At 50.4% G+C, this 55862-nt stretch carries 58 protein-coding genes, 1 other RNA gene, 1 pseudogene and 1 other annotated feature; of the genes and pseudogenes, 42 read left to right on the top strand and 18 right to left on the bottom strand.

Annotation, left to right across the window (positions count from 1 at the left end; all coding sequences use genetic code 11):
* Positions 1-372: 372 nt before the first annotated feature.
* From clpB to rluD, 3 genes are all read right to left on the bottom strand, one after another.
* Positions 373-2946, bottom strand: coding sequence for an ATP-dependent chaperone ClpB (gene clpB / locus H9644_RS20590; protein WP_002431841.1), 2574 nt, complete (start codon positions 2944-2946; stop codon positions 373-375).
* A gap of 129 nt (positions 2947-3075) precedes the next feature.
* Complete coding sequence (gene yfiH, locus H9644_RS20585) at positions 3076-3807, bottom strand: purine nucleoside phosphorylase YfiH (RefSeq protein WP_064529881.1); 732 nt, start codon at positions 3805-3807, stop codon at positions 3076-3078.
* Positions 3804-4784 carry a 23S rRNA pseudouridine(1911/1915/1917) synthase RluD gene (gene rluD, locus H9644_RS20580; RefSeq protein WP_059272167.1) on the bottom strand — a complete coding sequence of 327 codons (981 nt, stop codon included), beginning with the start codon at positions 4782-4784 and terminating at the stop codon, positions 3804-3806. The genes yfiH and rluD overlap by 4 nt, the downstream gene beginning before the upstream one ends.
* 134 nt (positions 4785-4918) lie before the next feature.
* On the opposite strand from rluD, the gene bamD reads away from it, so the two are divergent.
* The 4 genes from bamD (at position 4919) to pheA (ending at position 7679) form a co-directional block, all read left to right on the top strand.
* Positions 4919-5656, top strand: coding sequence for an outer membrane protein assembly factor BamD (bamD, locus tag H9644_RS20575; protein WP_000197669.1), 738 nt, complete (start codon positions 4919-4921; stop codon positions 5654-5656).
* A gap of 270 nt (positions 5657-5926) precedes the next feature.
* Positions 5927-6268 carry a ribosome-associated translation inhibitor RaiA gene (raiA, locus tag H9644_RS20570; protein WP_059272170.1) on the top strand — a complete coding sequence of 114 codons (342 nt, stop codon included), beginning with the start codon at positions 5927-5929 and terminating at the stop codon, positions 6266-6268.
* 102 nt (positions 6269-6370) lie between these two features.
* Positions 6371-6496 (top strand) — a sequence feature (Phe leader region).
* On the top strand, positions 6372-6419 hold the full coding sequence (pheL, locus tag H9644_RS20565) for a pheA operon leader peptide PheL (protein WP_100229775.1): 48 nt from the start codon (positions 6372-6374) through the stop codon (positions 6417-6419). Its footprint overlaps the feature before it by 48 nt.
* Positions 6497-6518: 22 nt before the next feature.
* A complete protein-coding gene (gene pheA / locus H9644_RS20560) occupies positions 6519-7679 on the top strand; it encodes a bifunctional chorismate mutase/prephenate dehydratase (protein ID WP_064529882.1) in 1161 nt (386 codons plus the stop codon).
* 41 nt (positions 7680-7720) lie between these two features.
* On the opposite strand, the gene tyrA is transcribed toward pheA, so the two are convergent.
* Both tyrA and aroF read right to left on the bottom strand, forming a co-directional pair.
* Positions 7721-8842: a bifunctional chorismate mutase/prephenate dehydrogenase gene (gene tyrA / locus H9644_RS20555; RefSeq protein WP_064529883.1), complete on the bottom strand. Its 1122-nt coding sequence runs from the start codon at positions 8840-8842 to the stop codon at positions 7721-7723.
* Between the two features lie 10 nt (positions 8843-8852).
* Entirely contained in the window at positions 8853-9923 is a 1071-nt protein-coding gene (gene aroF, locus H9644_RS20550) for a 3-deoxy-7-phosphoheptulonate synthase AroF (RefSeq protein ID WP_064529884.1), read from the bottom strand.
* A 212-nt stretch (positions 9924-10135) separates the two neighbouring features.
* On the opposite strand from aroF, the gene H9644_RS20545 reads away from it, so the two are divergent.
* The 4 genes from H9644_RS20545 to H9644_RS20530 all read left to right on the top strand — a co-directional run bounded on the left by H9644_RS20545 (position 10136) and on the right by H9644_RS20530 (position 12881).
* Complete coding sequence (locus H9644_RS20545; RefSeq protein WP_064529885.1) at positions 10136-10498, top strand: DUF2799 domain-containing protein; 363 nt, start codon at positions 10136-10138, stop codon at positions 10496-10498.
* A gap of 150 nt (positions 10499-10648) precedes the next feature.
* Positions 10649-11167: a YfiR family protein gene (locus H9644_RS20540; protein ID WP_064529886.1), complete on the top strand. Its 519-nt coding sequence runs from the start codon at positions 10649-10651 to the stop codon at positions 11165-11167.
* Positions 11160-12383, top strand: coding sequence for a diguanylate cyclase DgcN (gene dgcN / locus H9644_RS20535; RefSeq protein WP_064529887.1), 1224 nt, complete (start codon positions 11160-11162; stop codon positions 12381-12383). The genes H9644_RS20540 and dgcN overlap by 8 nt, the downstream gene beginning before the upstream one ends.
* A 15-nt stretch (positions 12384-12398) precedes the next feature.
* Positions 12399-12881, top strand: a complete 483-nt coding sequence (locus H9644_RS20530) for an OmpA family protein (RefSeq protein ID WP_064529888.1) — start codon at positions 12399-12401, stop codon at positions 12879-12881.
* A gap of 76 nt (positions 12882-12957) precedes the next feature.
* Here H9644_RS20530 and rplS read toward each other — a convergent pair whose 3' ends face one another.
* The 5 genes from rplS to ffh form a co-directional block, all read right to left on the bottom strand.
* Entirely contained in the window at positions 12958-13305 is a 348-nt protein-coding gene (rplS, locus tag H9644_RS20525) for a 50S ribosomal protein L19 (RefSeq protein ID WP_000065253.1), read from the bottom strand.
* A gap of 41 nt (positions 13306-13346) precedes the next feature.
* Positions 13347-14114: a tRNA (guanosine(37)-N1)-methyltransferase TrmD gene (gene trmD, locus H9644_RS20520; RefSeq protein ID WP_064529889.1), complete on the bottom strand. Its 768-nt coding sequence runs from the start codon at positions 14112-14114 to the stop codon at positions 13347-13349.
* A gap of 30 nt (positions 14115-14144) precedes the next feature.
* Positions 14145-14693: a ribosome maturation factor RimM gene (rimM, locus tag H9644_RS20515; RefSeq protein ID WP_000043335.1), complete on the bottom strand. Its 549-nt coding sequence runs from the start codon at positions 14691-14693 to the stop codon at positions 14145-14147.
* Positions 14694-14711: 18 nt separating this feature from the next.
* A complete protein-coding gene (rpsP, locus tag H9644_RS20510; RefSeq protein WP_000256450.1) occupies positions 14712-14960 on the bottom strand; it encodes a 30S ribosomal protein S16 in 249 nt (82 codons plus the stop codon).
* A gap of 136 nt (positions 14961-15096) precedes the next feature.
* A complete protein-coding gene (gene ffh, locus H9644_RS20505; RefSeq protein ID WP_000460033.1) occupies positions 15097-16458 on the bottom strand; it encodes a signal recognition particle protein in 1362 nt (453 codons plus the stop codon).
* 166 nt (positions 16459-16624) lie between these two features.
* On the opposite strand from ffh, the gene H9644_RS20500 reads away from it, so the two are divergent.
* The 3 genes from H9644_RS20500 to H9644_RS20490 all read left to right on the top strand — a co-directional run bounded on the left by H9644_RS20500 (position 16625) and on the right by H9644_RS20490 (position 19449).
* Positions 16625-17416, top strand: a complete 792-nt coding sequence (locus H9644_RS20500) for a cytochrome C assembly family protein (protein WP_064529938.1) — start codon at positions 16625-16627, stop codon at positions 17414-17416.
* 19 nt (positions 17417-17435) lie between these two features.
* Positions 17436-18722: an HlyC/CorC family transporter gene (locus H9644_RS20495; RefSeq protein ID WP_077883540.1), complete on the top strand. Its 1287-nt coding sequence runs from the start codon at positions 17436-17438 to the stop codon at positions 18720-18722.
* Between the two features lie 121 nt (positions 18723-18843).
* Positions 18844-19449, top strand: coding sequence for a DUF6630 family protein (locus H9644_RS20490; RefSeq protein WP_064529890.1), 606 nt, complete (start codon positions 18844-18846; stop codon positions 19447-19449).
* A 33-nt stretch (positions 19450-19482) separates the two neighbouring features.
* Here the strand turns inward: H9644_RS20490 and grpE are convergent, their stop codons facing one another.
* Entirely contained in the window at positions 19483-20073 is a 591-nt protein-coding gene (grpE, locus tag H9644_RS20485; RefSeq protein ID WP_064529939.1) for a nucleotide exchange factor GrpE, read from the bottom strand.
* 122 nt (positions 20074-20195) lie between these two features.
* On the opposite strand from grpE, the gene nadK reads away from it, so the two are divergent.
* The 3 genes from nadK to bamE all read left to right on the top strand — a co-directional run bounded on the left by nadK (position 20196) and on the right by bamE (position 23314).
* Entirely contained in the window at positions 20196-21074 is an 879-nt protein-coding gene (gene nadK / locus H9644_RS20480; RefSeq protein WP_001059169.1) for an NAD(+) kinase, read from the top strand.
* Positions 21075-21159: 85 nt separating this feature from the next.
* The gene (gene recN / locus H9644_RS20475) at positions 21160-22821 is read left to right on the top strand and encodes a DNA repair protein RecN (RefSeq protein ID WP_064529891.1); all 1662 of its coding nucleotides are present in this window, start codon (positions 21160-21162) and stop codon (positions 22819-22821) included.
* A gap of 148 nt (positions 22822-22969) precedes the next feature.
* Positions 22970-23314 carry an outer membrane protein assembly factor BamE gene (gene bamE, locus H9644_RS20470; RefSeq protein WP_064529892.1) on the top strand — a complete coding sequence of 115 codons (345 nt, stop codon included), beginning with the start codon at positions 22970-22972 and terminating at the stop codon, positions 23312-23314.
* Between the two features lie 57 nt (positions 23315-23371).
* On the opposite strand, the gene H9644_RS20465 is transcribed toward bamE, so the two are convergent.
* Complete coding sequence (locus H9644_RS20465; protein ID WP_064529893.1) at positions 23372-23662, bottom strand: RnfH family protein; 291 nt, start codon at positions 23660-23662, stop codon at positions 23372-23374.
* Complete coding sequence (ratA, locus tag H9644_RS20460) at positions 23652-24089, bottom strand: type II toxin-antitoxin system toxin RatA (RefSeq protein WP_064529894.1); 438 nt, start codon at positions 24087-24089, stop codon at positions 23652-23654. The genes H9644_RS20465 and ratA overlap by 11 nt, the downstream gene beginning before the upstream one ends.
* A 170-nt stretch (positions 24090-24259) precedes the next feature.
* Between ratA and smpB the strand changes: the two genes are divergently transcribed.
* The 8 genes from smpB to csiR all read left to right on the top strand — a co-directional run bounded on the left by smpB (position 24260) and on the right by csiR (position 33394).
* The gene (gene smpB / locus H9644_RS20455; protein ID WP_000162574.1) at positions 24260-24742 is read left to right on the top strand and encodes an SsrA-binding protein SmpB; all 483 of its coding nucleotides are present in this window, start codon (positions 24260-24262) and stop codon (positions 24740-24742) included.
* A 213-nt stretch (positions 24743-24955) separates the two neighbouring features.
* Positions 24956-25318: a transfer-messenger RNA gene (ssrA, locus tag H9644_RS20450) on the top strand.
* 727 nt (positions 25319-26045) lie between these two features.
* Positions 26046-27023 (top strand): glutarate dioxygenase GlaH, encoded by a 978-nt coding sequence (gene glaH, locus H9644_RS20445; protein WP_191776358.1) that lies wholly within the window; start codon positions 26046-26048, stop codon positions 27021-27023.
* A 19-nt stretch (positions 27024-27042) separates the two neighbouring features.
* The gene (gene lhgO, locus H9644_RS20440) at positions 27043-28311 is read left to right on the top strand and encodes an L-2-hydroxyglutarate oxidase (protein ID WP_191776360.1); all 1269 of its coding nucleotides are present in this window, start codon (positions 27043-27045) and stop codon (positions 28309-28311) included.
* 22 nt (positions 28312-28333) lie between these two features.
* The gene (gene gabD, locus H9644_RS20435; protein ID WP_191776356.1) at positions 28334-29782 is read left to right on the top strand and encodes an NADP-dependent succinate-semialdehyde dehydrogenase; all 1449 of its coding nucleotides are present in this window, start codon (positions 28334-28336) and stop codon (positions 29780-29782) included.
* 13 nt (positions 29783-29795) lie between these two features.
* Positions 29796-31076 carry a 4-aminobutyrate--2-oxoglutarate transaminase gene (gabT, locus tag H9644_RS20430; protein ID WP_191776353.1) on the top strand — a complete coding sequence of 427 codons (1281 nt, stop codon included), beginning with the start codon at positions 29796-29798 and terminating at the stop codon, positions 31074-31076.
* Positions 31077-31313: 237 nt separating this feature from the next.
* On the top strand, positions 31314-32714 hold the full coding sequence (gene gabP / locus H9644_RS20425) for a GABA permease (RefSeq protein WP_064529909.1): 1401 nt from the start codon (positions 31314-31316) through the stop codon (positions 32712-32714).
* A 20-nt stretch (positions 32715-32734) separates the two neighbouring features.
* Positions 32735-33394, top strand: a complete 660-nt coding sequence (csiR, locus tag H9644_RS20420; RefSeq protein WP_064529910.1) for a DNA-binding transcriptional regulator CsiR — start codon at positions 32735-32737, stop codon at positions 33392-33394.
* 6 nt (positions 33395-33400) lie between these two features.
* Here csiR and kbp read toward each other — a convergent pair whose 3' ends face one another.
* Positions 33401-33847 (bottom strand): potassium binding protein Kbp, encoded by a 447-nt coding sequence (gene kbp, locus H9644_RS20415; RefSeq protein ID WP_064529911.1) that lies wholly within the window; start codon positions 33845-33847, stop codon positions 33401-33403.
* Positions 33848-33930: 83 nt separating this feature from the next.
* The gene (locus H9644_RS20410) at positions 33931-34089 is read right to left on the bottom strand and encodes a YqaE/Pmp3 family membrane protein (protein ID WP_000508177.1); all 159 of its coding nucleotides are present in this window, start codon (positions 34087-34089) and stop codon (positions 33931-33933) included.
* 182 nt (positions 34090-34271) lie between these two features.
* Between H9644_RS20410 and H9644_RS20405 the strand changes: the two genes are divergently transcribed.
* Positions 34272-34571, top strand: coding sequence for an ArsR/SmtB family transcription factor (locus tag H9644_RS20405; protein WP_064529912.1), 300 nt, complete (start codon positions 34272-34274; stop codon positions 34569-34571).
* 9 nt (positions 34572-34580) lie between these two features.
* On the top strand, positions 34581-35105 hold the full coding sequence (locus H9644_RS20400; protein WP_064529913.1) for a rhodanese family protein: 525 nt from the start codon (positions 34581-34583) through the stop codon (positions 35103-35105).
* Between the two features lie 46 nt (positions 35106-35151).
* Here H9644_RS20400 and stpA read toward each other — a convergent pair whose 3' ends face one another.
* Positions 35152-35553 carry a DNA-binding protein StpA gene (stpA, locus tag H9644_RS20395; protein WP_064529914.1) on the bottom strand — a complete coding sequence of 134 codons (402 nt, stop codon included), beginning with the start codon at positions 35551-35553 and terminating at the stop codon, positions 35152-35154.
* Positions 35554-36215: 662 nt separating this feature from the next.
* Here stpA and alaE point away from each other — a divergent pair.
* Positions 36216-36665 (top strand): L-alanine exporter AlaE, encoded by a 450-nt coding sequence (gene alaE / locus H9644_RS20390; protein ID WP_064529915.1) that lies wholly within the window; start codon positions 36216-36218, stop codon positions 36663-36665.
* A 36-nt stretch (positions 36666-36701) separates the two neighbouring features.
* On the opposite strand, the gene H9644_RS20385 is transcribed toward alaE, so the two are convergent.
* Positions 36702-37046, bottom strand: coding sequence for a DUF2002 family protein (locus H9644_RS20385; RefSeq protein WP_064529916.1), 345 nt, complete (start codon positions 37044-37046; stop codon positions 36702-36704).
* Positions 37047-37197: 151 nt separating this feature from the next.
* Between H9644_RS20385 and H9644_RS20380 the strand changes: the two genes are divergently transcribed.
* On the top strand, positions 37198-37527 hold the full coding sequence (locus H9644_RS20380; protein WP_001295174.1) for a DUF883 domain-containing protein: 330 nt from the start codon (positions 37198-37200) through the stop codon (positions 37525-37527).
* A 55-nt stretch (positions 37528-37582) separates the two neighbouring features.
* Here H9644_RS20380 and pdxR read toward each other — a convergent pair whose 3' ends face one another.
* Positions 37583-38917: a MocR-like pyridoxine biosynthesis transcription factor PdxR gene (gene pdxR / locus H9644_RS20375; RefSeq protein WP_191776350.1), complete on the bottom strand. Its 1335-nt coding sequence runs from the start codon at positions 38915-38917 to the stop codon at positions 37583-37585.
* 87 nt (positions 38918-39004) lie between these two features.
* Between pdxR and H9644_RS20370 the strand changes: the two genes are divergently transcribed.
* The 16 genes and pseudogenes from H9644_RS20370 to H9644_RS20295 form a co-directional block, all read left to right on the top strand.
* On the top strand, positions 39005-39436 hold the full coding sequence (locus H9644_RS20370) for a carboxymuconolactone decarboxylase family protein (protein ID WP_191776347.1): 432 nt from the start codon (positions 39005-39007) through the stop codon (positions 39434-39436).
* Between the two features lie 207 nt (positions 39437-39643).
* A complete protein-coding gene (nrdH, locus tag H9644_RS20365; protein ID WP_191776343.1) occupies positions 39644-39889 on the top strand; it encodes a glutaredoxin-like protein NrdH in 246 nt (81 codons plus the stop codon).
* The gene (gene nrdI / locus H9644_RS20360) at positions 39886-40296 is read left to right on the top strand and encodes a class Ib ribonucleoside-diphosphate reductase assembly flavoprotein NrdI (protein ID WP_064529921.1); all 411 of its coding nucleotides are present in this window, start codon (positions 39886-39888) and stop codon (positions 40294-40296) included. The genes nrdH and nrdI overlap by 4 nt, the downstream gene beginning before the upstream one ends.
* On the top strand, positions 40269-42413 hold the full coding sequence (nrdE, locus tag H9644_RS20355; protein ID WP_191776340.1) for a class 1b ribonucleoside-diphosphate reductase subunit alpha: 2145 nt from the start codon (positions 40269-40271) through the stop codon (positions 42411-42413). Before nrdI ends, nrdE begins: the two co-directional genes overlap by 28 nt.
* A 138-nt stretch (positions 42414-42551) precedes the next feature.
* Positions 42552-43511, top strand: a complete 960-nt coding sequence (gene nrdF, locus H9644_RS20350) for a class 1b ribonucleoside-diphosphate reductase subunit beta (RefSeq protein WP_191776336.1) — start codon at positions 42552-42554, stop codon at positions 43509-43511.
* A 356-nt stretch (positions 43512-43867) separates the two neighbouring features.
* Positions 43868-45070: a glycine betaine/L-proline ABC transporter ATP-binding protein ProV gene (proV, locus tag H9644_RS20345; RefSeq protein WP_000985481.1), complete on the top strand. Its 1203-nt coding sequence runs from the start codon at positions 43868-43870 to the stop codon at positions 45068-45070.
* Complete coding sequence (gene proW, locus H9644_RS20340) at positions 45063-46127, top strand: glycine betaine/L-proline ABC transporter permease ProW (RefSeq protein ID WP_191776333.1); 1065 nt, start codon at positions 45063-45065, stop codon at positions 46125-46127. The genes proV and proW overlap by 8 nt, the downstream gene beginning before the upstream one ends.
* A gap of 57 nt (positions 46128-46184) precedes the next feature.
* The gene (proX, locus tag H9644_RS20335) at positions 46185-47177 is read left to right on the top strand and encodes a glycine betaine/L-proline ABC transporter substrate-binding protein ProX (protein ID WP_191776330.1); all 993 of its coding nucleotides are present in this window, start codon (positions 46185-46187) and stop codon (positions 47175-47177) included.
* A gap of 290 nt (positions 47178-47467) precedes the next feature.
* Positions 47468-48652 carry an MFS transporter gene (locus tag H9644_RS20330; protein WP_191776327.1) on the top strand — a complete coding sequence of 395 codons (1185 nt, stop codon included), beginning with the start codon at positions 47468-47470 and terminating at the stop codon, positions 48650-48652.
* Positions 48653-48775: 123 nt separating this feature from the next.
* Positions 48776-49513, top strand: a complete 738-nt coding sequence (gene ygaZ, locus H9644_RS20325) for an L-valine exporter subunit YgaZ (protein ID WP_191776324.1) — start codon at positions 48776-48778, stop codon at positions 49511-49513.
* On the top strand, positions 49503-49838 hold the full coding sequence (ygaH, locus tag H9644_RS20320) for an L-valine transporter subunit YgaH (RefSeq protein ID WP_064529928.1): 336 nt from the start codon (positions 49503-49505) through the stop codon (positions 49836-49838). Before ygaZ ends, ygaH begins: the two co-directional genes overlap by 11 nt.
* A 90-nt stretch (positions 49839-49928) precedes the next feature.
* The gene (gene emrR / locus H9644_RS20315) at positions 49929-50459 is read left to right on the top strand and encodes a multidrug efflux transporter EmrAB transcriptional repressor EmrR (RefSeq protein ID WP_064529929.1); all 531 of its coding nucleotides are present in this window, start codon (positions 49929-49931) and stop codon (positions 50457-50459) included.
* Between the two features lie 126 nt (positions 50460-50585).
* Positions 50586-51758, top strand: coding sequence for a multidrug efflux MFS transporter periplasmic adaptor subunit EmrA (gene emrA / locus H9644_RS20310; protein WP_064529930.1), 1173 nt, complete (start codon positions 50586-50588; stop codon positions 51756-51758).
* A gap of 16 nt (positions 51759-51774) precedes the next feature.
* Positions 51775-53313, top strand: coding sequence for a multidrug efflux MFS transporter permease subunit EmrB (gene emrB, locus H9644_RS20305; RefSeq protein WP_064529931.1), 1539 nt, complete (start codon positions 51775-51777; stop codon positions 53311-53313).
* Between the two features lie 242 nt (positions 53314-53555).
* Positions 53556-53779 (top strand): annotated as a pseudogene (locus H9644_RS20300) (AAA family ATPase); the annotation flags it as partial.
* A gap of 551 nt (positions 53780-54330) precedes the next feature.
* On the top strand, positions 54331-55862 hold a 1532-nt coding region (locus H9644_RS20295; protein ID WP_191776321.1), incomplete at its 3' end, for an autotransporter outer membrane beta-barrel domain-containing protein.

The raw sequence follows: 55862 nt of genomic DNA, 5'->3' as shown, positions 1-55862 counted from the left end.
TCTTGCGACGTTAAGAATCCGTATCTTCGAGTGCCCACACAGATTGTCTGATAAATTGTTAAAGAGCAGTTGCGACGTGGCTTTCAGCTCACTGCCGCGAGGTGGCGTATATTACGCTTTCCCCTTTCAGAGTCAAGCGCTTATTTCGCTTTTCTCTGCCGAAATCCTCAGTAGAACCTCGCTGACCCGGCGGCTTGTTTGCCGTTGTTCCGTGTCAGTGGTGGCGCATTATAGGGAGTTATTCTGAAGTGACAAGCGAAAAATATAAAAAATTTATCGTTCGTTCAATTCTTAAGCAAAACACCTTAAAAACGGCCCTTTTCGGTTGGAAAAGAGGCAAAAAACGAGCCCCGAAGGACTCGTTTTTCTTATTTACTGGACTGCGACAATACGATCTTCATTAACTTCCAGGCGAATGACTTTACCTGGAACCAATTCACCAGACAGTATTTGCTGTGCCAGTGGGTTTTCGATCTGCTGCTGGATTGCACGTTTCAGAGGACGTGCGCCATAGACTGGGTCGTAACCATTCTCGCTCAACAGTTTCAGCGCCTCGTCAGAAATGTGGATTTCATAACCACGCTCTTCCAGACGTTTGTACAGACGTTTCAGCTGAATCTGCGCAATTGATGCTATGTGTTGTTCACCCAGTGGATGGAAGACAACCACTTCATCGATACGGTTAATGAATTCTGGACGGAAGTTATGGCTAACCACGCCGAGCACCAGCTCTTTCATGTGCGCATAATCCAGTTCACCAAAACGTTCCTGAATAAGATCAGAACCGAGGTTAGAGGTCATAATGACCACCGTATTACGGAAGTCGACCGTTCTCCCCTGCCCGTCAGTCAAACGTCCATCATCCAATACCTGCAACAGAATGTTGAAAACATCCGGATGGGCTTTTTCCACTTCATCCAGCAGGATGACGGAATAAGGACGACGACGCACCGCTTCGGTCAGGTAGCCACCTTCTTCATAACCGACATATCCCGGAGGTGCACCAACCAGACGAGACACCGAGTGTTTCTCCATAAACTCGGACATATCAATACGGACCATCGCCTCGTCGCTATCAAACATAAAGTTCGCCAGCGCCTTACAAAGTTCAGTTTTCCCCACACCAGTCGGGCCGAGGAACAGGAATGAACCAATTGGGCGATTCGGGTCAGCAAGCCCTGCACGGCTACGACGAATAGCGTTAGATACCGCATCAACCGCTTCGTTCTGGCCAATGACACGATGGTGCAGTTCTTGCTCCATACGCAGCAGTTTTTCGCGTTCACTTTCCATCATGCGAGAAACAGGAATCCCCGTCCAACGCGCCAGCACTTCAGCAATTTCGGCATCTGTCACTTTATTACGCAGCAGACGCATGGTTTTACCTTCGAGCTGCGTTGCGGCTTCCAGTTGTTTTTCCAGTTCCGGAATTTTGCCGTATTGCAATTCAGACATCCGCGCCAGGTCACCCACACGGCGAGCCTGTTCAATGGCGATTTTGGCCTGCTCCAGTTCCGCTTTAATGGTCTGCGTGCCAGAGAGCGACGCTTTCTCTGCTTTCCATTCTTCTTCTAACTCGGAGTACTGACGTTCTTTGTCGCTCAGTTCTTCGTTGAGCATATCCAGGCGTTTTTTACTGGCTTCATCAGACTCTTTCATTAACGCCTGTTGTTCCAGTTTGAGCTGAATAATACGACGATCGAGTCGGTCGAGTTCTTCCGGTTTTGAGTCAATCTGCATACGAATGCTGGATGCCGCTTCATCGATCAGGTCGATAGCTTTATCCGGCAACTGACGGTCAGCAATGTACCGATGGGACAACGTCGCCGCAGCAACAATTGCCGGGTCAGTAATTTGCACATGATGGTGCAGTTCATAACGTTCTTTCAGACCACGCAGAATAGCAATGGTGTCTTCCACCGTTGGCTCGGCAACAAACACTTTCTGGAAGCGACGTTCCAGCGCAGCATCTTTTTCGATGTACTGGCGATATTCGTCCAGCGTCGTGGCACCCACGCAGTGCAGCTCACCACGCGCCAGCGCCGGTTTCAGCATGTTCCCGGCGTCCATTGCGCCATCGGCTTTACCTGCACCGACCATGGTATGTAATTCGTCGATAAACAGGATGACGTTGCCTTCCTGTTTGGCGAGATCGTTAAGTACGCCTTTTAAACGTTCTTCAAACTCACCGCGATATTTCGCCCCGGCCACCAGCGCGCCCATATCCAGCGCCAGCACGCGGCGGCCTTTCAGCCCTTCCGGCACTTCTCCATTGATAATACGCTGCGCCAGACCTTCAACGATGGCAGTTTTACCAACACCGGGTTCACCAATCAGCACCGGGTTATTTTTAGTACGACGTTGCAGTACCTGAATGGTACGGCGAATTTCTTCATCACGACCAATCACCGGATCGAGTTTGCCCTGTTCGGCACGTTCGGTAAGGTCGATGGTGTATTTTTTCAAAGCCTGACGTTGGTCTTCAGCTCCTTGATCGTTCACGCTTTCACCTCCGCGCATTTGTTCAATCGCTTGAGTAATGTTGGCGGTGGTCGCCCCTGCTGCTTTCAGGATGTCGGCCAGCGTGCCGCGAGACTCAAGTGCCGCCAGAACGAATAGTTCTGACGAGATAAAGTTATCACCACGTTTTTGCGCCAGCTTGTCGCAAAGATTAAGAACGCGCACCAGATCCTGTGATGGCTGGACATCGCCACCTGTACCTTCAACCTGTGGTAAACGGTTTAATGCCTGATTGATATCTGTGCGCAACTGGCCAGCATTGATGCCGGCAGATGTTAATAAAGGACTAACCGAACCCCCTTCCTGATTCAGCAGGGCGCTCATTAAATGAAGTGGTTCGATGAATTGGTTGTCGTGCCCGAGTGCAAGTGATTGGGCATCGGCAAGAGCAAGCTGGAATTTATTAGTAAGACGATCCAGACGCATAACTCCTCCCATAACGGATCAAAGTTGCTACTGGAGATTAAATGAGGTCATCCCTCAATTATTCAAGGTTATTGACCAGATTAATGTGAAAAGAAAATCACGCGTACCGGATCGTCTTGATTCTTTAGGTTATATCAGCCAAATGAAACTTGCCATACGACCCGTGGTCTTGTCGCGACGATAAGAGAAGAATGTCTCATTTTCCGTGTATGTACAGCGGTCACTGCCGAAAATTTGTTCGACACCGACGTTCGCCAGACGCTGCCGGGCAAGCTGATAAATATCCGCCAGATACTTATCACCATGCTGAATGAAAGCTGTACTCGCTTTGGCGTCTACTGCCATAAACGCCTCACGAACCTCCGGCCCAACTTCAAACGCGCGTGGACCGATTGCCGGACCTAACCAGGCAAGAATGTTTTCGGGCTTATCGGCAAAACAGGAAACCGTCTCTTCCAGAACGCCAGCGCACAATCCGCGCCAGCCTGCATGGGCAGCAGCGACTTCCGTTCCCGCCCGATTGCAAAACAGCACGGGCAGGCAATCGGCTGTCATCACGGCACAAACCGTGCCGGGTGTGTTGCTATAAGAGGCATCCGCTCGTTTTGAAGCATAAGGTTCGCCAGTAAGCTTAAGCACATCTTTGCCGTGTACCTGCTCAAGCCAGACCGGTTTTGAAGGCAAATTGCCCGCAGCAAAAAGCCGCTTGCGATTCTCCTCAACGTGCTCCGGGTTATCACCACAATGGGCCCCCAGGTTGAGCGAGTCGTAAGGCGGTAAGCTTACGCCGCCGATACGGGTAGAGCTACAGGCCGCAACGCCTTTTGGCAGCGGCCACTGCGGGACAATCAACTTACTCATAACCAGTCCACTTCATCCTTATGCTCTTCGAAATCGGCACGCATCACCTCAATCAGCTCCACCATATCTTGTGGAATAGGCGCATGCCATTCCATTTCGATGCCGGAGATTGGGTGATAAAGACGCAGCATGGTTGCATGAAGCGCCTGACGGTCAAACTTACGCAGCGTGGAGATAAACGCTTCCGAAGCACCCTTCGGCGGACGCGGACGACCACCATAAACCGGATCGCCCACCAGCGGATGGGTGATATGCGCCATATGCACGCGGATCTGGTGCGTACGTCCAGTTTCCAGACGCAGCCGCAGACGCGTGTGCACACGGAAGTGTTCCATAATGCGATAGTGAGTGACCGCCGGTTTGCCCATCGGATGCACCGCCATATGGGTACGTTTTGTCGGATGGCGACTGATTGGCTCGTCCACCGTGCCACCTGCTGTCATATGGCCAATTGCCACCGCTTCGTACTCACGGGTAATTTCACGCCGTTGCAGAGATTCCACCAGGCGCGTCTGGGCCGGAACAGTTTTTGCGACAACCATGAGGCCAGTGGTGTCTTTATCCAGACGATGGACAATGCCCGCACGCGGTACATCGGCAATGGGCGGATAATAATGAAGCAATGCATTCAATACCGTGCCATCCGGGTTACCCGCACCGGGGTGTACCACCAGGTCGCGCGGTTTATTAATTACGATAATGTCTTCATCTTCATAGACGATATCCAGCGGGATATCCTGTGGTTCAAAACGCGCTTCTTCTTCAATCTCAGCGTTGATGGCAACCTGCTCGCCACCTAATACTTTTTCTTTCGGCTTATCACAAACTTTGCCGTTAACCAGCACGCGCTGGTCGAGGATCCATTCTTTTATACGCGAACGTGAATAATCCGGGAACATTTCGGCCAAAGCTTGATCTAAGCGTTGACCGAGTTGGTTTTCGGACACTGTTGCAGTGAGTTCTACTCGTTGTGCCATATATACTGCTTCTTCGTTTATCGTTGGGGTTTTACGGCTTTGCCGTTTAATATAGTGTGCTATTGTAGCTGGTCTTAACCGGGAGCAGGAACAGAGAATCTCCCGTAATACATTTTGAGGAAAGTCAAAACGTCATGACGCGCATGAAATATCTGGTGGCAGCAGCCACATTAAGCCTGTTTTTGGCGGGTTGCTCGGGTTCAAAGGAAGAAGTACCTGATAATCCGCCAAATGAAATTTACGCGACTGCGCAACAAAAGCTGCAGGACGGTAACTGGAGACAGGCAATAACGCAACTGGAAGCGTTAGATAATCGCTATCCGTTTGGCCCGTATTCGCAGCAGGTGCAGCTGGATCTCATCTACGCCTACTATAAAAACGCCGATCTGCCGTTAGCGCAGGCTGCCATCGATCGTTTTATTCGCCTCAACCCGACCCATCCGAATATCGATTATGTCATGTACATGCGTGGCCTGACCAATATGGCGCTGGATGATAGCGCATTGCAAGGGTTCTTTGGCGTCGATCGTAGCGATCGCGATCCTCAACATGCACGAGCTGCGTTTAATGACTTTTCCAAACTGGTCCGCGGCTATCCAAACAGCCAGTACACCACTGATGCAACCAAACGTCTGGTGTTCCTGAAAGATCGTCTGGCGAAATATGAATACTCCGTTGCAGAGTACTACACCGAACGTGGCGCATGGGTTGCCGTCGTCAACCGCGTCGAAGGTATGCTGCGTGACTACCCGGATACCCAGGCTACGCGTGATGCGCTGCCGCTGATGGAAAATGCTTACCGCCAGATGCAGATGAACGCTCAGGCTGAAAAAGTCGCGAAAATTATTGCCGCTAACAGCAGCAACACCTAACAGGTGTTATATACGCAAAACGGCAGCCCTGGAGCTGCCGTTTTTTTATTCGATTTGAACGCTAACTAAAGCGATTTAGTCGCGACTGATCCTATCAAATATGGCTCGCTTTGAGACATTCCTCAAGTAAAAAAACACCTCTTCCTGCGATTTCTCACAAAAAAACTTCGTTGACAAAAAGTGACAAAATTATGAGATTTTCATCACACATTTTGACATCAGGAGCGGTATGCTGAATTCACCAAGACGGGAAGACAAGAGGTAAAATTTATGACAATGAACATTACCAGCAAACAAATGGAAATTACTCCGGCTATCCGCCAACATGTCGAAGACCGTCTCGCCAAACTGGAAAAATGGCAAACTCATCTGATTAACCCACATATCATCCTGTCTAAGGAGCCACAGGGATTCATCGCTGACGCCACTATCAACACACCTAACGGCGTTCTGGTTGCCAGTGCAAAACACGAAGATATGTACACCGCTATTAACGAATTGATCAACAAGCTGGAACGGCAGCTCAATAAACTGCAGCACAAAGGCGAAGCACGTCGTGCCGCAACATCGGTGAAAGACGCCAACTTCGTCGAAGAAGTTGAAGAAGAGTAGTCCTTTATATTGAGTGTATCGCCAACGCGCCTTCGGGCGCGTTTTTTGTTGACAGCATGAAAACAGTACGGGTACTGTACTGAAGTCGCTTAAGGAAACAAACATGAAACAAACGCCGTTTTTCTTCGCATTCTTTTTTACCTTCCCCTGAATGGGAGGCGTTTCGTCGTGTGAAACAGAATGCGAAGACGAACAATAAGGCCTCCCAAATCGGGAGGCCTTTTTTATTGATAACAAAAAAGGCAACACTATGACATCGGAAAATCCGTTACTGGCGCTGCGCGAGAAAATTAGCACGCTGGACGAAAAATTGCTGGCGTTACTGGCAGAGCGGCGCGAGCTGGCCGTTGAGGTGGGAAAAGCCAAACTGCTTTCTCATCGCCCGGTGCGTGATATCGATCGTGAGCGCGATTTGCTGGAAAGATTAATTACGCTTGGTAAAACACACCATCTGGATGCCCACTACATTACTCGCCTGTTCCAGCTCATCATTGAAGATTCCGTATTAACTCAGCAGGCTTTGCTCCAGCAACATCTCAATAAAATTAATCCGCACTCAGCCCGAATTGCTTTTCTCGGCCCCAAAGGCTCTTATTCGCATCTTGCGGCGCGCCAGTACGCTGCCCGTCACTTTGAGCAATTCATTGAAAGCGGCTGCGCCAAATTTGCCGATATTTTTAATCAGGTGGAAACCGGCCAGGCCGACTATGCCGTCGTACCGATTGAAAATACCAGCTCCGGTGCAATAAACGACGTTTACGATCTGCTGCAACATACCAGCTTGTCGATTGTTGGCGAGATGACGTTAACTATCGACCATTGTTTGCTGGTTTCCGGCACCACCGATTTATCGACTATCAACACGGTCTACAGCCACCCGCAGCCGTTCCAGCAATGCAGTAAATTCCTTAACCGTTATCCACACTGGAAGATTGAATATACCGAGAGTACGTCCGCGGCGATGGAAAAAGTCGCACAGGCAAAATCACCACATATCGCTGCGCTGGGAAGCGAAGCTGGCGGTTCCTTGTATGGTTTACAGGTGCTGGAGCGCATTGAGGCGAATCAACGACAAAACTTCACCCGATTTGTCGTGCTGGCACGTAAAGCCATTAACGTGTCTGACCAGGTTCCGGCAAAAACGACGCTGTTAATGGCTACCGGGCAACAAGCTGGTGCACTGGTTGAAGCGTTGCTGGTATTGCGCAACCACAATCTGATTATGACCCGTCTGGAATCACGCCCGATTCACGGTAATCCGTGGGAAGAGATGTTTTATCTGGATATTCAGGCCAATCTTGAATCAGTGGAAATGAAAAAAGCATTGAAAGAGTTAGGTGAAATCACCCGTTCAATGAAGGTATTGGGCTGTTACCCAAGTGAGAACGTAGTGCCTGTTGATCCAACCTGATGAAAAGAGCCGGATGATGTGAATCATCCGGCACAGGATTATTACTGGCGGCTATCGTTCGCCTGACGTAATAACACGCGGCTTTCATTCTGGAAGCGTTGTGCATAATCGCCGAACCAGTTCTCCACCTTGCGGAAACTGTCAATAAATGCCTGCTTATCGCCCTGCTCCAGTAACTCAATCGCCTCACCAAAACGCTTATAGTAACGTTTGATCAACGCCAGATTACGTTCTGAAGACATAATAATGTCGGCATAAAGCTGCGGATCCTGGGCAAACAATCGCCCGACCATCGCCAGCTCAAGACGATAAATGGGCGAAGAGAGCGCCAGAAGCTGCTCAAGCTGAACATTTTCTTCTGCCAGATGCAGGCCATAAGCAAAAGTGGCAAAGTGGCGCAACGCCTGGATAAACGCCATATTCTGATCATGTTCGACGGCGCTAATGCGATGCAGTCGCGCGCCCCAGACCTGAATTTGCTCAAGAAACCATTGGTACGCTTCTGGCTGGCGTCCATCACACCAGACCACGACCTGCTTCGCCAGGCTGCCGCTATCCGGACCAAACATCGGGTGAAGCCCCAGCACTGGACCATCATGCGCCGCCAGCATGGCCTGTAACGGTCCATTTTTTACTGATGCCAGATCGACCAGAATACAGTCTTTCGGTAAACGTGGTAATTTGCCGATAACTTGTTCTGTAACATGAATCGGCACGCTGACAATCACCATACCGGCATCGGCAACAATCTCAGCCGCGCGCTCCCAGTCATGTTGTTCAAGAATCCGCACCTGATAGCCAGAGAGCGTCAGCATCTTCTCAAACAAACGTCCCATCTGCCCGCCGCCACCAACAATAACTACCGGACGTAGTGACGGACAAAGTGTTTTAAACCCTTTGTCGTTTTCACTGGAGTAGGACTCACGCATTACCCGACGCAGCACATCTTCAATCAGGTCTGGCGGCACGCCGAGGGCTTCCGCCTCTGCGCGCCGCGAGGCCAGCATGGATGCCTCGCGCTCCGGAACATAAATGGGCAACCCAAAGCGGCTTTTCACCTCACCGACTTCGGCAACCAGCTCCAGACGCTTTGCTAATAAATTCAGCAGCTCTTTATCGACTTCATCAATTTGATCGCGCAATGCGGTCAACTCAGCAACCATAATAAACCTCTTAAGCCACGCGTGCCGTCAGCTGCCCATTCAGATCCTGATGAATTTCACGCAGCAAGGCATCGGTCATTTCCCAGCTTATGCAGGCATCTGTTACGGATACACCGTATTTCATTTCACTGCGCGGTTGCTCGGAAGACTGATTGCCTTCGTGGATGTTACTTTCAATCATCAGACCAATAATTGAGCGATTGCCATCTTTAATTTGGGCAACCACGGATTCTGCCACCGCAGGCTGACGGCGATAATCTTTATTGGAATTACCGTGGCTGCAATCTACCATCAGTGAGGGGCGCAGTCCCGCCTGTTCCATCTCTTTTTCACATTGCGCGACATCCGCTGGGCTATAGTTCGGTGCTTTTCCGCCACGCAGGATCACATGTCCGTCCGGATTACCCTGGGTTTGTAGCAGCGCCACCTGCCCTGCCTGATTAATACCAACAAAACGATGCGGTTGTGCAGCGGCACGCATAGCATTGATTGCTGTCGCCAGACTGCCATCAGTGCCGTTTTTAAAACCAACCGGCATGGAAAGCCCGGATGCCATTTCACGGTGCGTTTGCGATTCCGTGGTACGAGCACCAATTGCCGACCAGCTAAACAGATCACCCAAATATTGCGGGCTGTTTGGATCTAACGCTTCCGTCGCCAACGGTAGCCCCATGTCCACCAGCTCAAGCAGCAATTTACGCGCAATTTGTAGCCCGGCTTCTACATCAAAGGAGCCATCCATATGGGGATCGTTAATCAACCCTTTCCAGCCGACGGTAGTACGTGGTTTTTCAAAATAGACGCGCATCACCAGATAGAGGCTATCGCTGACCTCTGCGGCAAGGGCTTTAAATCGACGAGCATATTCCAGAGCGGTTTCAGGATCATGAATGGAACAAGGACCACACACCACCAGCAGCCGGGGATCGCGCCCGGCGATGATATCTGAAATAGTTTTACGCGAATCGGCAATCTGGGCTTCTTGTTGCAGGCTTAACGGAAAAGCTGCCTTCAACTGTTCCGGGGTCATCAGAACCTGTTCGTCGGTAATGTGTACGTTGTTCAGCGCGTCTTTTTGCATGATGGCGATCCTGTTTATGCTCGTTTGCGATAGTTGATCCTCAGCGAGGATGACGCAACGATAACACAACAAGTAAAGATTTCAATCCATATTTCGTGCATAAAAGTTTACACATGCAATTTTATTGCGTTTTTATCACCAAATAATGTAAAAATAAATTTACGCACATAATAAAAACAATCCGCTATGCTTTGAAAAAGGAGAAAAAAACAATGAAACACTTTATCGCCCCGTTGTTAGCCTTGGTTATTAGCGGTTGTCAAATTGATCCCTATACTCACGCGCCAACCTTGACCAGCACTGACTGGTATGATGTTGGTATGGAAGATGCGATATCAGGCGTTGCCATAAAAAATGACGATACTTTTAACGATTCACAGGCTGATCGGGGGATATATCTTAAAGGATATGCCGAAGGGCAAAAGAAAACCTGCCAAATCGATTTTACTTATGCCCGAGGGCTTTCCGGTAAAAGTTTCCCTGCCAGCTGCAACAATGTAGAAAATGCCAGCCAATTGCATGAAGTATGGCAAAAAGGAGCTGATGAAAATGCCCGCACAATGAGACTCAATTAATTTAAATCCCACCACAAAATTAATCATAAGATTTAACTTATTAGATTTTTAATTCTCTTCTGGATGACGACCACACAAAATAATGATATTTTAATGAACATTCTGAAAAATTTTCGATGCGTTTCGAGCGAAGATGGTGAGGATCACTGAATGCGCTTTTCTCACCTACTGTTCTTACTGTCGCTATTCCTTCTGGCAGGCGCGCCATTACTCGCTCAGGAAACCACTGGCGTTGCGAAAAATGTGCGTTTAATGGTTTCCGGTATCGTAAGCTACACTCGCTGGCCGACGATATCTGGCCCGCCAAGACTATGTATTTTTTCATCTTCACGTTTTAGCACCGCCCTGCAAGATAATGGCGCGACGTCTTTACCTTATCTGCCCGTCATCATTCACAGCAAACAAGAAGCACTGATTTCAGACTGCAACGGTTTTTATTTTGGCAGCGAGTCACCGACATTCCAGACAGAATTAATCGAACAATATCCGTCCAGAGCGTTATTATTAATTGCCGAACAAAATACCGAGTGCATTATTGGCAGCGCATTTTGTCTGGTCATCAATAATAATAACGTCAGGTTTGCCGTCAACCTGGATGCCTTATCGCGGAGTGGTGTTAAGGTCAACCCGGATGTCTTAATGCTCGCTCGGAAGAAAAAAGATGGATAACGATAATTCTCTTAATAAGCGACCTACGTTTAAAAGAGCATTACGCAACATCAGCATGACCAGTATCTTTATCACCATGACGCTGATCTGGCTGCTGCTTTCCGTGACGTCGGTACTGACCCTGAAACAATACGCGCAAAAAAACCTGGCGCTCACCGCAGCAACCATGACTTATAGTCTGGAAGCAGCGGTCGTTTTTGCCGATGGTCCGGCTGCGACAGAAACCCTGGCCGCGCTGGGGCAGCAAGGTCAATTTTCAACCGCTGAAGTACGTGATAATCAGCAAAATATCATTGCATCCTGGCACTACACAGCCAGAGAAGCAGGAGATAGATTCAGTAATTTCATTAGCCACTGGCTCTTTCCCGCGCCGGTAATTCAACCCATTCGCCACAATGGAAAAATCATTGGCGAAGTCCAGTTAACCGCACGCGACAGTTCAATCAGCCATTTTATCTGGTTTTCGCTCGCTGTCCTGACTGCATGTATTCTGCTGGCATCAGGCATCGCAATTACCCTCACCCGCCATTTGCACAATGGTCTGGTTGAAGCGTTAAAAAACATCACCGATGTCGTACATGATGTGCGTTCCAATCGCAATTTTTCCCGACGAGTGTCGGAAGAACGTATTGCAGAGTTTCACCGCTTCGCTCTCGACTTCAACAGTCTGCTGGATGAAATGGAAGAGTGGCAGCTTCGTTTACAGGCCAAAAATGCGCAGCTTCTACGTACCGCGCTACATGACCCATTAACCGGGCTGGCTAACCGCGCAGCATTTCGTAGCGGTATCAACACGTTGATGAACAGTTCCGACGCCCGAAAAACGTCGGCATTACTGTTTCTTGATGGTGATAATTTCAAATATATCAATGATACCTGGGGTCATGCGACGGGAGATCAGGTCTTGATTGAGGTGGCAAAACGATTAGCTGAATTTGGCGGGCTGCGACATCAGGCATACCGAATAGGCGGCGATGAATTCGCTATGGTCCTCTATGGCGTACAGTCGGAATCTGAAGTGCAGCGGATTTGTACGGCACTTTCGCAAATTTTTAATCGCCCATTCGATCTTAATAATGGCCATCAAACCACTATGACATTAAGCATTGGTTACGCTATGACCATTGAGCACGCCTCCGCCGAAAAATTACAAGAGCTGGCCGATCACAATATGTATCAGGCCAAACACCAGCGCGCCAAAAAGCTGGTGAAATAACAAGGAAATATCTACATGATAAAGCAACTGGTAGTTCCCCTGGTGTTCTCTTCACTGATACTGACTGGCTGCCAGTCACCACAAGGGAAGTTTACTCCAGAACAAGTCGCCGCTATGCAGTCTTATGGTTTTACTGAATCCGCTGGCGACTGGTCGCTGGGCTTATCTGATACCATTCTGTTTGCTAAAAATGACTACAAACTGCTCCCGGAAAGTCAGCAACAGATCCAGACAATGGCCGCAAAACTGACCTCCACAGGTTTAACCCATGCCCGTATGGATGGACATACCGACAATTACGGCGAAGACAGTTACAACGAAGCTTTATCGCTGAAGCGGGCAAATGTCGTCGCCGATGCGTGGGCTGAGGGGGGACAAATTCCTCGCAGCAATCTCACCACTCAGGGCTTAGGGAAAAAATACCCCATCGCCAGTAACAAGACCGCACAGGGTCGCGCTGAGAACCGTCGCGTCGCTGTGGTGATTAGTGCACCGTAAACACAATTTCAATAGATAAAAAAAGGGCCAGCCAATTGGCCAGCCCTTCTTAACAGGATGTCGCTTAAGCGAAATCTTAGTTAAGACGCTCTTTGATACGAGCAGCCTTACCAGTACGCTCACGCAGGTAGTACAGTTTAGCTTTACGAACAGCACCACGACGTTTGACAGAAATGCTGTCAACTACCGGAGAGTGAGTCTGGAAGACACGCTCAACGCCTTCGCCGTTGGAAATTTTACGAACAGTGAATGCAGAGTGCAGACCGCGGTTACGAATAGCGATAACCACGCCCTCGAATGCCTGCAGACGTTTTTTGGAACCTTCAACAACCCATACTTTCACTTCCACGGTATCACCCGGACGGAAGGAAGGTACGTCCTGCTTCATCTGCTCTTGTTCAAGTTGCTTAATAATGTTGCTCATAATTTAATCTCTTATCCTGGGTAAACTGATATCTCGGGGGCTTACGCCATCCCATCATGTTTATGTTGCTGTTGTGCGTGTTCCGTTTTGAACTCCGCCAGCAACCTTGCTTGCTCTTCAGTCAGAGCCAGGTTTTCCAGAAGTTCAGGTCTTCTAAGCCAGGTACGGCCCAGCGACTGTTTCAAACGCCAGCGACGTATCTCAGCATGGTTGCCCGACAGTAACACTGACGGAACTTCCATCCCTTCTAACACCTCAGGCCGCGTATAGTGCGGGCAATCCAGCAAACCTTCAGCAAAGGAATCTTCCGTTGCTGATGCCTCATGCCCCAGTACTCCCGGAATAAACCGGGAAACGGAGTCAATCAGCGTCATTGCCGGTAACTCACCACCGCTAAGAACGTAATCGCCGATTGACCATTCTTCGTCAATTTCGGTTTGGATCACGCGCTCATCTATACCTTCGTAGCGACCGCACACCAGAATCAATTTTTGATTCGTTGCCAGTTCGCTGACGCCCGCTTGATCAAGCTTGCGCCCCTGCGGTGACAGATAGATCACCTTAGCGCCTTCACCCGCCGCGCTTTTTGCTGCATGAATGGCATCCCGTAAAGGTTGCACCATCATTAACATCCCCGGTCCGCCGCCGTAAGGACGATCGTCCACGGTACGGTGCCGGTCATGCGTGAAGTCACGTGGACTCCAGCTCTGGATGTTCAGCAGGCCATTTTTAACTGCCCGGCCAGTTACCCCGTAATCGGTAATTGCGCGGAACATTTCAGGAAACAGGCTAATTATGCCAATCCACATAGCGCCGTCTTTTACCGTTTATCCGGTGGTTTAAAAACCAGGATCCCAATCTACTTCGATTGAACGAGTAGTGAGATCGACTTTCTTGATAACCTGCCCATCGAGGAACGGTACGAGACGTTCCTTGATACCAAACGCATCTTTCAGGTTTGCCTTAATGACGAGAACGTCATTAGATCCGGTTTCCATCATGTCGACGACTTTACCGAGATCGTAGCCTTCAGTGGTCACTACCTGGCAGCCCATCAGGTCTTTCCAGTAGTAGTCACCCTCTTCAAGCTGGGGCAACTGCGAAGAATCCACGACAATTTCACAATTCGTCAGCAGGTTCGCCGCATCACGATCGTCTACGCCTTTCAGCTTGATGATCATGTCCTGATTGTGGTGCTTCCAGCTTTCCAGCTGAACTTGCTGCCACTGACCCGCCTTCTGAATAAACCAGGGCTGATAGTCAAAAATGCTTTCGGCGTCTTCGGTGGAAGAAAACACTCTGAGCCACCCACGAATACCGTAAGACGAACCCATTTTTCCCAAAACGATGGGATCAACAGGTGCTTGCGCGGTGAGTTGTTTGCTCATCATGACCACCGTGACAGATTAAGCTGCTTTGTTTACTTCTTTGATCAGCGCAGCAACGCGATCAGAAATAGTTGCGCCCTGGCCAACCCAGTGAGCGATGCGATCCAGATCCAGGCGAGTGCCTTCTTCTTTTTCGCTAGCGATTGGGTTGAAGAAACCAACGCGCTCGATGAAGCGACCGTTGCGTGCATTACGGCTGTCAGCGACAACAACCTGGTAGAACGGACGCTTTTTAGCGCCGTGACGTGCTAAACGAATAGTTACCATAACATCCTCTTGTGTGAATAAAACAACCGGACCCCATCGAGGAACGGAGTCCGGTGTCATATTAAAAGCCCGAAAATTTTACTGATTTCTGGAGAAAATGCAATCAGCAGTTAATAACTCTGTCGCATAAGGTCATTTAGCGACCAGGAAATCCCGGTGGCATCATTCCCTTCATGCTTCTCATCATCTTCGCCATTCCGCCTTTCTTCATTTTCTTCATCATGCGCTGCATGTCGTCGAACTGCTTCAGAAGACGGTTAACATCCTGTACCTGCATACCGCAACCGGCGGCGATACGACGTTTACGCGAACCTTTGATGATTTCTGGCTTAGCGCGCTCTTTCAGCGTCATCGAGTTGATGATGGCTTCCATACGCACCAGCACTTTATCGTCCATCTGTGACTTGACGTTATCCGGGATCTGCCCCATACCCGGCAGCTTACCCATCAGGCTAGCCATGCCGCCCATATTTTTCATCTGGCGCAATTGCTCAAGGAAATCGTTGAGATCAAAGCCATCGCCTTTTTTCAGCTTGCTGGCTAATTTCTCAGCCTGCGCGCGGTCAACTTTACTTTCGATATCTTCGATCAGCGACAGCACGTCGCCCATGCCGAGGATACGGGAAGCGATACGATCCGGATGGAACGGCTCCAGCGCTTCGGTTTTTTCGCCGACGCCGAGGAATTTAATCGGTTTACCGGTGATGTGACGAATAGAGAGCGCCGCACCGCCACGGGCGTCGCCGTCGACTTTGGTCAGCACCACGCCGGTCAGCGGAAGCGCTTCGTTGAAGGCTTTCGCGGTATTCGCGGCATCCTGACCAGTCATGGCATCGACGACAAACAGGGTTTCAACCGGATTAATCGATGCATGGACCTGTTTGATCTCGTCCATCATCGCTTCGTCAACGTGCAAACGACCGGCGGTATCCACCAACAGCACGTCGTAGAATTTCAGTTTGGCTTCTTTCAGCGCCGCATTAACGATATCAACCGGCTTCTGACCAACATCTGAAGGGAAGAAATCGACGCCTACCTGTTCGGCCAGCGTCTCAAGCTGTTTGATTGCCGCCGGGCGATAAACGTCGGCAGAAACCACCAGCACTTTCTTCTTGTGCTTCTCACGCAGGAACTTACCGAGCTTACCGACGCTGGTCGTTTTACCCGCACCTTGCAGGCCCGCCATCAGCACGACCGCAGGGGGTTGTGCGGCGAGATTCAGGGTCTGGTTCTCTTCGCCCATCGCCGCAACCAGTTCGTTACGGACGATTTTGACAAACTCCTGCCCCGGCGTCAGGCTCTTATTAACTTCATGACCAACCGCTTTCTCTTTTACGCGATTGATAAACTCACGCACTACCGGCAGGGCGACGTCCGCCTCCAGTAGCGCCATGCGCACTTCGCGCAGCGTATCTTTAACGTTGTCTTCAGTAAGGCGTCCACGGCCACTGATATTGCGCAGCGTGCGCGACAAACGATCGGTTAAATTATCAAACATTGTCTCTCGCCTGGGGTGGAAACGGTTGGCCGCAATCGCGACACATCATCTGTATTTTGCCGCAGTATAACATGAAGGCGTCTTTGTTGTTATGCAACGGTTGGAGCAGCGTTCTCCTGACGCTATACTGCTTCTCTTTCTCATTGCTCAAACTGTCGACATCACTATGCCCGTTTTTGCTCTGCTCGCGCTCGTCGCCTACTCTGTCAGCCTCGCGCTGATTGTTCCCGGTCTGCTGCAAAAAAACGGCGGCTGGCGGCGAATGGCTATTATTTCTGCGGTCATCGCGCTGGTCTGCCACGCAATCGCTCTGGAAGCCCGCATCCTGCCTGGCGGTGATAGCGGACAAAACCTTAGCCTGCTGAACGTTGGTTCGCTGGTCAGTTTGATGATCTGTACGGTGATGACTATCGTGGCTTCCCGCAACCGCGGCTGGCTGCTATTGCCGATCGTCTATGCCTTCGCGCTAATCAACCTGGCGCTGGCGACATTCATGCCCAATGAATACATCACCCATCTTGAAGCAACGCCGGGGATGCTGGTGCACATTGGCTTGTCACTCTTTTCCTATGCCACGCTGATTATCGCCGCCCTGTATGCCCTACAACTGGCGTGGATTGATTACCAGCTGAAGAACAAGAAGCTGGCGTTTAATCAGGAAATGCCGCCGTTGATGAGTATCGAGCGCAAAATGTTCCACATCACACAGATTGGCGTAGTGCTGTTAACGCTCACTCTTTGTACTGGGCTGTTCTACATGCACAACTTGTTTAGCATGGAGAATATCGACAAGGCTGTGCTCTCTATCGTGGCGTGGTTTGTCTATATTGTGCTGCTGTGGGGGCATTACCATGAAGGATGGCGTGGGCGCCGCGTCGTCTGGTTTAACGTCGCTGGCGCGGTCATTCTGACGATGGCCTACTTCGGCAGCCGAATTGTCCAGCAGTTAATCAGCTAAACCAGAAAAGGAGTTTCCCCTGGAACACATATCTACTACCACGCTGATCGTTATTCTGATCATCATGGTGGTCATTTCAGCCTATTTTTCCGGTTCCGAAACCGGAATGATGACACTCAACCGCTATCGTCTGCGGCATATGGCGAAACAGGGCAATCGTTCGGCAAAGCGCGTCGAAAAATTGCTGCGTAAACCAGACCGCCTGATAAGTCTGGTATTAATCGGCAATAACCTGGTCAATATCCTCGCTTCCGCGCTCGGCACCATCGTTGGGATGCGTTTGTACGGTGATGCGGGCGTAGCAATTGCGACCGGCGTGCTGACCTTTGTAGTGCTGGTTTTTGCCGAAGTGTTGCCGAAAACTATCGCTGCGCTATACCCGGAAAAAGTCGCTTATCCGAGTAGCTTTCTGTTAGCGCCGCTGCAAATTTTGATGATGCCGCTGGTCTGGTTGCTGAACGCTATTACCCGCATGTTAATGCGCATGATGGGCATCAAAACCGATATCGTGGTTAGCGGCTCTTTAAGCAAAGAAGAGTTGCGCACCATTGTGCACGAATCGCGCTCACAAATTTCCCGTCGCAATCAGGATATGCTGCTGTCGGTGCTCGATCTGGAAAAAATGACTGTTGATGACATCATGGTGCCGCGCAGTGAAATTATCGGCATTGATATCAACGATGACTGGAAATCGATTCTCCGTCAGCTCTCCCACTCCCCCCACGGACGCATCGTGCTATACCGCGATTCGCTGGACGACGCCATCAGCATGCTGCGAGTACGCGAAGCCTGGCGACTCATGTCCGAGAAAAAAGAGTTCACCAAAGAAACCATGCTACGTGCTGCGGACGAAATCTATTTTGTGCCTGAAGGCACACCGCTCAGTACGCAATTAGTTAAATTTCAACGCAATAAAAAGAAAGTCGGTCTGGTGGTCAACGAATACGGAGACATTCAGGGGCTGGTCACGGTCGAAGATATTCTGGAAGAGATTGTCGGAGATTTCACCACGTCGATGTCGCCAACACTTGCCGAAGAAGTCACGCCGCAAAACGACGGTTCGGTGATTATTGATGGCACAGCCAACGTGCGAGAAATCAACAAAGCCTTTAACTGGCATCTACCGGAAGATGATGCCCGCACAGTTAATGGCGTTATTCTGGAAGCGCTGGAAGAGATCCCGGTTGCAGGCACTCGCGTACGTATTGGCGAGTACGATATCGATATTCTCGATGTACAAGACAATATGATTAAGCAGGTAAAAGTTTTTCCTGTAAAACCGCTGCGCGAGAGTGTGGCGGAGTAACACAAGGGCGAACTCCGGTTCGCCTTTTTTATCGCCATCTTTTAGGATTCCATCAATTCCTGTCATTTACTTAGCGATGCAATAATGTCCTTTTCAATCATTAAGAAAGGATCTTGATGCTATGTCAGATGATTATGTAATTGAATGGGATAAGGATTTTGCGGACGATCTCAACGTCGTCGCCAACGTTTTTTTACCGCACAACCCAACATTATGGCCCACTATTTTCTCTCAACTTTCGACGCAACCTGAAATCTTTGAAGACGAAGATGAGGACGAGTATGGATTGCAAGACGTTCTCGATTGCAGTGGTGGCGACCTGGGAAATCGCGATCTGGCACAGGCATTTTTACAGGTTCTGCGCGGCGAAGAATTAATTCACCTCGTTGACTGGAAAGGCGAAGATGAAGATGGCGAACTGGCCAATTTTGCTGCTGATCGTTTTTATGAACTAACAAAAGACCTGACGGCATCTGAGGAATTAAGATGCCTTCTTGTCGAAATAACCCAGGAAGATGAAATCGCCGATGCCTGCGAAGCCGGGGATCGTTACCTTGACGAGATATTTGAACGCATCCAGACCGAACTCAATAAGCGGGGTTACCAGATTTTTGATCTGAATGAAGGAGCGGACGCCTATAATGTGGTCGTTCTGCCAATGAGCGAATATGAAAAAATAGATGATTTCAACACGCCGTGGCTGGAAGTGCAGGATTTTTTAAGCTAAAAAATGGCCGACTTTAGGTCGGCCATCTGACATTTACTTCGCTTTCGCTACAGTAACCATCGCTGCGCGAATCGTACGACCGTTCAGCGTATAACCTTTCTGCATAATGCCCAGCACGTTACCCGGTGCTACGTCGTCAGATTCCACCATTGCGATGGCCTGATGCACATTCGGGTCCAGCGGCACGTTGGTTTCAGAGATAACGTCAACGCCAAATTTACGCACTACATCCAGCATCGACTTCAGCGTCAACTCAATGCCTTCAACCATCGCGGACATATCCGGATTAGCTTTATCAGCCACTTCCAGCGCGCGATCCAGACTATCAATTACCGGCAGCAATTCGTTGATGAATTTCTCCAGCGCGAATTTATGCGCTTTTTCGATATCCAGTTCAGTACGACGACGCAGGTTTTCCATTTCGGCTTTTACGCGCAAAATGCCGTCACGTTCACGGGTCTGAGCTTCAGCCAACTGAGCTTCGAGATTCGCAATTTTTTCATCGCGCGGATCCACCTGCCCAGCAGAAGCGTCTGGCTCAACTGCCTCAATCTCTTCGTGCTGATCCATGATAATTTCTTCCGGGGCTTGCCCCTCAGGCGTTTTCTGTTCTTTACTACTCATGAATTTCTCCGCGTTTTTTTTCGCATTCATCTCGCTAACTTCGCTTATTATGGGGATCAGTTTCAGGGTTTCAAGGGAAGCACTCACATTGTCATCAATCTTCGCAACAAGGACCTCGGAAAATGAATAATCATTTCAAGTGTATTGGCATTGTGGGACACCCACGGCACCCCACTGCACTGACAACACATGAAATGCTCTACCGCTGGCTGTGCACAAAAGGTTACGAGGTCATCGTCGAACAGCAAATCGCGCACGAACTGCAACTGAAGAATGTGAAAACTGGCACACTCGCCGAGATTGGGCAACTGGCTGACCTCGCAGTAGTTGTTGGCGGCGACGGTAATATGCTCGGCGCAGCGCGCACGCTCGCCCGCTATGACATCAAAGTTATCGGCATTAACCGTGGCAACCTGGGTTTCCTGACCGACCTTGATCCCGATAACGCCCAGCAACAGTTAGCCGATGTGCTGGAAGGTCATTACATCAGCGAAAAACGTTTTTTGCTGGAGGCGCAAGTTTGCCAGCAAGATTGCCAGAAGCGCATCAGCACCGCGATTAATGAAGTGGTGCTACATCCTGGCAAAGTGGCGCATATGATTGAATTCGAAGTATACATCGACGAGATCTTTGCGTTTTCTCAGCGTTCTGATGGACTGATTATTTCGACGCCTACAGGTTCTACCGCCTATTCCCTGTCGGCGGGCGGCCCGATTCTGACCCCCTCTCTGGATGCGATTACCCTGGTACCAATGTTCCCGCATACGTTGTCAGCGCGACCACTGGTCATAAACAGCAGCAGCACCATCCGTCTGCGTTTTTCGCATCGCCGTAACGACCTGGAAATCAGTTGCGACAGCCAGATAGCACTGCCGATTCAGGAAGGTGAAGATGTCCTGATTCGGCGCTGTGATTACCATCTGAATCTGATTCATCCGAAAGATTACAGCTATTTCAACACATTAAGCACCAAGCTCGGCTGGTCAAAAAAATTATTCTAATTTTTCGCCAGCCTCTTTACTGTATATAAAACCAGTTTATACTGTACACAATAACAGTAATGGTTTTTCATACAGGAAAACGACTATGTTGGCACAACTGACCATCAGCAACTTTGCTATCGTTCGTGAGCTTGAGATTGATTTTCACAGCGGCATGACCGTAATAACCGGTGAAACCGGCGCGGGTAAATCTATCGCGATAGATGCCCTCGGCCTTTGTCTCGGTGGTCGAGCTGAAGCCGACATGGTACGTACCGGCGCTACTCGCGCTGACCTGTGCGCCCGTTTTTCACTGAAAGATACACCAGCGGCTCTGCGCTGGCTGGAAGAAAACCAACTGGAAGATGGCCGTGAATGTCTGCTTCGTCGCGTAATCAGTAGCGATGGTCGCTCCCGTGGTTTCATCAACGGCACGGCTGTTCCGCTGTCACAACTGCGCGAGCTGGGTCAGTTGCTCATTCAGATCCATGGTCAGCACGCTCATCAATTACTCACCAAATCCGAGCACCAAAAATTCCTGCTTGATGGCTACGCCAATGAAACCTCTCTGCTCCAGGAAATGACCGCACGTTATCAGTTGTGGCATCAGAGCTGCCGCGACCTCGCGCACCATCAACAATTAAGTCAGGAACGCGCCGCCCGCGCGGAGCTGCTGCAATACCAATTAAAAGAACTTAACGAATTTAATCCGCAGCCCGGCGAATTCGAACAAATCGACGAAGAGTACAAGCGTCTGGCAAACAGCGGTCAATTGCTGACTACCAGCCAGAATGCACTGGCATTAATGGCCGACAGTGAAGACGCGAACCTGCAAAGCCAGCTTTACACTGCAAAACAATTGGTCAGCGAATTGATCGGTATGGACAGCAAACTGTCCGGCGTACTTGATATGCTGGAAGAGGCCACCATCCAGATTGCTGAAGCCAGTGACGAACTGCGCCACTACTGCGATCGTCTGGATCTCGACCCTAATCGGTTGTTCGAACTTGAACAACGTATTTCAAAGCAAATTTCGTTGGCACGTAAGCACCACGTCAGCCCGGAAGCATTACCACAGTATTATCAATCACTGCTGGAAGAGCAGCAGCAACTGGACGATCAGGCTGACTCGCAAGAAACCCTCGCGTTGGCAGTCACTAAACACCATCAGCAGGCACTGCAAACAGCACGCGCGTTACACCAGCAACGCCAGCATTATGCAAATGAGTTGGCGCACCTGATCACCGACAGTATGCATGCGCTCTCCATGCCGCATGGGCAATTTACGATTGATGTTAAATTTGACGAGCACCACCTGGGCGCTGACGGTGCTGATCGTATTGAGTTTCGGGTAACCACCAACCCAGGCCAACCAATGCAGCCCATCGCCAAAGTCGCATCCGGCGGTGAATTGTCGCGTATCGCACTGGCAATCCAGGTCATTACCGCACGGAAAATGGAAACCCCGGCGCTTATTTTCGATGAAGTGGATGTGGGAATTAGCGGCCCGACAGCGGCAGTCGTCGGCAAACTGCTACGTCAACTTGGCGAATCAACCCAGGTGATGTGTGTTACCCATTTGCCGCAAGTCGCAGGATGCGGTCATCAACACTATTTTGTCAGCAAAGAAACCGATGGCGCGATGACCGAAACGCATATGGAGTCGCTGGACAGAAAAGCGCGGTTACAGGAACTGGCGCGCTTATTGGGCGGTAGTGAAGTTACACGCAATACGCTGGCAAACGCGAAAGAACTGTTGGCGGCGTAAACTTTTTTACCGCTTCACGGTCAGAGTAGACAGCAAAACGCCGTAGGACCGGAAAGCAAAAGGTTTTAAAGTGATGAAAGGTCTATTATCATCGGCATATTACATATGAGCCACGTACTGCTCGGGCCCGAAAAGGAATCAAATCACTATGCGCTGTAAAACGCTGACTGCTGCCGCAGCAGTACTATTGATGTTGACCGCAGGCTGTTCCACTCTGGAGCGAGTGGTTTACCGTCCTGACATCAACCAGGGGAACTATCTGACCGCTAACGACGTTTCCAAAATACGTGTTGGCATGACGCAACAACAAGTTGCGTACGCATTGGGTACACCGCTGATGTCTGATCCATTTGGTACAAATACCTGGTTCTATGTGTTCCGCCAGCAACCAGGTCATGAAGGTGTAACGCAGCAAACGCTGACGCTGACCTTTAACAGCAGCGGTGTGTTGACCAATATTGATAACAAACCTGCGCTGACTGGCAACGAATAAAACTTGCCGTTTATAGCGAATAAAAAAGGTGCTCAGTGAGCACCTTTTTTCTGGTTGTTATTTATTCGCCGATTTTTCTGCTCGTTGCCTGCGAAGCTCCTTCGGATCGGCAATCAGCGGACGATAAATCTCCACCCGATCGCCGTCATGCACGGTATCACTCAGTTTGGCCGGACGACTGTAAATACCGACTTTATTTTTAGTTAAATCGATATCAGTGCGCAGTTCCAGCAAACCACTTGCGCGAATTGCTTCTTCAACCGTCGCGCCCTCCTGCAATCTTACCCGTTGCAGGTATTGCTTCTCGGGCAATGCGTAAGCCACCTCAACGGCAATTTTACCTGGCACTGTAGACCTCTTTTGCACGAACAGTAAAAGCCTGCACCATATTAGTTGCCAGCTCTTTAAACACACGACCAAAGGCGAGTTCAATCAACTTATTGGTAAACTCAAAGTCGAGATGAAACTCAATACGGCACGCGTCCTGGCTCAACGGCGTAAACTTCCAGCCGCCAATCAATTTCTTAAACGGCCCATCAACCAGATTCATCAGAATACTTTGGTTATTGGTCAACTGGTTGCGGGTTGTAAACGTTTTGCTAATCCCAGCCTTAGACACATCTACCGCAGCGGTCATCTGCCCAGGAGTGGACTCCAGAATCCGGCTTCCAGTGCACCCTGGTAAAAACTGAGGATAAGACTGAACGTCATTCACTAACTGATACATTTGCTCCGCGCTGTAGGGTACCAGTGCGGTCCGGCTAATCTGAGGCATAACAATTTCCATCAACAAAAATCCAACAAATAATATCATTTATCCCGCAGTAAAAAAAACGCTATCCCGGCGCTGGGTAACATCCGGTTCATGCTAAGATAGAGCCTTGTCCCCCGCAGGATTGATATGGGGTATTTTCGATTTCAGATTACCGATGATTCACGACGCTTATGACGAAGAAAAAAGCACATAAACCTGGTTCAGCGACCATCGCGCTTAACAAGCGCGCCCGTCACGAATACTTTATTGAAGAAGAATTCGAAGCGGGACTTGCCCTGCAAGGCTGGGAAGTTAAATCCCTGCGCGCAGGAAAAGCCAATATTAGCGACAGCTATGTCCTTCTGCGCGACGGAGAAGCGTTCCTGTTTGGCGCAAACATCACGCCGATGGCGGTGGCTTCCACGCACGTGGTATGCGACCCTACTCGCACCCGTAAACTGCTTCTCAACCAGCGCGAACTTGACTCTCTCTATGGCCGAGTGAACCGTGAAGGTTATACCGTAGTGGCGCTCTCCCTGTACTGGAAAAATGCCTGGTGCAAAGTAAAAATCGGCGTCGCGAAAGGTAAGAAACAACACGATAAACGTTCTGATATCAAAGAACGCGAATGGCAGGTTGATAAAGCGCGTATCATGAAAAACGCTCACCGTTAAACCTACATAAGCGATACTAATCAAATCCTCACCGCGCCTCCCCATTCGGTGGCGCGAATGAACATCTTGTCGACTGTCAAATCTGACACTGATGTAGCCATCCCATTGCTTAATCGAAGAAAATCATACTATGCAGGTGCTAATTCCAGGATGGTAACGCCTTTGGGACTAGTCATGGGGCTCGAAAATCTGGTATACTTAACGTTACACATTGGGGCTGATTCTGGATTCGACGGGATTTGCGAAACCCAAGGTGCATGCCGAGGGGCGGTTGGCCTCGTAAAAAGCCGCAAAAAATAGTCGCAAACGACGAAAACTACGCTTTAGCAGCTTAATAACCTGCTTAGAGCCCTCTCTCCCTAGCCTCCGCTCTTAGGACGGGGATCAAGAGAGGTCAAACCCAAAAGAGATCGCGTGGAAGCCCTGCCTGGGGTTGAAGCGTTAAAACTTAATCAGGCTAGTTTGTTAGTGGCGTGTCCGTCCGCAGCTGGCAAGCGAATGTAAAGACAGACTAAGCATGTAGTGCCGAGGATGTAGGAATTTCGGACGCGGGTTCAACTCCCGCCAGCTCCACCAATCATGATTGGACGGTGTAAGGACTACACCAACAAAAACAGGAAGTTAGCAGTCTCAGCAGGACACCGACCAGACGGTGAGGAGACAAAAAAGTATACGCAAAGGAGCCGCGGCTCCCGAGTGACATAAAAGCCCGCTTATGCGGGCTTTTTTATTGGTCCAGATTTCATCGTGTATAGAAATTTCATCGTGTATAGAATCTACCCAATTACAGTCCAGACATATACAGTATCCCTCAGGTCAGTATCAGCTTCTCTAAAAATAGTAACTGTCATTTACCCGCTGCCAGAAATAGAAAAATTTTCCCCCCATAGCCAGCCTTCCCGGAATCTGTTTGTTCATTAAGATTGTTATCGATGCCATCAAATAACTTCTGTTGGATGAGATTGATCTTACTCACATTAGTCGATACGCAATTCAGTGAGTTGAAGTGACTCCGAACTCTGAAAAAGCAGTTTGAATAGCATTTCAACAAATGAGCAGACAAATGCCATCAGGTCTAAAATCGGGCAAAACAGAACTTAATATATTGTTTTAATTATTTATTTCCGTTCAATACGACTCCTGTCACTTATATTATTTGTTATTGATTTGTTGTTTTTGATCACAATAAAAAAACAATATGTCACTTTTGTGCGCATTTTTCAGAAATGTAGATACTTTTAGATTATGGCTACGAAATAAGCATCGCCATGTCACCCTACATCTCATAAGAGGATCGCTTCTGATGAATGCACTGACCGCCGTACAAAATAACACTGTCGATTCAGGCCAGAACTATAGCGGATTCACCCTCACCCCGTCGGCGCAATCCCCGCGTCTGCTGGAACTCACCTTCTCCGAACAAACGACCAAACAGTTCCTCGAGCAGGTTGCCGAGTGGCCCGTGCAGGCGCTGGAGTACAAATCGTTTCTGCGTTTTCGGGTAGGCAAAATTCTCGACGATCTGTGTGCGAATCAGCTGCAACCGTTGCTGTTGAAGACGTTGCTAAACCGCGATGAAGGTGCGTTGTTGATCAATGCGGTGGGTGTCGATGATGTCGCGCAGGCAGATGAGATGGTGAAGCTGGCAACGGCGGTAGCGCATCTGATTGGCCGTTCCAATTTCGATGCGATGAGCGGTCAGTATTACGCGCGTTTTGTAGTGAAAAATGTCGATAACTCAGACAGCTATCTGCGTCAGCCGCACCGCGTGATGGAGTTGCATAACGACGGTACCTACGTTGAAGAAATCACCGACTACGTGCTGATGATGAAAATCGACGAGCAGAACATGCAGGGCGGAAATTCGCTGCTGCTGCATCTCGATGACTGGGAACATCTGGACCACTATTTCCGCCACCCGCTGGCGCGTCGCCCAATGCGCTTTGCCGCGCCGCCGAGTAAAAACGTCAGTAAAGATGTTTTCCATCCGGTGTTCGACGTCGATCAGCAGGGTCGCCCGGTGATGCGTTATATCGACCAGTTCGTCCAGCCAAAAGACTTCGAAGAAGGCGTGTGGTTGAGCGAGCTTTCCGACGCCATCGAAACCAGCAAAGGCATTCTTTCTGTGCCCGTTCCCGTTGGCAAATTCCTGTTGATTAACAATCTGTTCTGGCTGCACGGTCGCGACCGCTTTACCGCTCATCCGGATCTGCGTCGCGAACTGATGCGCCAGCGTGGCTATTTCGCTTACGCCACTAACCACTACCAGACGCATCAGTAAGCGCAAAGGAATTGAGCGGATGTATGATTTTGTGATTATTGGCGGCGGCATCATCGGCATGTCGACCGCCATGCAACTGATTGACGTCTATCCGGATGCCCGCATTGCGCTACTGGAAAAAGAGTCCGGCCCGGCCTGTCATCAAACGGGCCACAACAGCGGCGTGATCCATGCCGGGGTCTATTACACGCCCGGCAGCCTGAAGGCGCAGTTTTGCCTGGCGGGAAATCGCGCCACCAAAGCCTTTTGCGATCAAAACGGCATTCGCTACGACAACTGCGGCAAGATGCTGGTTGCCACGTCCGATCTCGAAATGGAACGGATGCGCGCCTTATGGGAACGCACAGCGGCGAACGGTATCGAGCGCGAATGGCTAAACGCCGACGAACTGCGCGAGCGCGAACCGAATATCACCGGGCTCGGCGGTATTTTTGTGCCGTCCAGCGGTATTGTCAGCTACCGCGAAGTGACGGCGGCGATGGCAAAAATCTTCCAGGCCAGAGGCGGTGAGATTATTTATAACGCCGAAGTCAGCGGCCTTAATGAGCATAAAAACGGCGTGGTGATACGTACCCGCCAGGGCGGCGAATATGAAGCATCGACGCTGATTAGCTGTTCCGGACTTATGGCTGATCGGCTGGTGAAAATGCTCGGCCTCGAACCGGGCTTTATTATCTGCCCGTTCCGTGGCGAGTATTTCCGCCTGGCGCCAGAACATAACCAGATTGTAAACCATCTGATTTACCCCATTCCCGACCCGGCGATGCCGTTTTTGGGCGTTCATCTCACCCGGATGATCGACGGCAGCGTGACCGTCGGGCCAAACGCGGTGCTGGCTTTCAAACGTGAAGGCTATCGCAAGCGCGACTTCTCATTTAGCGACACGCTGGAGATTTTGGGCTCGTCGGGGATTCGCCGGGTACTGCAAAACCATCTACGCTCAGGACTGGGCGAGATGAAAAACTCGCTGTGCAAAAGCGGCTATCTGCGGCTGGTGCAAAAATATTGTCCCCGGCTTTCGTTAAGCGATCTCCAGCCCTGGCCCTCCGGTGTGCGGGCGCAGGCGGTATCGCCGGACGGCAAGCTGATTGACGATTTTCTGTTTGTCACCACCCCACGCACGATCCACACCTGCAATGCGCCCTCCCCGGCAGCGACATCAGCAATTCCTATTGGTGCGCATATTGTCAGCAAGGTACAAACGCTGTTGGCAAGCCAGAGTAACCCCGGACGCACGCTGCGAGCGGCACGTAGTGTGGATACCTTACACGCCGCATTTAATCAATAACCTTTGAAAACAGGACGTAACGATGAAACTTAACGACAGTAAATTATTCCACCAGCAGGCGTTGATTAACGGGGAATGGCTGGACGCCAACAATGGTGAAGTCATCGACGTCACCAACCCGGCGAATGGCGAGAAGCTGGGTAGCGTGCCGAAAATGGGCGCTGATGAAACCCGCGCCGCTATCGACGCTGCCAACCGCGCCCTGCCCGCCTGGCGTGCGCTCACTGCCAAAGAACGCGCCACCATTTTGCGTAACTGGTTCAATTTGATGATGGAGCATCAGGACGATTTAGCGCGCCTGATGACCCTTGAACAGGGCAAGCCGCTGGCTGAAGCGAAAGGCGAAATCAGCTACGCCGCCTCCTTTATTGAGTGGTTTGCCGAAGAAGGCAAGCGTATTTATGGCGACACCATTCCCGGCCATCAGGTCGATAAGCGTCTGATTGTTATCAAGCAGCCGATTGGCGTTACCGCAGCTATCACGCCGTGGAACTTCCCGGCGGCGATGATTACCCGTAAAGCCGGTCCGGCGCTGGCGGCAGGCTGCACGATGGTGCTGAAGCCCGCCAGTCAGACGCCGTTCTCTGCGCTGGCGCTGGCGGAACTGGCGACTCGTGCGGGCGTTCCGGCTGGCGTGTTTAACGTGGTCACCGGTTCGGCGGGCGCGGTCGGTAATGAACTGACCAGCAATCCGCTGGTACGCAAACTGTCGTTTACCGGCTCGACCGAAATTGGCCGCCAATTAATGGAACAGTGCGCGAAAGACATCAAAAAAGTCTCGCTGGAGCTGGGCGGCAACGCGCCGTTTATTGTTTTTGACGATGCCGATCTCGACAAAGCCGTGGAAGGCGCGCTGGCCTCGAAATTCCGCAACGCCGGGCAAACCTGCGTCTGCGCCAACCGTTTATACGTGCAGGACGGCGTGTATGACCGCTTTGCTGAAAAATTGCAGCAAGCGGTGAGCAAACTGCACATCGGCGACGGGCTGGATAACGGCGTCACCATCGGGCCGCTGATCGATGAAAAAGCGGTGGCGAAAGTGGAAGAGCATATTGCCGATGCCCTGGAGAAAGGCGCGCGCGTGGTTTGCGGTGGTAAAGCGCACGAACGCGGCGGCAACTTCTTCCAACCGACCATTCTGGTGGACGTTCCAGCCAACGCCAAAGTGTCGAAAGAAGAGACGTTCGGCCCCCTCGCCCCGCTATTCCGCTTTAAAGATGAAGCCGATGTGATTGCACAAGCCAATGACACTGAGTTTGGCCTTGCCGCCTATTTCTACGCCCGCGATTTAAGCCGCGTCTTCCGCGTGGGCGAGGCGCTGGAGTACGGCATCGTCGGCATCAATACCGGCATTATTTCCAATGAAGTGGCCCCGTTCGGCGGTATCAAAGCCTCGGGGCTGGGTCGTGAAGGTTCGAAGTATGGCATCGAAGATTACTTAGAAATCAAATATATGTGCATCGGTCTTTAATTGGAGAACGCGAATGAGCAGCAATAAAGAGTTAATGCAGCGCCGCAGTCAGGCGATTCCCCGTGGCGTTGGGCAAATTCACCCGATTTTCGCTGACCGCGCGGAAAACTGCCGGGTGTGGGACGTTGAAGGCCGTGAGTATCTTGATTTCGCGGGCGGCATTGCGGTGCTCAATACCGGTCACCTGCATCCGAAAGTGGTTGCCGCGGTGGAAGCGCAGTTGAAAAAACTGTCGCACACCTGTTTCCAGGTGCTGGCTTACGAGCCATATCTGGAACTGTGCGAAATAATGAATCAGAAGGTGCCGGGCGATTTTGCCAAAAAAACGCTGCTGGTAACGACCGGTTCTGAAGCGGTGGAGAACGCGGTAAAAATTGCCCGCGCCGCCACCAAACGCAGCGGCACCATCGCCTTTAGCGGCGCGTATCACGGGCGTACGCACTACACGCTGGCGCTGACCGGCAAGGTGAATCCATACTCTGCGGGCATGGGCCTGATGCCGGGCCATGTTTATCGTGCGCTTTATCCTTGCCCGCTGCACGGCATCAGTGAAGACGACGCTATCGCCAGCATCCACCGGATCTTCAAAAATGACGCTGCGCCGGAAGATATCGCCGCCATCGTGATTGAACCCGTTCAGGGCGAAGGCGGTTTCTATGCCGCGACGCCAGCCTTTATGCAACGTTTACGCGCGCTGTGTGACGAGCACGGGATCATGCTGATTGCCGATGAAGTACAGAGCGGCGCGGGGCGTACCGGCACGCTGTTTGCAATGGAGCAAATGGGCGTGGCGCCGGATCTCACCACCTTTGCGAAATCGATCGCGGGCGGTTTCCCGCTGGCGGGCGTCACCGGGCGCGCCGAAGTGATGGACGCTGTCGCTCCGGGCGGCCTGGGCGGCACCTATGCGGGTAACCCGATTGCCTGCGTGGCGGCGCTGGAAGTGTTGAAGGTGTTCGAGCAGGAAAATCTGCTGCAAAAAGCCAACGATCTGGGGCAGAAACTGAAAGACGGATTGCTGGCGATCGCCGAAAAACACCCGGAAATCGGCGACGTACGCGGACTGGGGGCGATGATCGCCATCGAGCTGTTTGAAGATGGCGATCACAACAAACCGGACGCTAAACTCACCGCTGACATCGTGGCGCGCGCCCGCGACAAAGGCCTGATTCTGCTCTCCTGCGGCCCGTACTACAACGTGCTACGCATCCTTGTACCGCTCACCATTGAAGACGCTCAGATCCGTCAGGGTCTGGAGATCATCAGCCTGTGTTTTGATGAGGCGAAGCAGTAGCATCGCATCCATGCCGGAGGCGACGCTTTGCGTCTTGTCCGGCCTACGGGAATCCAGGTCGGATAAGGCGTTTACGCCGCATCTGACAATCTGTACGTGAACAGGAATAAATCTATGTCGGCCGGATAAGGCGGAGCCGCTCTCCGGCAAAAAGAATCAATAACAATTAAACGCGTGACCCGACGCGGGAAATGTCGGGGCGCTCTCCCAAGTGACACACTTTCGAGAGGATTCAGGATGGGGCAATCATCGCAACCACATGAGTTAGGCGGCGGGCTGAAATCACGCCACGTCACCATGTTGTCTATTGCCGGTGTTATCGGCGCAAGTCTGTTTGTCGGTTCCAGCGTCGCCATCGCCGAAGCTGGCCCGGCGGTATTGCTGGCCTATCTGTTCGCCGGGTTACTGGTGGTTATGATCATGCGGATGCTGGCGGAAATGGCGGTCGCCACGCCCGATACCGGTTCCTTTTCCACCTACGCCGATAAAGCCATTGGCCGCTGGGCGGGCTATACCATCGGCTGGCTGTACTGGTGGTTTTGGGTACTGGTGATCCCACTGGAAGCCAACATCGCCGCCATGATCCTGCACTCCTGGGTTCCAGGTATTCCTATCTGGTTATTTTCCCTGGTCATTACCCTCGCCTTAACCGGCAGTAATTTATTAAGCGTCAAAAACTACGGCGAATTTGAGTTCTGGTTGGCGATATGCAAAGTGATCGCCATCCTGGCGTTTATCTTCCTCGGCGCAGTGGCGATTAGCGGTTTTTATCCTTATGCCGAAGTGAGCGGTATCTCAAGATTGTGGGATAGCGGTGGCTTTATGCCGAACGGCTTTGGCGCGGTATTAAGCGCGATGCTGATCACCATGTTCTCGTTTATGGGGGCAGAAATTGTCACTATTGCGGCAGCAGAATCCGACACGCCGGATAAACATATTGTCCGCGCCACCAACTCGGTTATCTGGCGTATCTCTATTTTCTATTTGTGTTCTATTTTTGTCGTCGTGGCACTCATTCCGTGGAATATGCCAGGACTGAAAACCGTGGGTTCCTACCGTTCCGTGCTGGAGCTACTGAATATTCCGCATGCAAAATTCATTATGGATTGCGTTATTTTGCTGTCAGTAACCAGCTGCCTGAACTCGGCGCTGTATACCGCCTCAAGGATGCTCTACTCCTTAAGCCGTCGCGGGGATGCGCCCGCGGTAATGGGCAAAATCAACCGCAGTAAAACGCCGTACGTGGCAGTATTACTTTCGACCGGCGCGGCATTTTTAACGGTGGTGGTGAACTATTACGCGCCCGCCAAAGTGTTTAAATTCCTGATTGACAGCTCCGGCGCTATCGCCCTGCTGGTTTATTTAGTCATTGCCGTTTCACAATTGCGGATGCGTAAAATCCTGCTGGCGGAAGGCGGCGAAATTCGCCTGCGCATGTGGCTTTATCCGTGGCTCACCTGGCTGGTGATTGGCTTTATTACCTTTGTGTTGGTGGTGATGTTATTCCGCCCGGCGCAGCAGTTAGAAGTGATCTCCACCGGCTTATTAGCGATAGGGATTATCTGCACTGTGCCAATTATGGCGCGCTGGAAAAAGCTGATAATGTGGCAAAAATTACCCGCGCATAATACGCATTAACGTTGAGCAGGAGTCACACCATGACCATTACGTCTCTGGATGGCTACCGCTGGTTGAAAAACGATATTATTCGCGGCAATTTTCAGCCGGATGAAAAATTACGGATGAGTTTACTGACATCGCGTTATGCACTTGGTGTTGGGCCGTTGCGGGAAGCCCTTTCGCAACTGGTGGCGGAACGGTTGGTCACGGTGGTGAATCAAAAAGGGTATCGGGTGGCGTCTATGTCAGAGCAGGAGTTGCTCGATATTTTCGATGCCCGTGCCAATATGGAAGCTATGCTGGTAAGCCTGGCGATTGCCCGCGGTGGCGATGAGTGGGAGGCAGACGTACTTGCGAAGGCGCATCTGCTTAGTAAGCTTGAGGCCAGTGAAGCAAGTGAGAAAATGCTTGATGAGTGGGATCTGCGTCATCAGGCGTTTCATACTGCGATTGTGGCGGGCTGTGGTTCTCACTATTTATTGCAAATGCGTGAACGATTGTTTGATCTGGCGGCGCGCTATCGATTTATCTGGCTGCGGCGAACGGTGCTTTCGGTGGAAATGCTGGAAGACAAACACGATCAACACCAGACCCTGACGGAAGCCGTCCTGGCGCGAGATACCGCGCGCGCCAGTGAGTTAATGCGCCAGCATTTGCTGACGCCGATTCCGATTATCCAGCAGGCGATGGCGGACTAACCGCTATTACTCTGGAATACGCAACACTTGCCCCGGGTAAATTTTATCCGGGCTTTTCAGCATCGGTTTATTCGCTTCGAAGATTTTATTGTACAGATTGGCGTTGCCGTAGACCTGTTTTGAAATCGCGCTAAGAGTGTCGCCAGACTTAACGGTATAAAACTGGCTGGCAGTGGCTGGTGTCGCCGTTTTTACCTGATCGTCCACGCTGGCAATACCGGAAATATTCCCCACCGCAACAAGGATTTTTTCCTTCGCTTCCTGGCTCAAACCATCACCAGTCACCGTCGCTTTGCCATCGGTAATTTGGATATTTACTTTATCGGCATCTGGAATGCCGGTTTTGTTCAAATGCTCCTGCACCTTCTTCGCCTGATCGTCTTTATCGTGCTGACCGGTGACCGTGTCCCAGAGTTTTTCTCCGGCATCTTTCACAAAATTGAACAGTCCCATAGCTACCTCATTCGTTAACGGAAACACTCAGAAAGTGTAGCAGAGGAACGCGGCGCGTTAACGCCGCGGGGGTGAGCACGGGATTAATCGCGAGTTTGCACCCAGAAAGCGTGAATCAAACCCGGGATATAACCGAGCAGTGTCAGCAGAATATTAATGATGAACGCCCAGCCAAATCCTTTACCCAGCAGCACGCCAAGCGGCGGCAAAATGATGGTGATGACGATTCTCCAGAAACCCATATTTACTCCCTATAATAAAATTAACCATTGTTTAAAAAGAGATTTTATCTCCTTAGCGTAATAATTTTAGCGGAACCTGCCAGTTTCAGCCTACGCGTTTACCCTCATTTACGCTGCTGACGCTGGTATACGTTGCGTTTTTAGTTTAGAGTTTACTTAATTTAGTAAATACTTAAATAGCTATGACTGAACTCGCGCAATTACAGGCCAGTGCCGAGCAGGCAGCAGCCTTACTGAAAGCAATGAGTCACCCCAAACGATTGTTGATTCTGTGCATGCTTTGCGGTTCACCCGGCACCAGCGCCGGAGAACTGGCTCGCATTACCGGACTTAGCGCCTCCGCCACGTCACAGCATCTGGCTCGCATGCGTGACGAGGGGCTTATTGACAGCCAGCGGGACGCCCAACGCATTCTTTACTCCATTAAAAATGAGGCGATAAATGCCATTATCGCCACCCTGAAAAATATCTATTGTCCGTAAGGAGTGACGATGGCTTTGATAACAATTTCACCGCATAACGCGCAAGAATTAATCGCGCACGGTGCAAAGTTAATCGATATTCGAGATGCCGACGAATATCTTCGTGAACATATTCCAGCAGCCTCTCTGGCACCATTATCCGTGATAGAACAGTCTGGTCTTCCGGATAAATTACGTAGTGAACAAATTATATTCCACTGCCAGGCAGGTAAACGCACCAGCAATAACGCCGATAAATTAGCAGCGATTGCCGCCCCCGCAGAGGTCTTTTTACTGGAAGATGGGATCGATGGCTGGAAAAAAGCGGGATTGCCGGTAGCAGAAAATAAATCTCAACCGTTGCCATTAATGCGTCAGGTACAGATCGCCGCTGGCGGCTTAATATTAATCGGCGTCGTACTGGGCTATGCCATTAATAGCAGCTTCTTCTTATTAAGTGGATTTGTCGGCGCAGGATTAATGTTTGCAGGAATCAGCGGTTTTTGTGGGATGGCAAGGCTATTAGATAAAATGCCGTGGAATCAGCGAACTTGAGAAGCAACGCCGGATGCGCCATAGCGGCAGCATCCGGCTCAAGGGATTAGATCAGGAAATCGTCGAGAGATTTACCTTCTGCCAGCGCCTGAGCAATTGGCTTCGGCGTACGGCCCTGACCGGTCCAGGTTTTGGTTTCACCATTGAAGTCGGTGAATTTATATTTTGCTGGACGCGGTTCACGCTTTTTACCTGCACGCGGTGCAGCGGTGCCGTTAGCTAATAACTCTTCCGGGTTAATACCGTCAGCTTTCATCAGCTCCAGCCAGGTGCTAATTTTTTCCTGGCGTTCTGCCAGTTCGCGCTGCTGCTGTTCTTCTTCTTCACGTCTTTCTTTAGTGACAACCCTGAATTTTTCGAGCATTTCTTCAAGAACGTCAATGGAGAATTCGCGAGCCATTGCACGAAGGGTGCGGATGTTATTTAAGCTTTGTAACATTACAGACATAATAAAGAAAACCTTTTAACGCCAAAACAAAAAGTATTTCGCCGTGTAGTTTAAGCGATCACTTATTATATTTCCACAAAATTTAATATATTTACAATCGCGGAGTGATATTATTTCGCACGTTATTTACTGACACATTAATGCTTATATGCAAATTATATAGCAGCCATTTAACTTACTTATTACAGCTACTGGCGAGTGTTCCGGTGTACGATACAACCTCCCGGCTAATAATGGAACACACGATTTGCATAAATATGCACACAAAAAGGATACATACCAAACATCGTAACCTGAAACTTTATGCTGCCATTACAGGCTTTACGGCATAAAAGATGCTGAATGTGGCCAGGCGCGCCCCTGAGCCGAATTCTCTACGCTTTACTGCGTAAACACACCTTGTTCACTCCGCCAAAAGATATCAGAGCCACGTCGTAACATAATGATTTAAAATAACATTATCTTTTAAGACATAAAAAAATCCAGAATGTACAAAAAATGCGCCACTGCGGAATATTTTATCTACAAAAACCAAAGAAATAAAAATTTTTCACTAATTGATAAGTCGTAGCCAGCAATATACGCTATGCGAAAATGCAAACGGTAATTTAAACCACTGCATTCACATTCATCCGATTTCGCGTTTATTAAGGAGCATGGGCATGTTCTCACCGCAGTCACGCTTGCGTCATGCAGTAGCAGATACGTTCGCGATGGTTGTTTACTGTTCTGTCGTGAACATGTTTATCGAAGTATTTCTCTCCGGAATGAGCTTCGAACAGTCCCTTTATTCCAGACTGGTAGCGATTCCGGTGAACATCTTAATTGCATGGCCATACGGTATGTACCGCGATCTATTTATGCGAATGGCACGCAAAGTTGGCTCGTCGGGCTGGGTAAAAAATCTTGCGGATATTCTGGCTTATGTGACGTTCCAGTCACCGGTATATATGGCAATCTTACTCGTCGTGGGCGCGGGTTGGCACCAGATTATGGCTGCGGTCAGTTCAAACATCGTCGTTTCGATGTTGATGGGTGCGGTCTATGGCTACTTCCTTGACTACTGCCGCCGCCTGTTCAAAGTCAGCAGTTACCAGCAGGTAAAAGCCTGACCCTTCTTTTCGCGACTGGCATCGCCAGTCGCGTCTTTAACTGGCATCGCCAAACAATCCATGTAGATAACGTTCAAGCGCAACACGCGAGCTGAAACCGTGTGGAATACCGTAATGCTCATGACGTTCACCCGCTAAATAGAGCGGAAATTGCTGGTAATGATCGCAAGTTTTAATATCGGAAGCGGGTTCAGCCAGTGTGGAACTACGTTCTTTTAATGTTGGATGAATTATCAGTGCGGTACGTCCCATTCTCGCTTCGCGGTTAACATAGACATAATGTTCCCCACGACGGTAACCGTATGCTTTCTGGGTTACTACATCGACAGTAAAACCGACTTTCTCAAGTACGCGCGCCACCTCGTCTGGTCGTAAATACATATTTTATCCTCGTTATTATCTACTGCGCGCCTACCTTACCTGATTGCACATTCACAACGCTTTCAGAAAAGTCCATAAAGCCGCAATGAATCTCTGCCAAGAAAATTATGGTCTACACTGAAAATTACATTGAATTCTAATGGGGGATCATATGTTTAACAGACCGAACCGCAACGACGTCGATGATGGCGTGCAGGATATTCAGAATGATGTCAATCAATTAGCTGACAGTCTCGAATCTGTATTGAAGTCCTGGGGCAGCGACGCCAAAGGTGAAGCCGAAGCCGCACGTAGTAAAGCTCAGGCCTTGTTGAAAGAAACCAGAGCGCGAATGCATGGTCGTACTCGCGTCCAGCAAGCCGCACGCGATGCCGTTGGCTGCGCTGACTCTTTTGTTCGTGAAAGACCCTGGTGTAGTGTGGGAACCGCTGCTGCGGTAGGTATTTTTATCGGCGCGCTGTTAAGCATGCGTAAATCGTAGTGAAACAATGATACTAAATACACGTCCTTGACCCCGAAGCCTGACTTCGGGGTTTTTAACTTAAGGCATTGCGTAATTGTTGTGCCACCAGCTGCGCCATACTTTCGCTAACGATATTGGTAAACGAGAGAAGCAATCCTCCTTCCCCATTTGAACGGATACGCCAGTCGCTAAGTGCCTGCACCGCAAGGCCAGCAGCATTGGCTTTACGCGCGTGGGCAATATCATCGCCCGTCATGCTGATAACCATCTGGATACCGCCTTTTTGCGGCACAACCTGAAATCCCTGCTGCGTAAGAGCCTGCTCAATCCACTGCCGACGTTGAGCATAGTGCTGACGCATTTTCTTCAGATGCCGCCAGAAATGCCCCTCACGAATGAAATCTGCCAGAGTGTTCTGCCATAGAACAGGCACAGCACATGGCTCCAGTGACGCCTGTTGGCGGAATTGCGTAATCTGCTCCACCGGCACCACCAGCCACGCACAGCGCAGTGCCGGAAACAGCGATTTACTGAATGTTCCGGCATAAATCACCCGCTGCGGCGCATCAAGACTTTTTAGCGCCGGTAACGGCTTACCGTGATAGCGAAACTCACTGTCGTAATCATCTTCAATAATCCATGCCTGACTACGCTCTGCCCATTCCAGCATCTGGTGCCTGCGCGCTAAAGAGAGCGCCACACCCAGCGGGCTCTGGTGTGCCGGAGTAATCAGAGCAAAACGCGCATCAGGATATTTTTGCATTCCGCATGTGACATCCAGTCCGTTGTCGTCAACTGGCACAGGTAAAATTTCTACACCGTGGCGAATGACAATAGGCCGAATCAGCGGAAAGCCGGGATCTTCCATCCACATCCCGTCTCCCGGTTTCGCCAGCGCGTGCAGAATTAAGGCCATTGAGGCCGCATAACCGTGAGTGATAAAGACCTGCTCTGGCTGGCATTCAATCCCGCGTGAGACGCGTAAGTAATCAACAATTGCCTCGCGCAACGCCGCCTCACCACAGACATCGCCTAACGCCAAATCAAAGCGCGTCTGAGTACGCAGACGGCGGCCCATCACCCGCGCCCACAACTCTCGCGGAAAGAGATCGAGTGCGGGTAATCCCATTTGAAACGGCAACGGTTGCTGACTTTCACCAGCAAAAGCCACGACATCCACAGCAGATTGTTGCGGATGTATCAGCTCACTGACAAAGGTACCCGCCTGCCCCCGCCTGACCAGCCATCCCTGCGCCACCAGTTCAGCATAAGCATTTTCGACAGTGGATCGAGAGACGCCCAGTTCCTGCGACCAGGTACGACTCGAAGGTAGCCTTGCGCCAGGTTTCAGTTCCCCTTGCTCAATAGCTGTTTTTAACTGACGGGCGATATCCTGATAGCGCGGCATATGGTCTGCTTTTTTAGGTAATTTATGGCTCTCTTTAACAGTCCATTATAGTGCTACATTGCGGGCGTTAATAAGAGGAGAAACTGTATGACTACATTATGTCAGCCTTACTACGAACTTAGTCCGGCAGTGTATAGCGCACTGGTGCAGGCCAAAACGGCACTGGAAAATAGCGCGCTGGATACCACGCTGATGGAGTTAGTTTATTTGCGCGTCTCGCAAATCAACGGCTGCGCATTTTGTCTGGAGATGCACAGCAAAGCATTACGCAAATCCGGTGTGCCACAGCACAAGCTGGACGCTCTGGCAGGCTGGCGGGTGAGCCATCATTTTGATGATCGCGAGCGGGCGGCGCTGGCATGGGCGGAATCGGTGACCGATATCGCCAGAACCCATGCGGAAGACGACGTTTATCAACCTCTGCTTGAGCATTTCAGCGCAGCAGAAATCAGCGACTTAACATTTGCCATCGGACTGATGAATTGCTTTAACCGCCTGGCGATTTCCATGCGGATGTAATTTGCTGTTGCCGGGTATTCGCCCGGCAAAAAAACACAAAACCCCTACCCCGTTGAGCCACTCAGCGGCGGCATAATCAATCTAAAAATCCCATATCTTGTATGGTTGAATCTTTTTTCAACTACATCTAGTATCACTGTATCAACAGAGAGACAACCCGACGCGTATCATCGCGCCGTATCTTCATTTTAAACGGAAATACGAATCATGCGCATTACTATTTACACTCGTACCGATTGCGTTCAATGTCACGCCACCAAACGGGCAATGGAAAACCGGGGCTTTGATTTTGAGATGATTAATGTCGATCGAGTTCCTGAAGCAGCAGAAGCGTTGCGTGCTCAGGGCTTTCGCCAGTTACCGGTGGTAATTGCTGGCGATCTTAGCTGGTCTGGCTTCCGCCCGGACATGATCAATCGTCTGCATCCAGCATCACACGCGGCCAGTGCATGAGCCAGCTCGTCTACTTCTCCAGCAGCTCCGAAAACACACATCGCTTTATCGAACGTTTAGGGCTGCCCGCCGTGCGCATTCCGCTCAATGAGCGGGAACGGATTCAGGTAGACGAGCCTTACATCCTGATCGTGCCTTCTTACGGCGGCGGCGGTACGGCTGGCGCGGTGCCACGACAGGTGATTCGCTTTTTAAACGACCAACATAACCGGGCGTTGCTTCGCGGCGTTATTGCTTCGGGTAATCGCAATTTTGGCGAGGCATATGGTCGCGCCGGAGATGTGATTGCACAGAAATGCGGCGTGCCGTGGCTGTACCGCTTTGAACTTATGGGTACGCAAAGCGATATCGAAAACGTTCGTAAAGGAGTAACCGAATTTTGGCAACGACAACCGCAGAACGCCTGATGCAGGAAACAATGGATTACCACGCCCTGAATGCGATGCTTAACCTTTACGATAGCGCGGGTCGCATTCAGTTCGATAAAGACCGCCAGGCAGTAGACGCATTTATGGCGACACATGTACGCCCGAACAGCGTGACCTTCAGTAGCCAGCAGCAGCGCCTGAACTGGTTGGTCAATGAAGGTTACTATGATGAAAGCGTCCTCAACCGTTACTCTCGCGAATTTGTCATTACGTTGTTTGCCCACGCACACGCCAGCGATTTTCGTTTTCAGACATTCCTCGGTGCATGGAAGTTTTACACCAGCTATACGTTGAAGACATTCGACGGTAAGCGTTATCTGGAAGATTTTGCCGATCGGGTCGCGATGGTGGCGCTGACGCTGGCACAAGGCGACGAAACGCTGGCCTTACAACTCACCGATGAGATGCTGTCAGGACGCTTTCAACCTGCCACGCCGACATTCCTCAACTGTGGTAAACAGCAGCGAGGCGAACTGGTTTCCTGTTTTCTGCTGCGTATTGAGGACAATATGGAGTCGATTGGCCGGGCGGTAAATTCCGCACTGCAACTGTCGAAACGCGGCGGCGGCGTGGCATTTTTGCTGTCGAATCTGCGGGAAGCGGGCGCGCCAATTAAACGTATTGAAAATCAATCTTCTGGCGTGATTCCGGTGATGAAAATGCTGGAAGACGCCTTTTCCTATGCCAATCAGCTCGGCGCTCGTCAGGGGGCTGGTGCAGTCTATTTACACGCCCATCATCCCGATATTCTGCGTTTTCTCGATACAAAGCGGGAAAATGCCGACGAGAAAATCCGCATTAAAACGCTGTCGCTGGGCGTTGTGATCCCCGATGTCACTTTCCATCTGGCGAAAGAGAACGCACAGATGGCACTATTTTCGCCCTATGACGTTGAGCGAGTTTATGGCAAGCCGTTTGCCGATATCGCCATCAGCGAACACTATGACGAACTGGTTGCCGATGAACGCATCCGCAAAAAATACATCAACGCCCGTGATTTCTTCCAGCGGCTGGCGGAGATCCAGTTTGAGTCCGGCTATCCCTACATCATGTATGAAGACACGGTTAACCGTGCTAACCCTATCGCCGGGCGCATAAATATGAGCAATCTCTGCTCAGAAATTTTGCAGGTTAACAGCGCCTCAGAGTATGACGAGAATCTCGACTATGCCCGCACAGGCCATGATATTTCCTGCAATTTAGGTTCTTTGAATATTGCCCACACCATGGATTCCTCCGACTTTGCCCGCACGGTAGAGACAGCCGTACGCGGTTTAACAGCGGTGTCAGATATGAGTCATATCCGCAGCGTGCCGTCCATCGCAGCCGGAAATGCCGCCTCGCACGCCATCGGTCTGGGGCAAATGAATTTACACGGTTATCTGGCGCGAGAAGGCATCGCCTATGGTTCGCCGGAAGCACTGGATTTCACCAATCTCTATTTCTATACCATCACCTGGCACGCCCTGCGTACATCGATGTTGCTGGCGCGCGAACGCGGTGAAACCTTCGCCGGGTTCAAACAGTCGCGCTATGCCAGCGGTGAATATTTTAGCCAATATCTGCAAGGTAACTGGCAGCCAAAAACGGCGAAAGTTAGCGAACTGTTTGCTCGTAGCGGTATCACGTTACCTACCCGTGAGATGTGGGCGCAGTTGCGTGACGATGTCATGCACTACGGCATCTACAACCAGAATCTCCAGGCGGTGCCACCAACCGGCTCTATCTCTTACATCAACCATGCCACGTCGAGCATTCATCCGATTGTGGCGAAAGTGGAGATCCGCAAAGAGGGCAAAACAGGGCGCGTTTACTACCCTGCCCCGTTTATGACTAATGAGAATCTGGCACTGTATCAGGACGCTTACGAAATTGGTGCGGAAAAGATCATCGACACCTACGCCGAAGCGACCCGCCATGTCGATCAAGGGCTGTCGCTGACGCTATTTTTCCCCGATACCGCCACCACTCGCGATATCAACAAAGCGCAGATTTACGCCTGGCGAAAAGGGATAAAAACGCTCTATTACATCCGCCTGCGTCAGATGGCGCTGGAAGGCACTGAAATTGAAGGCTGCGTCTCCTGCTCGCTATAAGAGACTGGCAGAGAATTGCAATATATTGAATTTGCATGATTTTGTAGGCCGGATAAGGCGTTCACGCCGCATCCGGCAGGGGCAAAGCGCACATTGCCAAAAATCGAAACCTGCCAAGTCAGGCTCTAAGGATTGCTTATGAAACTCTCACGTATCAGCGCCATCAACTGGAACAAGATAACAGACGATAAAGATCTGGAGGTGTGGAATCGCCTGACCAGTAATTTCTGGCTCCCGGAAAAGGTGCCGCTGTCGAACGATATTCCCGCCTGGCAGACATTAAGTGCCGTAGAACAACAACTGACGATGCGCGTTTTTACTGGCCTGACGCTGCTCGACACGCTGCAAAATGTTATCGGCGCGCCTTCGCTGATGCCCGATGCACTGACGCCCCATGAAGAGGCGGTATTATCGAATATCAGCTTTATGGAAGCGGTTCATGCCCGTTCTTACAGTTCGATTTTCTCGACGTTGTGCCAGACAAAAGATGTCGATGCCGCCTACGCCTGGAGTGAAGAAAACGCGTCGTTGCAAAGAAAAGCACAGATTATTCAGCAACATTATCGTGGTGATAATCCGCTGAAAAAGAAAATCGCCAGTGTCTTTCTTGAATCATTTTTGTTCTACTCCGGTTTCTGGCTGCCGATGTATTTTTCCAGTCGCGGTAAGCTGACCAATACCGCCGATCTGATCCGTCTGATTATCCGCGATGAAGCAGTCCACGGATATTACATCGGCTATAAATATCAGAAAAACCTGGAAAAGCTCTCTCTGGCACAACGGGAAGAGTTGAAGAATTTCGCCTTCGATTTGTTGCTGGAACTCTACGACAACGAGTTGCGATACACCGATGGGCTGTACGCCGAAACAACGTGGGCTAACGATGTAAAAGCGTTTCTCTGCTACAACGCCAATAAGGCGTTAATGAACCTGGGCTACGAACCGTTATTTCCCGCAGAAATGGCAGAAGTGAATCCGGCAATCCTCGCAGCGCTTTCGCCGAATGCCGATGAAAATCACGACTTCTTTTCTGGCTCTGGCTCCTCTTATGTAATGGGGAAAGCGGTCGAAACAGAAGATGAAGACTGGAATTTCTGACGAGGTTATTTTTCAAAAATATCACTACCCACAGCAGGGAAATAATCCCCACCAAATGGCTTTTTATCACGCAAATAATTTGTGGTGATCTACACTGACGCTCTGTTGCATTATTCGCCTGAAACTACAATATTCAGGCGTTTTTTCGCTATCTATAACAAAAAATATCAACTTTTCTCGATTTGCTCTCAGCCCTTATATCACGGGAAATTCCGGCAATTTGCTCGCATCAATATTCATGCCACATTTGCCATCAGGGGTTGCCTCAGATTCTCAGTATGTTAGGGTAGAAAAAAGTGACTATTTCCATTGGGTAATATATCGACATAAACAAATAACAGGAATCCTTCTATTGCATGGCAATTAAATTAGAAATTAAAAATCTTTATAAAATATTTGGCGAGCATCCACAGCGAGCTTTCAAATATATCGAACAAGGACTTTCAAAAGAACAAATTCTGGAAAAAACTGGGCTATCGCTTGGCGTAAAAGACGCCAGTCTGGCCATTGAAGAAGGCGAGATATTTGTCATCATGGGATTATCCGGTTCGGGTAAATCCACAATGGTACGCCTTCTCAATCGCCTGATTGAACCCACCCGCGGGCAAGTACTGATTGACGGCGTTGATATTGCCAAAATATCCGACGCCGAACTCCGCGAGGTGCGCAGAAAAAAGATTGCGATGGTCTTCCAGTCCTTTGCCTTAATGCCGCATATGACCGTGCTGGACAATACCGCGTTCGGTATGGAATTGGCCGGAATTAATGCCGAGGAGCGCCGGGAAAAAGCCATTGATGCACTGCGTCAGGTCGGGCTGGAAAATTACGCCCACAGCTACCCGGACGAACTCTCGGGCGGGATGCGTCAACGTGTAGGATTAGCCCGCGCATTAGCGATTAATCCGGATATTTTATTAATGGATGAAGCCTTCTCGGCGCTCGACCCATTAATTCGCACCGAGATGCAGGATGAACTGGTAAAATTACAGGCGAAACATCAGCGCACCATTGTCTTTATTTCTCACGATCTCGATGAAGCTATGCGTATTGGCGACCGAATTGCCATTATGCAAAATGGTGAAGTCGTTCAGGTCGGTACACCGGATGAAATTCTTAATAATCCGGCGAATGATTATGTCCGTACCTTCTTCCGTGGTGTCGATATTAGCCAGGTGTTCAGCGCAAAAGATATTGCCCGTCGTTCACCGAACGGCTTAATTCGCAAAACACCAGGCTTCGGCCCGCGTTCTGCACTGAAATTATTGCAAGATGAAGATCGCGAATATGGCTACGTCATCGAACGCGGTAATAAGTTTGTCGGCGCAGTGTCTATCGATTCGCTTAAAGCCGCGTTAACGCAGCAGCAAGGTCTTGATGCAGCACTGATTGATGCGCCGTTAGCGGTCGATGCGCAAACGCCTCTTAGCGAGTTGCTCTCTCATGTCGGACAGGCGCCCTGTGCGGTGCCAGTCGTCGATGAGGACCAACAGTATGTCGGCATCATTTCGAAAGGAATGCTGCTGCGAGCTTTAGATCGCGAGGGGGTAAATAATGGCTGATCAAAATAATCCGTGGGATACCACGCCAGCGGCGGACAGCGCTGCACAATCCGCAGACGCCTGGGGTACACCAGCAACTGCACCGACTGACGGCGGTGGCGCTGACTGGCTGACCAGTGCGCCTGCGCCAAATGTCGAACATTTTAATATTCTCGATCCGTTCCATAAGACGCTGATCCCGCTCGACAGTTGGGTGACCGAAGGGATCGACTGGGTCGTGACTCATTTTCGCCCGGTCTTCCAGGGCGTGCGCGTTCCGGTGGATTACATCCTCAACGGTTTCCAGCAACTGCTGCTGGGTATGCCCGCGCCTGTGGCGATTATCATTTTTGCCCTGATAGCCTGGCAGATTTCTGGGGTAGGAATGGGCGTTGCGACGCTGATTTCGCTGATTGCCATCGGCGCAATCGGTGCCTGGTCGCAGGCAATGGTTACTCTGGCGCTGGTGTTAACCGCCCTGCTGTTCTGTATCGTCATCGGACTGCCGCTGGGGATCTGGCTGGCAAGAAGTCCGCGAGCGGCGAAAATTATTCGTCCGCTGCTTGATGCCATGCAGACCACGCCTGCGTTTGTCTATCTGGTACCCATCGTCATGCTGTTTGGTATCGGCAACGTGCCGGGCGTAGTGGTGACTATCATCTTTGCTCTGCCGCCGATTATCCGTCTGACCATTCTGGGGATTAACCAGGTTCCGGCAGATCTGATTGAAGCCTCGCGCTCATTCGGTGCCAGCCCGCGCCAGATGCTGTTCAAAGTTCAGTTACCGCTGGCGATGCCAACTATTATGGCGGGCGTTAACCAGACGCTGATGCTGGCTCTTTCTATGGTGGTCATCGCCTCGATGATTGCCGTCGGCGGGCTGGGTCAGATGGTACTTCGCGGTATCGGTCGTCTGGATATGGGGCTTGCCACCGTTGGCGGAGTCGGGATTGTGATCCTCGCCATTATCCTCGATCGCCTGACGCAGGCCGTTGGGCGCGACTCACGCAGTCGCGGCAACCGTCGCTGGTACACCACTGGCCCTGTCGGTCTGCTGACCCGCCCATTCATTAAGTAACTCTGCACTTGCCCGGTGACGCCGGGCATTATCACCCTGCCAAAAAAAGGAATAACAATGCGACATAGCGTACTTTTTGCGACAGCGTTTGCCACGCTTATCTCTACACAAACTTTTGCTGCCGATCTGCCGGGCAAAGGCATTACTGTTAATCCAGTTCAGAGCACCATCACAGAAGAAACCTTCCAGACGCTGCTGGTCAGCCGTGCGCTGGAGAAATTAGGTTATACCGTCAATAAACCCAGCGAAGTGGATTACAACGTTGGCTACACCTCGCTTGCATCTGGCGATGCGACCTTTACCGCCGTGAACTGGACGCCGCTGCATGACAACATGTATGAAGCTGCCGGCGGCGATAAGAAATTTTATCGCGAAGGGGTATTTGTTAACGGCGCGGCACAAGGTTACCTGATCGATAAGAAAACTGCCGACCAGTACAAAATCACCAACATCGCGCAACTGAAAGATCCGAATATCGCCAAACTGTTCGATACCAACGGCGATGGCAAAGCGGATTTAACCGGCTGTAACCCAGGCTGGGGCTGCGAAGGTGCGATCAACCACCAGCTTGCCGCGTATGAACTGACCAACACCGTGACGCATAATCAGGGGAACTACGCAGCGATGATGGCTGATACCATCAGTCGTTTCAAAGAGGGTAAGCCGGTGTTTTACTACACCTGGACGCCGTACTGGGTGAGTAACGAACTGAAGCCAGGTAAAGATGTCGTCTGGTTGCAGGTGCCGTTCTCCGCACTGCCGGGCGATAAAAACGCCGATACCAAACTGCCGAATGGCGCGAATTACGGCTTCCCGGTCAGCACCATGCATATCGTTGCCAACAAAGCCTGGGCCGAGAAAAACCCGGCGGCAGCCAAACTGTTTGCCATTATGCAGTTACCGGTGGCAGACATTAACGCCCAGAACGCCATTATGCATGACGGCAAAGCCTCAGAAGGCGATATTCAGGGCCACGTTGATGGCTGGATCAAAGCCCACCAGCAGCAGTTCGATGGCTGGGTGAATGAGGCGCTGGCAGCGCAGAAGTAATTTTTATTCGGGCGGATAAGGCGTTTTCGCCGTATCCGTCATTCTGTTCACAAAGCCTGATGTGACGCTGACGCGTCTTATCATGCCTACAAACCACACTCATTCCGTAGGGCGGATAAGGCGTTTTCGCCGCATCCGCCATTCTGTGCACAATGCCTGATGCGACGCTGGCGCGTCTTATCATGCCTACAAACCACACCGCACATTTCAACAATCCATCTTTTCCCCGCTATTCATAAACATCCGCTATTATTGATTTCCAGATTAATCATCACCTGATAAACAAATTAATGACTAAACCCAATCATGAGCTTAGTCCGGCGCTGATCGTGCTAATGTCGATCGCCACCGGTCTGGCTGTCGCCAGCAACTATTACGCCCAGCCGCTGCTCGACACTATTGCGCGTAACTTTTCCCTCTCCGCCAGTTCGGCGGGCTTTATTGTCACCGCCGCTCAGTTGGGCTATGCCGCTGGTCTGCTGTTTCTTGTTCCTCTGGGTGACATGTTTGAACGCCGCAGCCTGATTGTCACTATGACCTTACTGGCAGCCGGTGGCATGTTAATCACTGCCAGCAGTCAGTCGCTGGCGATGATGATCCTCGGTACAGCATTAACCGGTTTATTCTCGGTCGTAGCGCAAATTCTGGTTCCGCTGGCGGCGACGCTGGCTTCACCGGACAAACGCGGCAAAGTGGTTGGCACTATTATGAGCGGCCTGCTGCTGGGGATATTACTCGCACGGACCGTTGCCGGACTGCTGGCGAATCTCGGCGGCTGGCGCACCGTCTTTTGGGTCGCTTCGGTGTTAATGGCACTGATGGCGCTGGCGTTATGGCGCGGCCTGCCGCAGATGAAATCAGAAACCCACCTCAACTACCCACAGTTGTTAGGTTCCGTTTTCAGCATGTTTATCAGTGATAAAATTCTGCGTACCCGCGCCGTACTGGGCTGCCTGACCTTTGCCAACTTCAGCATTCTCTGGACATCAATGGCCTTTTTGCTCGCTGCACCACCTTTTAACTACAGCGATGGCGTAATTGGTCTGTTTGGACTTGCAGGAGCTGCCGGGGCGTTGGGCGCTCGTCCGGCGGGCGGTTTTGCCGATAAGGGCAAATCGCACCTCACAACAACGTTTGGTCTGCTGCTGTTGTTACTTTCATGGCTGGCTATCTGGTTTGGCCACGCTTCCGTACTGGCGCTAATTATCGGCATTCTGGTACTGGATCTCACCGTGCAGGGCGTGCATATCACCAATCAAACCGTGATTTATCGTATTCATCCTGATGCGCGTAATCGCCTGACCGCAGGTTACATGACCAGCTACTTTATTGGCGGTGCTGCTGGTTCGCTGATCTCAGCATCCGCCTGGCAACATGCCGGTTGGGCTGGCGTTTGCCTGGCAGGTGCGTCACTTGCCCTATTGAATTTACTGGTCTGGTGGCGAGGTTTTCATCGTCAGGAAGCCGCAAATTAAGCAATCAGCAACCGTTTTCGTGGCTTTACACTTATAAGGGTGTTAAGAATCCCATCAGTCTGATAAGGTTAAGATATTCATTCCGTCTATTAATAATATTAGCAATCGTTAAGCGTACACTCTATGGTAAGCCCTACTCCACTGCCTGCTTCTGATTCGGCGACCTTCATGGAAGGCTGCAAAGACAGTTTACCGATTGTTATTAGTTATATTCCGGTGGCCTTTGCATTTGGTCTGAATGCGACCCGTCTGGGATTCACTCCCCTGGAAAGCGTTTTTTTCTCCTGCATTATTTATGCAGGAGCGAGCCAGTTTGTCATCACCGCAATGCTGGCAGCTGGCAGTAGCTTGTGGGTAGCAGCATTGACCGTTATGGCAATGGATGTTCGCCATGTACTGTATGGTCCGTCGTTGCGTAGCCGCATTATTCAACGCCTGCAAAAATCGAAAACCGCACTGTGGGCGTTTGGCCTGACGGACGAAGTTTTTGCCGCAGCAACGGCAAAACTGGTACGTAATAATCGCCGCTGGAGCGAGAACTGGATGATCGGCATTGCCTTCAGTTCATGGTCATCGTGGGTATTTGGTACGGTAATAGGGGCATTTTCGGGCAGCGGTTTGCTGCAAGGTTATCCAGCCGTTGAAGCAGCGTTAGGCTTTATGCTGCCGGCACTCTTTATGAGTTTTCTGCTCGCCTCTTTCCAGCGCAAACAATCTCTTTGCGTTACCGCAGCGTTAGTTGGTGCCCTTGCAGGCGTAACGCTATTTTCCATTCCCGTCGCCATTCTGGCAGGCATTGTCTTTGGCTGCCTCACTGCGTTAATCCAGTCATTCTGGCAAGGAGCACCTGATGAGCTATGAGGTTCTGCTGCTTGGATTACTGGTTGGCGCGGCGAATTACTGCTTCCGCTATTTACCCCTACGCCTGCGGGTGGGTAATGCCCGCCCAACCAAGCGTGGCGCAGTGGGTATTTTGCTCGACACCATTGGCATCGCCTCGATTTGCGCTCTGCTGGTTGTCTCTACCGCACCAGAAGTGATGCACGATTCACGCCGTTTCGTACCCACACTGGTCGGTTTTGCGGTACTGGGAGCCAGTTTCTATAAAACACGCAGCATCATTATTCCCACTCTTTTGAGTGCGCTGGTCTACGGGCTGACGTGGAAAGTGATGGCGATTATATAACCCACAAGAATCATTTTTCTAAAACAATACATTTACTTTATTTGTCACTGTCGTTACTATATCGGCTGAAATTAATGAGGTCATACCCAAATGGATAGTTCGTTTACGCCCATTGAACAAATGCTAAAATTTCGCGCCAGCCGCCACGAAGATTTTCCTTATCAGGAGATCCTTCTGACCCGTCTTTGTATGCATATGCAAAGCAAGCTGCTGGAGAACCGCAATAAAATGCTGAAGGCTCAGGGGATTAACGAGACGTTGTTTATGGCGTTGATTACGCTGGAGTCTCAGGAAAACCACAGCATTCAGCCTTCTGAATTAAGTTGTGCTCTTGGATCATCCCGTACCAATGCGACGCGTATTGCCGATGAACTGGAAAAACGTGGCTGGATCGAACGTCGTGAAAGCGATAACGATCGCCGCTGCCTGCATCTGCAATTAACGGAAAAAGGTCACGAGTTTTTGCGCGAGGTTTTACCGCCGCAGCATAACTGCCTGCATCAACTCTGGTCCGCACTCAGCACTAGCGAAAAAGATCAGCTAGAGCAAATCACCCGCAAATTGCTCTCCCGTCTCGATCAGATGGAACAAGACGGTGCTGTTCTCGAAGCGATGAGCTAACGCGTCATCTCGCTCAAAAATCCAGACTTATAAAAGAAAAACTGACCGGCCAGCATCGTAACGTGCTGGCCTTTTTGGCAAGCAGGTCGGCTCAGCCGATGAGTTAAGAAGATCGTGGAGAATACTATGAGCGCAAATGCGGAGACACAAAGCCCGCAGCAACCGGTAAAGAAGAGTGGCAAACGTAAGCGTCTGCTCCTCCTTCTTACCTTGCTCTTTATTATTATTGCCGTAGCGATAGGGATTTATTGGTTTTTGGTACTGCGTCATTTCGAAGAAACTGATGACGCATACGTGGCAGGAAATCAGATTCAAATTATGTCTCAGGTGTCAGGCAGTGTGACGAAAGTCTGGGCCGATAACACCGATTTTGTAAAAGAAGGCGATGTGCTGGTCACTCTCGACCCGACGGATGCTCGCCAGGCATTTGAAAAAGCCAAAACTGCACTGGCTTCCAGCGTTCGTCAAACCCACCAGCTGATGATTAACAGCAAACAGTTGCAGGCAAATATTGAGGTGCAGAAAATCGCCCTCGCCAAAGCTCAGAGTGACTACAACCGCCGCGTGCCGCTGGGCAATGCCAACCTGATTGGCCGCGAAGAGCTGCAACACGCCCGCGACGCCGTCACCAGCGCCCAGGCGCAACTGGATGTCGCTATTCAACAATACAATGCTAATCAGGCGATGATTCTGGGAACTAAACTGGAAGATCAGCCTGCCGTGCAACAGGCCGCTACTGAAGTGCGTAACGCCTGGCTGGCGCTGGAACGTACCCGTATTGTCAGCCCGATGACTGGTTATGTCTCCCGCCGTGCCGTGCAACCGGGTGCGCAAATTAGCCCAACGACGCCGCTGATGGCGGTCGTTCCGGCCACTAATATGTGGGTAGATGCCAACTTTAAAGAAACACAGATTGCCAATATGCGTATCGGTCAGCCGGTCACTATCACCACGGATATTTACGGCGATGACGTGAAATACACCGGTAAAGTGCTTGGTCTGGATATGGGTACGGGTAGCGCGTTCTCACTGCTTCCGGCGCAAAATGCTACCGGTAACTGGATCAAAGTCGTTCAGCGTCTGCCCGTTCGTATTGAACTGGACCAAAAACAGCTGGAGCAATATCCGCTACGCATCGGTTTATCCACGCTGGTGAGCGTCAATACCACTAACCGTGACGGTCAGGTACTGGCAAACAAAGTACGTTCTACGCCGGTTGCGGTAAGCACCGCGCGTGAAATCAGCCTGGCACCTGTCAATAAACTGATCGACGACATCGTAAAAGCTAACGCTGGCTAATCCAGAGGTGCGTGTGATGCAACAGCAAAAACCGCTGGAAGGCGCGCAACTGGTCATTATGACGATTGCGCTGTCACTGGCGACATTCATGCAGGTGCTGGACTCCACCATTGCTAACGTGGCGATCCCCACTATCGCCGGGAACCTGGGCTCATCACTCAGTCAGGGAACGTGGGTGATCACTTCTTTCGGGGTGGCAAATGCCATCTCGATCCCTCTTACCGGCTGGCTGGCAAAGCGCTTCGGGGAAGTGAAACTGTTCCTCTGGTCGACCATCGCCTTCGCCATTGCTTCGTGGGCGTGTGGTGTTTCCAGCAGTCTGAATATGCTGATCTTCTTCCGCGTGATTCAGGGGATTGTCGCCGGGCCATTGATCCCCCTTTCACAAAGTCTGTTACTGAATAACTATCCACCCGCCAAACGTTCTATCGCGCTGGCCTTGTGGTCGATGACGGTGATTGTCGCGCCTATCTGCGGGCCAATCCTCGGCGGTTATATCAGCGATAATTATCACTGGGGCTGGATATTCTTCATCAACGTACCGATTGGCGTAGCGGTGGTATTGATGACACTGCAAACCCTACGCGGGCGCGAAACCCGTACCGAGCGGCGGCGGATTGATGCCGTGGGGCTGGCGCTGCTGGTGATTGGTATCGGCAGCCTGCAGATTATGCTCGACCGGGGTAAAGAGCTGGACTGGTTCTCATCACAGGAAATTATCATCCTCACCGTGGTAGCGGTGGTGGCTATCAGCTTCCTGATTGTCTGGGAGCTGACCGACGATAACCCGATAGTCGATCTCTCACTGTTTAAGTCGCGCAACTTCACTATTGGCTGCTTATGTATCAGCCTCGCCTATATGCTCTACTTCGGTGCTATTGTTCTGCTGCCGCAGTTGTTGCAGGAAGTCTACGGCTACACGGCAACCTGGGCAGGGCTCGCGTCTGCGCCGGTAGGGATTATTCCGGTGATCCTGTCGCCGATTATCGGTCGCTTTGCGCATAAACTGGATATGCGGCGGCTGGTAACCTTCAGTTTTATTATGTATGCCGTTTGCTTCTACTGGCGTGCTTATACCTTTGAACCAGGTATGGATTTTGGCGCGTCGGCCTGGCCGCAGTTTATCCAGGGCTTCGCAGTGGCCTGCTTCTTTATGCCGCTGACCACCATTACGCTGTCTGGTTTGCCACCGGAACGACTGGCGGCGGCGTCGAGTCTCTCTAACTTTACGCGAACGTTGGCGGGGTCTATCGGTACGTCCATAACGACGACTATGTGGACCAACCGGGAGTCGCTGCACCATGCGCAGTTGACCGAATCAGTGAACCCGTATAACCCGAACGCCCAGGCGATGTACAGTCAACTGGAAGGGCTGGGGATGACGCAACAGCAGGCATCTGGCTGGATTGCCCAGCAGATCACCAATCAGGGGCTGATTATTTCCGCCAATGAGATCTTCTGGATGTCAGCCGGGATATTCCTCGTCTTGCTGGGGCTGGTGTGGTTTGCGAAACCGCCATTTGGCGCAGGTGGCGGCGGAGGCGGCGCGCACTGATGTTGTTCAAGGGAGCTGCGGCTCCCTTTTGGTTTGCTCATTCTGTAAACATTTTTTTATCCACTCAATCGGTGTATCTTTTCGCCGCCCCAAGCTCTTCCATTCACCATTAACCGGTTCTGAGCATTCGTTCAGGTTGTTAATCCTCTTTTCTTTCGCCCTCGCTTTCGCGGGGGATACTCGCACTTTTCTTTTAACCCCCAATGAACAAAGTTCTCCTGATTTTGTTCCCTGGGAGGCCGAACATTACCCGCCAGTTGCGTAGCCAGCTTATCGGTGTGTTTACGGATTACGGTGCGAGAGTCAGGATTCTCTATCTGAAAGTGCCGTGGTCACAATGGAAGCAGCAAAATGCCAGACGCGAGTATGCCGTTCCAGAAGCGGTGGTATGCGGATGGCCTCAAGACTGGAAATTCCTCAACCTGATGAAGCGCATAGTGTGGAGTATCGAGTGACTGACAGGTAAAAAAACCAGGTATAAGTTCACCTGCCCGATAAGTTTATCTTATTAGGCAGGTTTACATTGCCTGAGAGAATAATACTTTTGCATTTTTCTTAATGAGAAAATGTTTAATCTTATTATTTGCGTCCATGTAATCCATGTCTGGCAATCATATTCGTATTGTTTTTTTGATAATAATCCTGGTGTTTATTATGCCTAAGAAGATGTGTAAACAATAAACATGCAATTAATTACTGTTATTAATCCAACAAAATTCCGAAAGAATATCTTGCTGATTTTCCTTGTTTTTCCTTTGCTTATTTTTTATACCTTAAGACAATTAAAGATTTCCACTAAGGAAAATTATGCACCTTATTTTCACCCTAACGCCTAAACCATCAAAACTAATCAATATTAAATTAACCATAAATTAAACTGGTTTATAATTATTGGCCTCACACACTACTCTTCATTTGACAGAACAGTAACCTGATTCAGCAGTCCTAAGAATTTAAGTTTTTACTGTGAATTCGTTATTTATCTAAAAATAAATCATAAGGATGAAGAGGAACTTTATGAATATCAGGAAGCATCCCTTAACAGCACTGGCAATAGCTATTCAGACTGTGTTATCAATGCCAGTTTCTCTGGCATGGACACCACCCACAACCATCAACAGTGATGTTACCATCAACAATAATGATGTTGTAACGCTATCCTCATCCGAAAATAATTCATCAGCCTGGGATCAATTTCATTATCTTAATGTTGGTTCAAAAAGCGAAGGAACATTGAATATAGACGGGCGGGATCTGTCTACGGCTAAAATCGTAATCGGTAATGCGACATCAGGGACAATAAAACTAGAAAATAACACTCATCTGACGCTTAGTCATGCATCGCCTAATGAACGCGATGTTTATTTAGGCACTAACGGTGGTTCAGGAACCTTAATGGTGCTTAGTGGCAGTACTATTACCGATTTAAATGAATTCAGAATCGGTGAATTTAATTACCAGGCTCAAGGGCAAGTCATTATTGACGGTGCGGGTTCTTCCGTTGCCGCAAGATATGTGATGGTCGGCGATCAGGGGACGGGTAAACTCGAAATAACGCATGGCGGTCGTCTTACAGCATCAAAAGATGTGCTCATTGGCTTCACTGGAAGCTCAGGTGATTTTCGCGGAACGGGATACGGTGAAACGCTGGTTGATGGCGACAATTCTTCATTAACAGTGAATGAATTTATCAGCCTTGGGGGATTGGATCCATCGCAGAACGAGGCAAAAGGTATTCTTACCGTGAGTAATAATGCCACGGTCAGCGCTAATCAATATATCTGGCTTGGGATGGCAGACACCAGTAGCGGTATTCTAAACATAGGTGGGGCTGTGGGGGAAGCCGAGCAGAAAGCGGGAATCATCAAGACACCAGCTATCCATATGGGAAGCGATGTCGGGGATAGTACTGCCCAAATTAATTTCAACCATTCCAGCGAAGATTTTATCCTGGCTGCAGATATCGTTGGCAAAGGCGAGGTTAACCAGGTAGGTTCAGGGGTCACTACGTTGACTGGCGCAAATACCTACTCTGGCCAAACGAATATTAGTAAAGGCACCCTACGCGCCGGTATCAACGATACCTTCAGCCCAAACTCCGATTATGTTGTCGACAGTGGCGGAAACATCGATTTAGATGGTTTTTCACAAACCTTAAATGCGCTGGATTTGGCAGGTACGGCGATGCTGTCCTCCTCAAAAAATGGCAACAGTCTGACGCCAGCTACACTCACCATTAATGGTGATTACACTGCCAATAACGGTTTGTTAGTAATGCGTACCGAACTCGGCGATGATAATTCCGCGACCGATAAATTAATTGTAAAAGGCAACACGTCTGGTCATACCCGCGTGAGTGTTCACAATGCCGGTGGTCAGGGCGCCAGTACGCTTGAAGGTATCCGCATTATTGAAATAACTGGCGCATCAAAGGGGACGTTCAGTAAAGAAGGCCGTATTGTTGCCGGTCCCTATGACTACAACGTGGTAAAAAGCGACAACCAGAACTGGTTTTTAACCAGTGAAATTCCCGCAGGACCGTATACCCC

The organism is Escherichia whittamii, assembly GCF_014836715.1.
GTDB lineage: Bacteria > Pseudomonadota > Gammaproteobacteria > Enterobacterales > Enterobacteriaceae > Escherichia > Escherichia whittamii.
The sequence above is the reverse complement of the archived record's forward strand: the minus strand, read 5'-3'. Positions and strand labels throughout refer to the sequence as shown.

Excerpts from the sequence above, each read along its gene's own strand:
- emrB (WP_064529931.1), top strand. The coding sequence starts at position 51,775 with ATGCAACAGCAAAAACCGCTGGAAGGCGCGCAACTGGTCATTATGACG.
- proV (WP_000985481.1), top strand. The coding sequence starts at position 43,868 with ATGGCAATTAAATTAGAAATTAAAAATCTTTATAAAATATTTGGCGAG.
- H9644_RS20490 (WP_064529890.1), top strand. The coding sequence starts at position 18,844 with ATGTCAGATGATTATGTAATTGAATGGGATAAGGATTTTGCGGACGAT.
- emrR (WP_064529929.1), top strand. The coding sequence starts at position 49,929 with ATGGATAGTTCGTTTACGCCCATTGAACAAATGCTAAAATTTCGCGCC.
- ffh (WP_000460033.1), bottom strand. The coding sequence starts at position 16,458 with ATGTTTGATAATTTAACCGATCGTTTGTCGCGCACGCTGCGCAATATC.
- H9644_RS20370 (WP_191776347.1), top strand. The coding sequence starts at position 39,005 with ATGACTACATTATGTCAGCCTTACTACGAACTTAGTCCGGCAGTGTAT.
- trmD (WP_064529889.1), bottom strand. The coding sequence starts at position 14,114 with ATGTGGATTGGCATAATTAGCCTGTTTCCTGAAATGTTCCGCGCAATT.
- glaH (WP_191776358.1), top strand. The coding sequence starts at position 26,046 with ATGAATGCACTGACCGCCGTACAAAATAACACTGTCGATTCAGGCCAG.
- H9644_RS20545 (WP_064529885.1), top strand. The coding sequence starts at position 10,136 with ATGAAACACTTTATCGCCCCGTTGTTAGCCTTGGTTATTAGCGGTTGT.
- nrdH (WP_191776343.1), top strand. The coding sequence starts at position 39,644 with ATGCGCATTACTATTTACACTCGTACCGATTGCGTTCAATGTCACGCC.
- H9644_RS20530 (WP_064529888.1), top strand. The coding sequence starts at position 12,399 with ATGATAAAGCAACTGGTAGTTCCCCTGGTGTTCTCTTCACTGATACTG.
- H9644_RS20385 (WP_064529916.1), bottom strand. The coding sequence starts at position 37,046 with ATGTATTTACGACCAGACGAGGTGGCGCGCGTACTTGAGAAAGTCGGT.
- H9644_RS20540 (WP_064529886.1), top strand. The coding sequence starts at position 10,649 with ATGCGCTTTTCTCACCTACTGTTCTTACTGTCGCTATTCCTTCTGGCA.
- rpsP (WP_000256450.1), bottom strand. The coding sequence starts at position 14,960 with ATGGTAACTATTCGTTTAGCACGTCACGGCGCTAAAAAGCGTCCGTTC.
- nadK (WP_001059169.1), top strand. The coding sequence starts at position 20,196 with ATGAATAATCATTTCAAGTGTATTGGCATTGTGGGACACCCACGGCAC.
- recN (WP_064529891.1), top strand. The coding sequence starts at position 21,160 with ATGTTGGCACAACTGACCATCAGCAACTTTGCTATCGTTCGTGAGCTT.
- csiR (WP_064529910.1), top strand. The coding sequence starts at position 32,735 with ATGACCATTACGTCTCTGGATGGCTACCGCTGGTTGAAAAACGATATT.
- dgcN (WP_064529887.1), top strand. The coding sequence starts at position 11,160 with ATGGATAACGATAATTCTCTTAATAAGCGACCTACGTTTAAAAGAGCA.
- smpB (WP_000162574.1), top strand. The coding sequence starts at position 24,260 with ATGACGAAGAAAAAAGCACATAAACCTGGTTCAGCGACCATCGCGCTT.
- H9644_RS20400 (WP_064529913.1), top strand. The coding sequence starts at position 34,581 with ATGGCTTTGATAACAATTTCACCGCATAACGCGCAAGAATTAATCGCG.
- yfiH (WP_064529881.1), bottom strand. The coding sequence starts at position 3,807 with ATGAGTAAGTTGATTGTCCCGCAGTGGCCGCTGCCAAAAGGCGTTGCG.
- bamE (WP_064529892.1), top strand. The coding sequence starts at position 22,970 with ATGCGCTGTAAAACGCTGACTGCTGCCGCAGCAGTACTATTGATGTTG.
- ygaH (WP_064529928.1), top strand. The coding sequence starts at position 49,503 with ATGAGCTATGAGGTTCTGCTGCTTGGATTACTGGTTGGCGCGGCGAAT.
- grpE (WP_064529939.1), bottom strand. The coding sequence starts at position 20,073 with ATGAGTAGTAAAGAACAGAAAACGCCTGAGGGGCAAGCCCCGGAAGAA.
- H9644_RS20330 (WP_191776327.1), top strand. The coding sequence starts at position 47,468 with ATGACTAAACCCAATCATGAGCTTAGTCCGGCGCTGATCGTGCTAATG.
- stpA (WP_064529914.1), bottom strand. The coding sequence starts at position 35,553 with ATGTCTGTAATGTTACAAAGCTTAAATAACATCCGCACCCTTCGTGCA.
- gabT (WP_191776353.1), top strand. The coding sequence starts at position 29,796 with ATGAGCAGCAATAAAGAGTTAATGCAGCGCCGCAGTCAGGCGATTCCC.
- emrA (WP_064529930.1), top strand. The coding sequence starts at position 50,586 with ATGAGCGCAAATGCGGAGACACAAAGCCCGCAGCAACCGGTAAAGAAG.
- raiA (WP_059272170.1), top strand. The coding sequence starts at position 5,927 with ATGACAATGAACATTACCAGCAAACAAATGGAAATTACTCCGGCTATC.
- rplS (WP_000065253.1), bottom strand. The coding sequence starts at position 13,305 with ATGAGCAACATTATTAAGCAACTTGAACAAGAGCAGATGAAGCAGGAC.
- H9644_RS20380 (WP_001295174.1), top strand. The coding sequence starts at position 37,198 with ATGTTTAACAGACCGAACCGCAACGACGTCGATGATGGCGTGCAGGAT.
- nrdI (WP_064529921.1), top strand. The coding sequence starts at position 39,886 with ATGAGCCAGCTCGTCTACTTCTCCAGCAGCTCCGAAAACACACATCGC.
- gabP (WP_064529909.1), top strand. The coding sequence starts at position 31,314 with ATGGGGCAATCATCGCAACCACATGAGTTAGGCGGCGGGCTGAAATCA.
- lhgO (WP_191776360.1), top strand. The coding sequence starts at position 27,043 with ATGTATGATTTTGTGATTATTGGCGGCGGCATCATCGGCATGTCGACC.
- clpB (WP_002431841.1), bottom strand. The coding sequence starts at position 2,946 with ATGCGTCTGGATCGTCTTACTAATAAATTCCAGCTTGCTCTTGCCGAT.
- rimM (WP_000043335.1), bottom strand. The coding sequence starts at position 14,693 with ATGAGCAAACAACTCACCGCGCAAGCACCTGTTGATCCCATCGTTTTG.
- H9644_RS20500 (WP_064529938.1), top strand. The coding sequence starts at position 16,625 with ATGCCCGTTTTTGCTCTGCTCGCGCTCGTCGCCTACTCTGTCAGCCTC.
- proW (WP_191776333.1), top strand. The coding sequence starts at position 45,063 with ATGGCTGATCAAAATAATCCGTGGGATACCACGCCAGCGGCGGACAGC.
- ygaZ (WP_191776324.1), top strand. The coding sequence starts at position 48,776 with ATGGTAAGCCCTACTCCACTGCCTGCTTCTGATTCGGCGACCTTCATG.
- pdxR (WP_191776350.1), bottom strand. The coding sequence starts at position 38,917 with ATGCCGCGCTATCAGGATATCGCCCGTCAGTTAAAAACAGCTATTGAG.
- nrdF (WP_191776336.1), top strand. The coding sequence starts at position 42,552 with ATGAAACTCTCACGTATCAGCGCCATCAACTGGAACAAGATAACAGAC.
- kbp (WP_064529911.1), bottom strand. The coding sequence starts at position 33,847 with ATGGGACTGTTCAATTTTGTGAAAGATGCCGGAGAAAAACTCTGGGAC.
- bamD (WP_000197669.1), top strand. The coding sequence starts at position 4,919 with ATGACGCGCATGAAATATCTGGTGGCAGCAGCCACATTAAGCCTGTTT.
- ratA (WP_064529894.1), bottom strand. The coding sequence starts at position 24,089 with ATGCCTCAGATTAGCCGGACCGCACTGGTACCCTACAGCGCGGAGCAA.
- proX (WP_191776330.1), top strand. The coding sequence starts at position 46,185 with ATGCGACATAGCGTACTTTTTGCGACAGCGTTTGCCACGCTTATCTCT.
- alaE (WP_064529915.1), top strand. The coding sequence starts at position 36,216 with ATGTTCTCACCGCAGTCACGCTTGCGTCATGCAGTAGCAGATACGTTC.
- aroF (WP_064529884.1), bottom strand. The coding sequence starts at position 9,923 with ATGCAAAAAGACGCGCTGAACAACGTACACATTACCGACGAACAGGTT.
- rluD (WP_059272167.1), bottom strand. The coding sequence starts at position 4,784 with ATGGCACAACGAGTAGAACTCACTGCAACAGTGTCCGAAAACCAACTC.
- tyrA (WP_064529883.1), bottom strand. The coding sequence starts at position 8,842 with ATGGTTGCTGAGTTGACCGCATTGCGCGATCAAATTGATGAAGTCGAT.
- pheA (WP_064529882.1), top strand. The coding sequence starts at position 6,519 with ATGACATCGGAAAATCCGTTACTGGCGCTGCGCGAGAAAATTAGCACG.
- H9644_RS20405 (WP_064529912.1), top strand. The coding sequence starts at position 34,272 with ATGACTGAACTCGCGCAATTACAGGCCAGTGCCGAGCAGGCAGCAGCC.
- gabD (WP_191776356.1), top strand. The coding sequence starts at position 28,334 with ATGAAACTTAACGACAGTAAATTATTCCACCAGCAGGCGTTGATTAAC.
- H9644_RS20410 (WP_000508177.1), bottom strand. The coding sequence starts at position 34,089 with ATGGGTTTCTGGAGAATCGTCATCACCATCATTTTGCCGCCGCTTGGC.